53 protein-coding genes (2 of these 53 only partly in view) are annotated in these 57,671 nt (G+C 41.7%); 46 read left to right on the top strand and 7 right to left on the bottom strand.

Translation table 11 applies throughout. The annotated features are described in order from the left end of the window. From argS to dagF, 11 genes are all read left to right on the top strand, one after another. Window positions 1-1,330: the 3' portion of an arginine--tRNA ligase gene (argS, locus tag IGI49_RS06820; protein WP_429963903.1), read on the top strand. The gene continues 362 nt to the left of window position 1, outside the view; only the last 1,330 of its 1,692 coding nucleotides appear in the window; the start codon falls outside the window, past its left edge; the stop codon is at window positions 1,328-1,330. A gap of 65 nt (window positions 1,331-1,395) precedes the next feature. Continuing rightward, on the top strand, window positions 1,396-2,343 hold the full coding sequence (locus IGI49_RS06815; RefSeq protein ID WP_429963902.1) for a nucleoside hydrolase: 948 nt from the start codon (window positions 1,396-1,398) through the stop codon (window positions 2,341-2,343). Window positions 2,344-2,707: 364 nt separating this feature from the next. Continuing rightward, window positions 2,708-4,546, top strand: coding sequence for a BglG family transcription antiterminator (locus tag IGI49_RS06810; protein ID WP_429963901.1), 1,839 nt, complete (start codon window positions 2,708-2,710; stop codon window positions 4,544-4,546). 14 nt (window positions 4,547-4,560) lie between these two features. Then, the gene (locus IGI49_RS06805) at window positions 4,561-4,908 is read left to right on the top strand and encodes a PRD domain-containing protein (RefSeq protein ID WP_429963900.1); all 348 of its coding nucleotides are present in this window, start codon (window positions 4,561-4,563) and stop codon (window positions 4,906-4,908) included. Then, window positions 4,905-5,261, top strand: coding sequence for a glycine-rich SFCGS family protein (locus IGI49_RS06800; RefSeq protein WP_207673511.1), 357 nt, complete (start codon window positions 4,905-4,907; stop codon window positions 5,259-5,261). Before IGI49_RS06805 ends, IGI49_RS06800 begins: the two co-directional genes overlap by 4 nt. 15 nt (window positions 5,262-5,276) lie before the next feature. Beyond that, entirely contained in the window at window positions 5,277-5,630 is a 354-nt protein-coding gene (locus IGI49_RS06795) for a DUF4312 family protein (protein WP_429963899.1), read from the top strand. Between the two features lie 14 nt (window positions 5,631-5,644). Next, window positions 5,645-6,424 (top strand): DUF4311 domain-containing protein, encoded by a 780-nt coding sequence (locus tag IGI49_RS06790; RefSeq protein WP_207702351.1) that lies wholly within the window; start codon window positions 5,645-5,647, stop codon window positions 6,422-6,424. 14 nt (window positions 6,425-6,438) lie between these two features. Next, window positions 6,439-7,110, top strand: a complete 672-nt coding sequence (locus tag IGI49_RS06785) for a DUF4310 family protein (RefSeq protein ID WP_207702352.1) — start codon at window positions 6,439-6,441, stop codon at window positions 7,108-7,110. A 16-nt stretch (window positions 7,111-7,126) separates the two neighbouring features. After that, window positions 7,127-8,236, top strand: coding sequence for an amidohydrolase/deacetylase family metallohydrolase (locus IGI49_RS06780; RefSeq protein WP_429963898.1), 1,110 nt, complete (start codon window positions 7,127-7,129; stop codon window positions 8,234-8,236). Beyond that, window positions 8,220-9,320, top strand: coding sequence for a DgaE family pyridoxal phosphate-dependent ammonia lyase (locus tag IGI49_RS06775; protein ID WP_429963897.1), 1,101 nt, complete (start codon window positions 8,220-8,222; stop codon window positions 9,318-9,320). The genes IGI49_RS06780 and IGI49_RS06775 overlap by 17 nt, the downstream gene beginning before the upstream one ends. Before the next feature lie 3 nt (window positions 9,321-9,323). Continuing rightward, a complete protein-coding gene (dagF, locus tag IGI49_RS06770) occupies window positions 9,324-10,064 on the top strand; it encodes a 2-dehydro-3-deoxy-phosphogluconate aldolase (protein ID WP_429963896.1) in 741 nt (246 codons plus the stop codon). Between the two features lie 43 nt (window positions 10,065-10,107). Here dagF and phnX read toward each other — a convergent pair whose 3' ends face one another. Genes phnX through IGI49_RS06745 form a run of 5 tightly spaced genes read right to left on the bottom strand, consistent with a single transcriptional unit; the run spans window position 10,108 to window position 15,356 of the window. Beyond that, window positions 10,108-10,914: a phosphonoacetaldehyde hydrolase gene (gene phnX / locus IGI49_RS06765; protein ID WP_429963895.1), complete on the bottom strand. Its 807-nt coding sequence runs from the start codon at window positions 10,912-10,914 to the stop codon at window positions 10,108-10,110. Continuing rightward, on the bottom strand, window positions 10,904-11,998 hold the full coding sequence (gene phnW / locus IGI49_RS06760; RefSeq protein WP_429963894.1) for a 2-aminoethylphosphonate--pyruvate transaminase: 1,095 nt from the start codon (window positions 11,996-11,998) through the stop codon (window positions 10,904-10,906). The genes phnX and phnW overlap by 11 nt, the downstream gene beginning before the upstream one ends. Before the next feature lie 10 nt (window positions 11,999-12,008). Beyond that, a complete protein-coding gene (locus tag IGI49_RS06755) occupies window positions 12,009-12,983 on the bottom strand; it encodes an extracellular solute-binding protein (protein ID WP_429963893.1) in 975 nt (324 codons plus the stop codon). Next, complete coding sequence (locus tag IGI49_RS06750) at window positions 12,907-14,595, bottom strand: ABC transporter permease subunit (protein ID WP_429963892.1); 1,689 nt, start codon at window positions 14,593-14,595, stop codon at window positions 12,907-12,909. Before IGI49_RS06750 ends, IGI49_RS06755 begins: the two co-directional genes overlap by 77 nt. Next, window positions 14,592-15,356 (bottom strand): ABC transporter ATP-binding protein, encoded by a 765-nt coding sequence (locus tag IGI49_RS06745; RefSeq protein ID WP_429963891.1) that lies wholly within the window; start codon window positions 15,354-15,356, stop codon window positions 14,592-14,594. Before IGI49_RS06745 ends, IGI49_RS06750 begins: the two co-directional genes overlap by 4 nt. A gap of 223 nt (window positions 15,357-15,579) precedes the next feature. Here IGI49_RS06745 and IGI49_RS06740 point away from each other — a divergent pair, with 223 nt between their 5' ends. Then, window positions 15,580-16,629: a BMP family lipoprotein gene (locus IGI49_RS06740; RefSeq protein WP_429963890.1), complete on the top strand. Its 1,050-nt coding sequence runs from the start codon at window positions 15,580-15,582 to the stop codon at window positions 16,627-16,629. Between the two features lie 224 nt (window positions 16,630-16,853). On the opposite strand, the gene IGI49_RS06735 is transcribed toward IGI49_RS06740, so the two are convergent. Beyond that, entirely contained in the window at window positions 16,854-17,330 is a 477-nt protein-coding gene (locus IGI49_RS06735) for an arginine repressor (protein WP_429963889.1), read from the bottom strand. Window positions 17,331-17,610: 280 nt separating this feature from the next. Here IGI49_RS06735 and rpsB point away from each other — a divergent pair, with 280 nt between their 5' ends. The 24 genes from rpsB to IGI49_RS06615 all read left to right on the top strand — a co-directional run bounded on the left by rpsB (window position 17,611) and on the right by IGI49_RS06615 (window position 46,060). Beyond that, window positions 17,611-18,408, top strand: coding sequence for a 30S ribosomal protein S2 (gene rpsB, locus IGI49_RS06730; RefSeq protein WP_429963888.1), 798 nt, complete (start codon window positions 17,611-17,613; stop codon window positions 18,406-18,408). A gap of 79 nt (window positions 18,409-18,487) precedes the next feature. Continuing rightward, window positions 18,488-19,369, top strand: a complete 882-nt coding sequence (gene tsf, locus IGI49_RS06725; protein WP_429963887.1) for a translation elongation factor Ts — start codon at window positions 18,488-18,490, stop codon at window positions 19,367-19,369. Window positions 19,370-19,498: 129 nt separating this feature from the next. Continuing rightward, entirely contained in the window at window positions 19,499-20,221 is a 723-nt protein-coding gene (pyrH, locus tag IGI49_RS06720) for a UMP kinase (RefSeq protein WP_429963886.1), read from the top strand. Window position 20,222: 1 nt separating this feature from the next. Next, a complete protein-coding gene (gene frr, locus IGI49_RS06715) occupies window positions 20,223-20,780 on the top strand; it encodes a ribosome recycling factor (protein ID WP_429963885.1) in 558 nt (185 codons plus the stop codon). Window positions 20,781-21,069: 289 nt separating this feature from the next. Beyond that, on the top strand, window positions 21,070-21,870 hold the full coding sequence (locus IGI49_RS06710) for an isoprenyl transferase (protein ID WP_429963884.1): 801 nt from the start codon (window positions 21,070-21,072) through the stop codon (window positions 21,868-21,870). Then, entirely contained in the window at window positions 21,867-22,661 is a 795-nt protein-coding gene (locus IGI49_RS06705) for a phosphatidate cytidylyltransferase (RefSeq protein ID WP_429963883.1), read from the top strand. The genes IGI49_RS06710 and IGI49_RS06705 overlap by 4 nt, the downstream gene beginning before the upstream one ends. Before the next feature lie 78 nt (window positions 22,662-22,739). Further along, window positions 22,740-24,008 (top strand): RIP metalloprotease RseP, encoded by a 1,269-nt coding sequence (gene rseP / locus IGI49_RS06700; protein ID WP_429963882.1) that lies wholly within the window; start codon window positions 22,740-22,742, stop codon window positions 24,006-24,008. Between the two features lie 159 nt (window positions 24,009-24,167). Then, the gene (locus IGI49_RS06695; RefSeq protein ID WP_429963881.1) at window positions 24,168-28,505 is read left to right on the top strand and encodes a PolC-type DNA polymerase III; all 4,338 of its coding nucleotides are present in this window, start codon (window positions 24,168-24,170) and stop codon (window positions 28,503-28,505) included. 175 nt (window positions 28,506-28,680) lie between these two features. Beyond that, window positions 28,681-29,154, top strand: coding sequence for a ribosome maturation factor RimP (rimP, locus tag IGI49_RS06690; protein WP_429963880.1), 474 nt, complete (start codon window positions 28,681-28,683; stop codon window positions 29,152-29,154). Between the two features lie 11 nt (window positions 29,155-29,165). After that, a complete protein-coding gene (gene nusA / locus IGI49_RS06685) occupies window positions 29,166-30,434 on the top strand; it encodes a transcription termination factor NusA (RefSeq protein WP_429963879.1) in 1,269 nt (422 codons plus the stop codon). 18 nt (window positions 30,435-30,452) lie between these two features. After that, the gene (rnpM, locus tag IGI49_RS06680; RefSeq protein ID WP_429963878.1) at window positions 30,453-30,749 is read left to right on the top strand and encodes an RNase P modulator RnpM; all 297 of its coding nucleotides are present in this window, start codon (window positions 30,453-30,455) and stop codon (window positions 30,747-30,749) included. Continuing rightward, entirely contained in the window at window positions 30,742-31,044 is a 303-nt protein-coding gene (locus IGI49_RS06675) for a YlxQ-related RNA-binding protein (RefSeq protein ID WP_010759451.1), read from the top strand. Before rnpM ends, IGI49_RS06675 begins: the two co-directional genes overlap by 8 nt. Before the next feature lie 12 nt (window positions 31,045-31,056). Next, a complete protein-coding gene (infB, locus tag IGI49_RS06670) occupies window positions 31,057-33,747 on the top strand; it encodes a translation initiation factor IF-2 (protein WP_429963877.1) in 2,691 nt (896 codons plus the stop codon). A gap of 17 nt (window positions 33,748-33,764) precedes the next feature. Then, entirely contained in the window at window positions 33,765-34,112 is a 348-nt protein-coding gene (gene rbfA / locus IGI49_RS06665) for a 30S ribosome-binding factor RbfA (protein ID WP_207702527.1), read from the top strand. Between the two features lie 110 nt (window positions 34,113-34,222). Beyond that, window positions 34,223-34,519 carry a hypothetical protein gene (locus IGI49_RS06660; RefSeq protein ID WP_207702526.1) on the top strand — a complete coding sequence of 99 codons (297 nt, stop codon included), beginning with the start codon at window positions 34,223-34,225 and terminating at the stop codon, window positions 34,517-34,519. Then, complete coding sequence (locus tag IGI49_RS06655) at window positions 34,516-36,585, top strand: cation:proton antiporter (RefSeq protein WP_207702525.1); 2,070 nt, start codon at window positions 34,516-34,518, stop codon at window positions 36,583-36,585. Before IGI49_RS06660 ends, IGI49_RS06655 begins: the two co-directional genes overlap by 4 nt. 123 nt (window positions 36,586-36,708) lie before the next feature. Next, window positions 36,709-37,629: a tRNA pseudouridine(55) synthase TruB gene (gene truB / locus IGI49_RS06650; protein ID WP_207702524.1), complete on the top strand. Its 921-nt coding sequence runs from the start codon at window positions 36,709-36,711 to the stop codon at window positions 37,627-37,629. A 50-nt stretch (window positions 37,630-37,679) separates the two neighbouring features. Next, on the top strand, window positions 37,680-38,615 hold the full coding sequence (ribF, locus tag IGI49_RS06645) for a riboflavin biosynthesis protein RibF (RefSeq protein ID WP_207702523.1): 936 nt from the start codon (window positions 37,680-37,682) through the stop codon (window positions 38,613-38,615). A gap of 240 nt (window positions 38,616-38,855) precedes the next feature. After that, the gene (locus IGI49_RS06640; protein ID WP_207702522.1) at window positions 38,856-39,239 is read left to right on the top strand and encodes a hypothetical protein; all 384 of its coding nucleotides are present in this window, start codon (window positions 38,856-38,858) and stop codon (window positions 39,237-39,239) included. Between the two features lie 73 nt (window positions 39,240-39,312). Beyond that, a complete protein-coding gene (locus IGI49_RS06635; protein WP_207702521.1) occupies window positions 39,313-40,083 on the top strand; it encodes a DUF2922 domain-containing protein in 771 nt (256 codons plus the stop codon). A gap of 256 nt (window positions 40,084-40,339) precedes the next feature. After that, window positions 40,340-41,617, top strand: coding sequence for an MFS transporter (locus IGI49_RS06630; protein ID WP_429963876.1), 1,278 nt, complete (start codon window positions 40,340-40,342; stop codon window positions 41,615-41,617). Between the two features lie 78 nt (window positions 41,618-41,695). Beyond that, the gene (locus tag IGI49_RS06625; protein ID WP_429964978.1) at window positions 41,696-42,838 is read left to right on the top strand and encodes an amidohydrolase; all 1,143 of its coding nucleotides are present in this window, start codon (window positions 41,696-41,698) and stop codon (window positions 42,836-42,838) included. A 723-nt stretch (window positions 42,839-43,561) separates the two neighbouring features. Then, the gene (locus IGI49_RS06620; RefSeq protein WP_429963875.1) at window positions 43,562-43,708 is read left to right on the top strand and encodes a hypothetical protein; all 147 of its coding nucleotides are present in this window, start codon (window positions 43,562-43,564) and stop codon (window positions 43,706-43,708) included. A gap of 102 nt (window positions 43,709-43,810) precedes the next feature. Further along, window positions 43,811-46,060, top strand: a complete 2,250-nt coding sequence (locus IGI49_RS06615) for an ATP-binding cassette domain-containing protein (protein WP_429963874.1) — start codon at window positions 43,811-43,813, stop codon at window positions 46,058-46,060. Between the two features lie 399 nt (window positions 46,061-46,459). Here the strand turns inward: IGI49_RS06615 and IGI49_RS06610 are convergent, their stop codons facing one another. Then, window positions 46,460-46,606 carry a hypothetical protein gene (locus IGI49_RS06610; protein ID WP_429963873.1) on the bottom strand — a complete coding sequence of 49 codons (147 nt, stop codon included), beginning with the start codon at window positions 46,604-46,606 and terminating at the stop codon, window positions 46,460-46,462. A 193-nt stretch (window positions 46,607-46,799) separates the two neighbouring features. On the opposite strand from IGI49_RS06610, the gene hemW reads away from it, so the two are divergent. The 10 genes from hemW to IGI49_RS06560 all read left to right on the top strand — a co-directional run. Further along, the gene (hemW, locus tag IGI49_RS06605; RefSeq protein WP_429963872.1) at window positions 46,800-47,969 is read left to right on the top strand and encodes a radical SAM family heme chaperone HemW; all 1,170 of its coding nucleotides are present in this window, start codon (window positions 46,800-46,802) and stop codon (window positions 47,967-47,969) included. A 122-nt stretch (window positions 47,970-48,091) separates the two neighbouring features. Continuing rightward, a complete protein-coding gene (hrcA, locus tag IGI49_RS06600; protein ID WP_207702506.1) occupies window positions 48,092-49,132 on the top strand; it encodes a heat-inducible transcriptional repressor HrcA in 1,041 nt (346 codons plus the stop codon). Between the two features lie 14 nt (window positions 49,133-49,146). Continuing rightward, window positions 49,147-49,347 carry a hypothetical protein gene (locus tag IGI49_RS06595; RefSeq protein WP_207702505.1) on the top strand — a complete coding sequence of 67 codons (201 nt, stop codon included), beginning with the start codon at window positions 49,147-49,149 and terminating at the stop codon, window positions 49,345-49,347. 60 nt (window positions 49,348-49,407) lie between these two features. Then, window positions 49,408-49,941 carry a nucleotide exchange factor GrpE gene (gene grpE / locus IGI49_RS06590; protein ID WP_429963871.1) on the top strand — a complete coding sequence of 178 codons (534 nt, stop codon included), beginning with the start codon at window positions 49,408-49,410 and terminating at the stop codon, window positions 49,939-49,941. Window positions 49,942-49,976: 35 nt separating this feature from the next. Beyond that, window positions 49,977-51,806 carry a molecular chaperone DnaK gene (dnaK, locus tag IGI49_RS06585; RefSeq protein ID WP_207702503.1) on the top strand — a complete coding sequence of 610 codons (1,830 nt, stop codon included), beginning with the start codon at window positions 49,977-49,979 and terminating at the stop codon, window positions 51,804-51,806. A gap of 156 nt (window positions 51,807-51,962) precedes the next feature. After that, on the top strand, window positions 51,963-53,126 hold the full coding sequence (gene dnaJ, locus IGI49_RS06580) for a molecular chaperone DnaJ (protein WP_207702502.1): 1,164 nt from the start codon (window positions 51,963-51,965) through the stop codon (window positions 53,124-53,126). Between the two features lie 529 nt (window positions 53,127-53,655). After that, entirely contained in the window at window positions 53,656-54,489 is an 834-nt protein-coding gene (locus IGI49_RS06575; RefSeq protein WP_429963870.1) for a PRD domain-containing protein, read from the top strand. 94 nt (window positions 54,490-54,583) lie between these two features. After that, window positions 54,584-55,993, top strand: a complete 1,410-nt coding sequence (lacG, locus tag IGI49_RS06570; RefSeq protein ID WP_429963869.1) for a 6-phospho-beta-galactosidase — start codon at window positions 54,584-54,586, stop codon at window positions 55,991-55,993. Window positions 55,994-56,007: 14 nt separating this feature from the next. Further along, a complete protein-coding gene (locus IGI49_RS06565) occupies window positions 56,008-56,325 on the top strand; it encodes a PTS lactose/cellobiose transporter subunit IIA (RefSeq protein WP_429963868.1) in 318 nt (105 codons plus the stop codon). Between the two features lie 23 nt (window positions 56,326-56,348). Further along, window positions 56,349-57,671: the 5' portion of a PTS lactose transporter subunit IIBC gene (locus IGI49_RS06560; RefSeq protein ID WP_429963867.1), read on the top strand. The gene runs 390 nt beyond the window's last position; 1,323 of the gene's 1,713 nt are visible here — the first part of the coding sequence; the start codon lies at window positions 56,349-56,351; its stop codon lies beyond the right edge, outside the window.

Raw genomic sequence — 57,671 nt, 5'->3', positions numbered from 1 at the left:
ACCTAACATTGCTAAGCCTATTTCAATGGGTCATTTAAGATCAACAGTAATCGGCAATTCCATTAGCTTAATCTTAAGCAAGGTTGGTTATCAACCAGTTAAGATCAATCACTTGGGCGACTGGGGCACGCAGTTTGGTAAATTGATTGTAGCCTATAAAAAATGGGGCTCTGAGGAAAAGGTAAAGGCTGAACCGATCAGCGAACTATTGCGTCTGTATGTACAATTCCATGAAGAAGCAGAAAACGATGCAGCTTTGGAAGATGAAGCACGGGCATGGTTCAAGCGGTTAGAACAAGACGATGCAGAAGCAGTCGAGCTATGGGAATGGTTCCGCAGTGAATCGTTGAAAGAGTTCAACAAGATTTATGACATGCTGGAAGTCAGCTTTGATTCATTCAACGGCGAAGCCTTTTACAATGACAAAATGGATGAAGTCGTGACGATGCTGGAAGAAAAGCATTTGCTGAAGGAAGACCAAGGGGCAGAAATTGTTGACTTAGAAGCCTACGATTTAAACCCAGCGTTAATTAAAAAATCAGATGGTGCCACCTTGTATATTACCCGGGATTTGGCAGCGGCGATTTATCGCAAACGGACTTACAATTTTGTGAAGTCATTATATGTGGTTGGAAATGAACAAAGTATTCACTTTAGACAGTTAAAAGCAGTTCTAAAGGAAATGGGCTTTGACTGGTCTGACGACATGAAGCATATTCCATTTGGTTTGATTACCCAAGGTGGTAAAAAGCTGTCTACTCGTAAAGGTAAAATTATTTTACTAGAGGAAGTATTGAACGAAGCAACCGAATCGGCTTTAGCACAAATCGTTGAGAAAAATCCGGACCTACCAAACAAAGAAGAAGTGGCTCGCCAAGTAGGTGTCGGTGCCGTTATTTTCCATGATTTGAAAAATGACCGCTTAAACAATTTTGACTTTGAACTGGGAGAAGTGGTTCGTTTTGAAGGGGAAACTGGACCTTATATTCAATACACTCATGCCAGAGCGATGACTATTTTGGATAAAGCTGACTTTGCGCCAAGTATAACAGGAGCGTATGCCTTAAATGATGCGGACAGCTGGGAAATCATCAAGCTATTGCAAGCATTCCCTGATGCGGTTTCTCAAGCGGCAGAGCAATATGAACCTTCTGTTATTGCTAAGCATTCATTGAGATTGGCACAAGCGTTTAATAAATATTATGCACATACTAAGATTTTAGTAGATGATGAGCAAAAGGACGCTCGTTTAGCTTTAGTTTATGCAGTTACTACGATTCTTAAAGAAGATTTGCGCTTGCTAGGCGTTCACGCACCAAACAAAATGTAAAATCGAAGGCCATCTCATTCAATTAAGAGATGGCCTTTTTTTAAAAACGATGAGGAGGAAGCCGCATGAAATTAATTTTGGATTTAGATACGGGAATTGATGATGCTTTAGCTTTAACTTATGCATTAGGCCATCCAGAAGCAGAAGTGATTGGTGTAACTACTACCTTTGGCAATGTAATCCTTGAACAAGCAACGGCAAATACTTTGGATTTATTGTCACTTTTGAAACAGGAGGATACCCCAGTTTTTGAAGGAGCGGCTTTTCCTTGGGGAACGGCTGATTATCAGACAACGGATGATTTGCATCGGGTACATGGCTTCAATGGGATCGGAAATGTTTCACTTCTTAAAAGCAAGCGGATCAGTGAATCAGAATCTGCTGTGGACTTCTTTCTGCGTGCAGCGGAAACCTATGGAAATGAGTTGACAATTGTAACTGCTGGACCTTTAACTAATTTAGCCGAAGCGATTAAAAAGGATGCCGAAGTCATGAACAAAGTCGGACGGATTGTTATGATGGCCGGTGCCTTAACTATTCCAGGGAATTTAAGTCCATTTGCTGAAGCGAATATTTATAATGATCCTTTGGCAGCAGAATTTGTTTTTACGAGCGGCGTTTCCTTTACGATGGTGGGTTTGGACGTGACGCTTCAAACCATGATTACGCAAAAGGATATGGAACAATGGACTACTATTCAAACTGAGACAGCTCAAGCCATTACTGAAATGACAACTTACTATTATACGAATGAGTACGGTGAGGGAGAGTTTGGCGGAGCACTGCATGATCCTTTAGCAGTAGAGGTTGCCTTAAATCCAGAAATTCTGACTGAGACTTTAGCAATCAATCTAACCGTCGAAACTGCTGGTCCTTCAATAGGCAGAACCATCGGAGAGCTGGCTCGTTTGAATCAGCCGTTAAAGACAGCGGTCGTCGGCTTATCAGTGGACAGCCCTCAATTTTTGGAACGTTTTTTCACAGTTACAAGTCAGATTTTAGCAAATAATTAATTATTTTTGATTCATCAGCAAAAGCAATCGAGAAGTGCAAAACTCGCAAAAAGACCGAACTTTTTGAGGGTGGTGGACCTTTTCGATTGCTTTTTTTCTAGAACTTTCTAAAAATTAAATAAAATGAACTTCCCATTTGGTTAGTGCAATGAGTAAATAAGGTGGGGAGTACTTAGTGAAATAAATCATTTGTTGCAGGCTGTTCTGACAAGGTTTTCAATTTTTTCTTTAGAAAAAAATGGGCCATTTTGCAAATTTAGCAAAGGGAAAGGGCAGGCAGTTGCACTTATCAAAGTGCAACAGGTTTGTATTGCACGATAGTAAGGATGAACTTATAGTTACACATGTAAGGAGCTAAAGCAGGATGCAATTATCAAAAAGAGAAATTAAAGTTTTATTACGGCTGTTGGAAAATGAAGATAGTTTAACGACAAAAGAACTAGCCGAACATTTTCAAGTAAGCGTGCGCACAATTAAATATGACTTGGATAATATTCGACTGTGGCTGAATGATCGCGAAATTATACTTCATGCTCAACGAAGTAAAGGACTTTGGTTTGAATTAACCAAAACGCAGCGTTTAACTTTAAAAAATGAATTATTAGAAGAGGAACGCTTTGACATTTTTCCTGATCAGAAATTACGGGTTGAACAAATTGTTCTAAAGCTGTTGTTTACTGAGGAGGCGACAACAACGAATCAGCTAGCCAATTGGTTAGGTGTTTCGAAAAACACCATTATTACTGATTTAGAAAAGGTCGAGCTGTTTATCGCTTCGTATCAATTAGAGTTGAAACGACAAAGCGGACAAGGACTGTGGCTAAATGGATCGGAGGAAGCTTGTCGTTCATTGATGGATTATCTTTTGCATCACAACCTTACAGAATACGATATCTATCAAATTATGAATCGACTGACGAATCACGATCAGCCTAAACAGCCTATTCACATTGGAAAAGGCTTACCGTTTTATGAAGTCTATCAGGTAATTGTTCAGCAAACCTCACAACTGTTAGATCCGATGGTTACTAACGAATTTGACTATGCTGAATTGTTAGCGATTACCTTTAGGGTAGCTATTTCAGTTTGTCGTTTGCAGATGAACCATGCAATTGGTGCTTTTGTGATGATGGGAAATGTCCCAGAATTATTGAAGAAGCAGGATATACCTATGATGCTGATGCAGGCGGTGTTTGGTGTCTACGATCTGCCGTTGTTTAAGGATGAATATGAGTATATTTGCAGCGACCGTGCCAAGGGGAATGATCAGGAGGATATTCTGAAGCTGACCATTCAGCTGGTTCGGCACATATCTGAAGAGTTAAATGTATCCTTCAGTGATGATGCTCAGCTAGTCACCAATTTGTTTGCTCATTTATCTCTGCGCTTAGGGAAAAGACATCTTTATCCCAATGAGTACAATCCCTTTGTTGAAGACATCAAGTCGCTACATCCGCAACTTTTTACTGCAATTGGAAAGGCGTGTGAGCAGATGCCAGCCACGAAACAGCTGGTTAATGACTCTTTCATTGCTTATATTGCCCTGCACTTCTTAGTTTACTTTGAAAAAGAGAAATTTGAAAAAGGGGTTGCCCGAGTCGTTTACGTTTGTTCAACAGGCTTAGGAGTCACCAATTTGATCCAGCAAAAAATGGAAGAGGAAATTCCCAATGTAGAAATTGTTTGTTTCGCTTCCGTGTTGAATGCAGCTAACGTTATCAAAAACTACAAGCCTGATCTGGTTATCAGCATTTTCCCGATGGAGGACTTGAATTGTCCAACGATTAAGGTGAATGCCATTCCTTCAAAAGAGGATATCCAGAACATCAAACGCTTTACGCGACAAACTTTAGGAGATAAGCGTTCGCTTTCAAACCCGATTTCCCGTATTCCTGAGTTAAGCTCGGAAGAATTATCGCGGGAAGTAATACTAAAAGGGTATGTCATTTACGAGGGGCTGAAGAAAATCTCCGGTGATCTGTTGAAGCATGAGACCGAAGAAGCCTTTTTACTGCATGTTTTTCTGATGGTTCACCGGATCATGTTTAAGCATCAGTATCAATTAGAGGGCAATGTGAATCCCGATATTCTTTCATTGAACCAAACCTTATTTAAACAAGCGGAGCAATTATTTTCCGAAAATGATTTAGCCGTTAATGAGGCAGAATTAACTGCACTGTTTAATTATGTCGACAACAGGTAGAAAGGAGGACCGAAATGCAATTAACTGAAGAAAGCCAAAAAATTCTGCAAAGCAATCCATATAAGGAGGACCTGCAGGAGGTTGTTGACTATACTGCACAATTGCTGCAAGAAAAAATGATCCGCCCGACGGATCTTCAATGGACCATTTTAATTAATCATTTAAGTGAGATGGTCATCCGTGAAAAGGAAAACCGGACAATTTTAGAAGTTGATCCAGCCATGTTTTCAGAAGTATCGGAGGAAGCGCTGCTGATTTCTCAGCTAGTCGTTGATAAAGTTGGCCAACTGCCAAAAGATGAAACCTATGTATTATCCATTCACTTTGAAAGTGCAAAACAAAACGAGGAGGAAACAAAATGATTACAGTAGTTATCGCAGATCGATTAGGTAAAGGACAGAATGTAGCAAAAGGAGTAGAGGCAGCTGGCGGAAGAGCAGTTGTTGTTCCAGGTATGGGTGCAGATATGCGTTTAGGCGATGTTATGCAGCAGGAAAATGCGGATATGGGCATTTCGTTTTGCGGAAGCGGCGGTGCGGGAGCACTAACTGCAGCTACTAAATATGGATATTCAGAACGCCACGGTATGCGCTCGGTTGAAGAAGGCGTAACCGCTATTCAAGATGGAAATACAGTCTTAGGATTTGGCTTTATGGACCAAGAAGAATTAGGCAAACGTCTAACGGAAGCCTACATAAAAAAATACGGAGAATAAAAAGGAGCAGGTACAGTGAACACGACAGAGAAAAAACAACAAATAATTACCGTTAACGGACGAGGAGAAACGAAAGCAGCGGCCTTTTCAGATGCCTTAAATCAAGTACAAAAGCAAGTGCTCAAAGGAACCTCAGACGTGATTTTGCGAATTGAGCCTAAGTCGGTCACTGTACTTTCTGCTGAAGAACAAAAATATACGGAGCGCTTCTTGTTTTTCTTCTTCCCGCGGGAACGAGTGAATTACAGTGTTAAGCTGGATGTAGAAGTGGAGCTGTTGATGATTGATATGGCGTCAGTTCCTTTTGAGCCAGTAGCACAAGCAGCGCCAGATGCCGTAAATGTACCATTTTTATCAAAAAAAGTGTAAGAGGGTGAGACGAAGTGGAATTTGTAATTATCTTATTGAAATCATTGATTATCGGCGGTTTGTTAGGCTTCGCCGCAGGTGCGGGAGCAGCAAGAATGTTTCATGCTCCAAGTACGCAGGGGCTAGGAGCTTTTCGGACATTAGGGGAAATGAATGCCTGTGAAGGCGATCCGGCTTCCCACTTTTCTTTCGGTCTAGGATTTTTCTTCAATGCTTGGGCATCAGCAGTAGGTGCCGGCGCGTTCACACAGGATGTTACTCACCGGGTTATTCCTAACTGGGCAACAGCCGCATTGCTGGTTAAAAACAAAAATGTCGAAGAAACTATGCATAATCCCAAGAAAATGGGGATATCTGGTGCTTTAATCGGAATGGTGCTGGTTGCTTTCCTAAATACGACTGCAGCAGCGATTCCAGAAGCTTTGCAAGTAACAGCGGTTGCTGTATTAGTGCCAGCGGCTACAACGTTGATCAATATTGTTATGCCGGTTCTCTTCTGGTTGGCAGCCATTGATGCAGGAAAACGTTCTGGTTTTTGGGGAACTTTATTTGGTGCATTTGCTCAAATGATTATGGGCAACGCGGTTCCAGGTGTGGTACTAGGGATTTTAGTTGGTAAGGGTGTTGACGAACAAGGCTGGACTAAGATTACTAAGATTATCCTGACAGCAGCGATCTTGTTGTTTGTATTTAGTGGTTTCTTCCGCGGTTTTGATTTGCAGATGCTGGAAAGCTTCCGCTTGGATGCACCAAACTGGTTAAACAACTTACATGATGTCTTTACGGTAGAATAGGGGGCTTTTAAATAATGGAATTTACAGGACTAACAGAAGAACAGAAAAAGAAAAGTTTTTGGTTTGGTGATTGGGCCTTTCCAATTTTAGTAGGGCTAATGTCCTCCGCTGTATTCACAGGGACTCACATGTATGTTGAGTATGGGGTTGGTGCATTTAACGAAGTGTCCATTGTTGCGATGCTGAAAGCCGGTTTAGATGGCGGCTCTTATGGAGCGGCAGCTGCCTTTGGTGCCAGCTTCCTGTTTGCCAGAATTTTAGAAGGATCACTGGTAGGGATTTTGGATTTAGGTGGTTCAATTCTGACTGGTTTAGGGATTGGTATTCCAGCTATCTTCTTATCAATGGGGATTGATGCGCCGATTAAAAGCTTCCCGTTAGCACTATTAACAGGGGCAGCGTTAGGCTTAGCAGTAGGCGGAATCATCATTTTGATTCGGAAGTTTACGATTAATCAGTCTAATTCAACTTTTGGTGCAGATATTATGATGGGTGCTGGTAACCAGTCTGGTCGTTTCTTAGGACCACTGATCATTTTGAGTGCAGCTTCAGCTTCTATTCCGATCGGGATTGGTTCAACGATTGGGGCAATTATTTTTTACAAATGGAAAAAACCGATTGCTGGTGGCGCAATTTTAGGCGCAATGATTTTAGGGGCGTTATTCCCAGTAACCTTGGAACAATAGGAAAAGAGGAAGATCAATGTCGGAAACAGTATTAAAAAATGGCCGCTTGATTACAGGTGAACCTTGCGAAGTTGTTTTTGCAGAGGGCAAGATAGTTGAGGTTGCAGAAACTATTGAGACAAATGGACGAGAAGAAATTGACTTAAACGGAAAGTATTTCTCGGCCGGCTGGATTGACGGTCATGTTCATTGCTATCAAGAAATGAATTTGTATTACGACTATCCAGACCAAATTGGTGTTGAAAAAGGTGTAACGACAGTTGTTGATGCCGGAACAACCGGTGCTGAAAATATTGCTCGTTTTTACGAATTGGCGAAAGAGGCTAAGACCAATGTTTATGCCTTGTTGAATATTTCGAAGTTTGGAATCGTTGAGCAGGATGAGCTGGCTGATTTGTCGAAGGTTCAATCAGATTTAGTGAAACAGGTGTTAGCTGATCTGCCAGAATTCATTATTGGAATTAAGGCACGTATGAGCAAGACCGTTATTGGTGATAACGGGATTACACCGTTGAAATTGGCTAAAGAAATCCAAGCTGAGAACCAACAGCTGCCTTTGATGGTTCACATTGGCTCGGCGCCGCCTGAACTGGATGAAATTCTGGATGTTATGAGCAAAGGCGATATTCTTACTCATTGTTTCAATGGCAAGCCTAACGGTATAATGGATCAATCAACTGGGAAAATTAAAGAGTTTGTTTGGCAAGCTTATCGTGATGGCATCTTGTTTGACATTGGTCACGGCACTGACAGCTTCAATTTCACGGTTGCTGAAACAGCCTTTAAGGCAAACATGCTGGCTAATACTATCAGTACCGATATTTATATTCGTAATCGGACAAATGGTCCGGTTTTCGACTTGGCAACGACCTTGGAAAAACTGCATACAGTGGGTTATTCTTGGCCGCTGATTATTGAAAAGATCACTTCGGCTGCGGCTGATCAGTATCATTTATCCCAAAAGGGGCGAATTGAGGCGGGGGCCGATGCAGATTTTACTATCTTTAAGCTGATTGATGAAGAAAAGGAATTAGTGGATTCGAATGGTAATCTTCGTCAGGCAAACCAACAGATTATTCCAGTACAGACAATTATTGGAGGCGTAAGCTATGACAATCAGCTATGACAAGTTTGACCTGAAGCAAGTAATTAATGCTTCTGGTCGCATGACGATTCTTGGAGTATCAAAGGTCTCGGAATCGGTGATGGCAGCCCAACGTTTTGGAGGAGAACACTTTTTTGAAATGAGCGATCTGGCCGTACAAACCGGCAAATACTTGGCTAATTTACTGAAGGTAGGAGACACTCAGATTGTTTCCTCTGCTTCTGCGGGCATCGCTCAATCGGTAGCCGCGGTTATTGGAAAAGGAGATATGTATCATGTGTATCATCCCTACACGAATCGTTTGCAAAAAAGAGAAATTGTCCTACCGAAAGGGCACAATGTAGATTATGGAACACCCGTTGAAACGATGGTTGATTTGGGTGGCGGCCAGCTGATCGAAGCGGGTTATGCCAATATGTGTTCACCTGAACACATTGAAATGATGATCACTGACAATACGGCGGCGGTTCTTTACATCAAGAGCCATCATACCGTTCAAAAAAGTATGTTAACGGTGAAGGAAGCAGCCGAGGCCGCTCATAGCCACCAGCTTCCTTTGATTGTAGATGCGGCAGCTGAAGAAGATCTGTTTCAATATATTGAGGCGGGTGCTGATCTAGTCATTTACTCGGGAGCTAAAGCAATTGAAGGCCCTAGTGCCGGTTTAGTTATTGGGAAAAGTGAGTACGTGAATTGGGTTCGTCTGCAAAGCAAAGGAATCGGCCGAGCAATGAAAATCGGCAAAGATAATATCTTAGGCTTTACCCAAGCGGTGGAGGATTACTTGACTAACGGCAGTGAATCAGGTGATTCCATGAAAGAACGTTTAGCACCATTTGTTGAGGCAGTTAATCAGCTTGCTGATTTGCAGGCGACAGTGGTTCAAGACGGAGCCGGGCGGGACATCTACCGGGCCAGCTTGAAGGTCAATGGTAAAAAGACTGCTAAACAGGTGATTGAAGAATTAAAAGCAGCTGATCCGGCGATCTATACCCGAGAATACCAAGCCAACAATGGCATTATTGAATTTGATATACGTTCAGTTAATCAAGCTGAAATGGATGCGATTGTCCAACGACTAAAAGAAATTATGGAAGAGGAATAAAATATGTCATTGATCCCAAATTATTTAGAAGAACGAATTTGCTTAAATGTATTAGCGAATTCGGTAGAAAATGCCAAAGCTTGTTACGAGGCAGCAGAAGGACACGTTGTTTTAGGGGTTCTTTCTAAAAACTATGATAGCGACGAAGCAGCAATTGAAGATATGAAAAAATATCAGGAGGCAACCGACAATGCATTATCTGTTGGTTTAGGAGCTGGCGATCCTAACCAAAGCCAAATGGTTTCGCGCATCTCCGCTGTTTTGCAACCGCAGCACGTTAATCAGGTATTTACTGGAGTTGGAACTTCCCGAGCACTATTGGGCCAAAAGGATACGGTGATTAATGGTTTGGTTTCACCGACGGGCAAAGTTGGGTATGTTAATATTGCAACCGGTCCGTTAAGTTCACAGGCGCCAAGTGGAGAAGTACCGATTGAGACGGCTATTCAATTATTAAAGGATATGGGCGGCAGCTCGATCAAATATTTCCCAATGAAGGGCTTGGCTCACAAGGAAGAATATCAGGCAGTTGCTAAGGCCTGTGCGGAGTATGATTTCTATTTAGAACCAACTGGCGGAATCGACTTAACCAACTTTGAAGAAATCGTTCAGATTGCTGTTGATGCCGGAGTGAAGAAAATCATTCCTCATGTTTACAGTTCAATTATCGACTCAGCAACGGGTGATACGAAACCAGAGGATGTTCAAACGTTATTAGCTATGATGAAAAACACTTTGAAATAAAAATGACCCGCACATTCTGACTGAATGTGCGGTTTTTTAATCGTTATAACGATACAGTAGATTGTCTAACTAACTCTTTATCATGGATAAAGTAATCCAACAGTTCGGTCAGATTTAGAATACAAAGGTCTGCGCCAGCTTGATAAAAACGATCCATAACCTTTTGGATCAGCTGGTCTTTGTCGGTTACTGACAAGTCGCTGTATTCTTCTAAGGATAAGCCCATTTCTGAACTACCTTCGACAACTGCAATCGTAAACACCCCAGCATTTTTTCCTTCCTGAATATCGGCAACCGTATCGCCAACCTTCACTACTTCTGCTACAGATAGATTGTTGAAATGCTGCATGTTTTGGAAAATCATGTAGGGATAAGGTCTGCCCAAGTTGCCGACTGCATCAGGAGTAGTCATGAAATCTGGACTGTAGCCGGCTATTTTTGCTGCTGCGGTAACAATCTTCATCATTTCACTAGTATAGCCAGTTGTTGAGCCAATATTAATTCCGTGTGCTTGCAGCTGCTGAATAACCTCAGCTGTTTTTGGCTTCAATTTTGAATATTCGGCTAGATCTTCGAAAAGGAAAGTTTCAAAACGTGCGTAAATTTCCTCAGTATCGGTATCTTGCGGCAGCTGTTGATAGCTGTTCAGCCATTGTTCTTGAACAGAAGGCAGCTCCAGTAAAATTTTGATATGTTCTCGTTTCAATTTTCCCATCGGTTCACGAATTTCATCAAGGGATAGGGTAATTCCTTTTTCATCAAAGGCCTTTTTGAAGGCTATGACTGGAGCCATACAACCAAAATCAACGGTTGTCCCGGCCCAATCAAAAATAATTGTTTTAACTGACATAGGCTACCTCCGAGTATTTTTCAATGATCTCTGCTAAGCGATGAATATCTTTTGGATAAATCTCACCGATGTTGCCAATGCGGAAGCAATCATGGTCGCTGATTTTTCCTGGATAAATCACAAAGCCGTTGTGCTTCAAATGGTGATAAAAATTATTGAAATCAAATGGCCGGTCCTGAGGATACAGGAACGAAGTGATGAAAGGCCCCTGATATTTTTGAATAAAGGTCTCATAGCCTAATTCACTCATTTTTTGTCGCAAAAGGTGATTGTTGGTCAAGTATCTCAAATAGCGTTGTTCAATCCCGCCTTCTAACTCTAATTCCTTCAAGGCCTGTAAGAAAGCTAATACCGTATGGGTAGGGGAGGTAAAACGCCATTTGCCATCTTTTTCCATCGCCTGATATTGATCGTAAAGATCGAGGGAAAGGGTGCGCGCATAACCTTTTCGTTTCTCCAGCTCTTGTTTTTTACAAATGACAAAGGAGAAGCCGGGTACACCTTGAATACATTTATTGGAGCTGGAAATCAGAAAATCAATTGACAGCTGGGAAATATTCATCGGGATGCCGCCGAAACTGGACATAGCATCCACAATAAACAACAAGTTGTTTGCTTTAGCTAAGGCAGAGATTTCATCCAGCTCATTTAGAATCCCGGAGGTTGTTTCACTATGCACCATCGTAATGGCGGAAATACTTGGGTGATCGTTCAATAGTTTTTGCACCGCTTCGGCTTTAGGTATTTTATTTTCCGGTACTTCGTAAACAGTGTGAGTGATGTTGTGTCGCTGACACATCGTTGCCATTCGCTGACCATAAGCTCCGTTTGTGCAGATAAGCAAATGATCTTCAGGGGTGATCACCGTGCTCAAAACAGATTCCACACCGAAGGACCCGCTGCCTTGCATTAGGACAGTGGTGTATTCTTTTTCTGATACTTCGGCTAAGTTCAGCAGACGCTGACGGATTTCCTGAGTGATTTCTTTGTAGTCTTGGTCCCAGGTGCACTGATCTGTTAACATGGCTTTTTTTACGGTCATAGTGGTGGTCAAAGGACCTGGAGTTAATAGTTTATACTGCATGGTAAGCCTCTCAATCTACTAATTTTTGGTGCTGCTCTAACAATTCAGCAGTTAATTCTTCAGGGAACACTTTTTGATCACTGGCTACTTGGACACTATCAGCTTCTTCACCGTTGTAAATAGGACTAGGATAGATCGCCAGCAAATCTTTGCGTCCTTTTTCCATAATCGTGTTTAGCATTTTTTCTGCTTCAGGATTGGTATCGTCGCCTTTGTTAATTACTGCTAAGGATTCAGTTAGAGTGTAAGTTCCCTCGGCAGGCTCTACGTATTCAATCGGCAAACCTTCATTTTTATCCTTCACAGCTTGGTGGCGCAGGCCAAAGCCAAGAGCGACTTCACCTAAACGAACTTTTTTAATCGGACCAGAGCCAGAGCTTTCCAAGTGATCACCGGCATTGGCATAAATATCTTTCAAAATAGTTTTCGCTTCGTCTTCGCCATAATTATCAATCAAGGCTTGGAACAAAAGCCAAGCAGTGGAAGATTGCTTAATATCTGAAATTGCCAAAACACCTTTGTACTTAGGATCAGTTAAATCTTTTAAACTTTTAGGGACTGGCAGCTTCAATTCCTTCATCATGTCGGTATTGTAGAAAATGGTTCCTTCTTGCATGGTAAATGGTGCAGCGTAGGTTGGGATTTCAGTTAAAGGATCAACCGTTAGCTTCAAATCCTTGAACATTTCGTCTTTCTTTTGTGCACTGGTTAAGTAGAAGGTACTCATGGTTACTAGATCTGCTTCGATATTAGTACCTTCCGCCAGCAGTTTTCCGCCCAGTTCCGAGGTTCCAAAGGATTGCAGGGTGTAGTTGCCCTCGAAGCCATTTTTGTCTAAAACATCTTTGATCACTTCAACAGGTTCTTCATCAGCATTGGTGTAAATAACTACCTTTTCGTTTGCGGCGTTACCGTTGCTGCAGGCGCTTAATAAAAGGGCTAAGGCGGTGCAGCCAAGTAGGGCGAAAATTCTTTTTTTGTTCATTGGTTAATCTCCTTTTGATAAGTTGAGTTAGCAGCTGCATGATCAAGTTAATCAGCAGCAAAAATAGAGAAAGCATAAAAATATCGTTAAACCGGCCAAAATGCTGGAGCTCTTTTAGTTTGGCGGTAATAACCATGGTGTTGGCACTGGTTAAGAAAACCACGGCGCTGATTGTTACCATTGAATTGAAGAAGTAATAGGAAAACATATCAACGATCGTTAGCTTAGAGTTGGGTATCAAAATACGCCAAATAGTCGTAATCCAGCGATCGCCCATCAATTTTGCGGTATTTTCCCAGTTCAGATTCATTTTTTGCAGAGCCTCTTTAGCCATTTGATAGGGTGTAGCAAAATAATGAACCACCGTCACAATTACTAAGATCATTAAAGTGTTGTGAAGACTGCTGCTAGCGAAGATCAGCAGATAAGCGACACCTAGAACCATTCCGGGAATCGAATTAGTAATCGTTGAGACACTGTCAATTAGTTGATTGATCGTATAGATTTTCTTTTCTCTAGACGTCATCAAAGCTGCAAAATAGGCAAAGATTGTACCGATTACAGCAGTCAACAGAGCCATCAGTAAAGAATTCTTCAAGGTAGTCAGCAAGCTGTCATCCTGCAGGAACGTAGTAAAGTTCTGCAGGGTTGGCTGCAGATTAAAAGGCCAATTAGTTAAAAATGGAATAACCAGCAAAATCAGAAAGACTCCTAAGATAAATACAGACGTCAGAATAAAGAGACTGCGAAAGGCCCAATCTCTAAAACGGTTCTTCTTTAAGACGAGTGCTTGCGGTTTTTCGTAACGAACGACCTTCTTCTGAAGATGATTCAAAATCAGAATACTTATAATAGAAGGAAACAGCATCGTTAGTGCTACCAGGGAACCATATTGAAAATTGGGGATGGTCCCCATAAAGCCGTCATATAACAGAGTCGTAATAAAAGGCGTCTGCCCACCAACAGCACTCGGAATCCCAAAATCGGTCAAGGACATGAAAAAGCCTTGTAAAAAAGCCACGGCCAACACGCGATAAAGGGGACTGAGAACTGTCCGATGTAAAGACTGCCACCAAGAATCACCCATTAGACGTGAGACAAGAAATAAGCGGTTGTCTAGGTACGCCATGGAGTTGTTGATCAAAATGAAAATAGGCGGCAAAGTATAGATAATGAATCCTAGCAAAATTCCAATCGTGCCATAAATATTGAACCATTCATGCTGCAGCAGCTTCGTCCAGAGCCCTTGCTTGCCGAAGGCGTAAATCAGAACAAAGCCATAGGTGATCGTCGGCAGCAGCATAGGAAATTGTAAAATTCCCGTATTTATCTTCAAGAAGCGGCTGCCGGCATTAGTAAAATTGTTTCCGTAAGCAAGAAAGAAGCCCAAAAGTGTTGAGCAGCTGGCGGCAATCAAAGAAAATTTCAAGCTGTTTAGAAAGGATAGCTGCCATTTTTGATCAAAAAATTGCTTTAGACTTTCCACTAGGGTGCCATTTTCCACCGACAAAGCGGTCATGACTACTTTTCCTAACGGTAAAACTAAAAAGATGAGAAAGAATACTAGAATGAAGCCGCTAGTGATTCTTTTTAAGGACCAGACTTCTCTCATGCTTCCGCCCGCTGCAAGGCTTGTTGGAAAATTTGCTGGATGTTTTGCTGCTTAACAATTAATTGATTAATTATAAATTCCTGAACAAAGTGACAGGAAGCTTGAGTCATGATTTCTACTGGTGAACTGCATTGAGCAATGCGGCCATTGTCTAAAACCACGATTTTGTCTGACATGGTTAGCGCTTCTTCTGGATCGTGGGTCACAATGATAATGGTTAAAGAAAGCTTTTGGGCAATCTCCTGAATTTTTTCCTTAATCGATTCTTTGATAACACCATCTAGTGCGCTTAATGGTTCATCCAACAGCAGCAAGTCAGGCTTCATAACTAAGGTACGACCTAAAGCAACCCGCTGTTTTTGCCCGCCAGACAGTTGCTGAATCGGTTTGTCGAGATGCTTTTCCAAATTTAATAAGCGAATCAGCTCTTGTACCTCTTCCTCCGAAGAACAATTCTTCTTGTTCTTCAGCCCGTAGGTCAGGTTCTGATAGGCAGTTAGATTCGGAAACAGGGCATAATCTTGAAATACGATATTAAAAGGCCGCTTCTCCATGGGGGTATGGGTAATATCCTTTTCTCGAAAGAATAATTTGCCGCCGCTAGGTTCTTCCAAACCCAAAATAATATTTAGCAGCGTCGTTTTTCCTGATCCTGATTGTCCTAGGATAGAAACGATCTCTCCTGTGTTGATTTCTAAACTGATCTCTTCTAAAACCGTACTTTGCTGAAAGTTTTTTGAGATATTTTCCAGCTTCAACATAATTACCAGCTCCTTGAATTATTTTTTTCGTGCATCCTTTTCAACTGAACCCTTGTGTGGGCAGTTCGTTTTCCTTTGATTGAAGTATAGCGGAGCTTTGTAAAGGTATAATCAAGGATGTGAAAAGATAAAATAAAGTTTGTTATGTTTGTGTAAATAATGTTAAGATTTTTTTGTTACACGAGGTGTCAAGACACATCGGGAGAGAAAGAAGGATTTGCTGATGAAGCTTTTACGTTTAGGTATGTTGTTAGGTTCTGTTTTATTATTGGCAAGCTGTGGGCAAAAAGAGGCGCAAACCACGGAAGAAAAGGATACACCCAAAATTGCACTGGTTTTAGGATTTGGCGGGGTCGATGAGCGCTCGTTTAATCAAGCAGGCTGGGAAGGACTCAAGGATTGGGGCCATAAAAAAGGCTTAAAGGAGAAAAAAGACTTCCTATATATGGAAACAAATCAACCGCAAGATAATAGTACAAATGTTAATCAAGCGGTGGAGAATGGTTTCAACACCATCATCAGTCTCAGCTATTTGCAAGCAGATGCAATCAAGGAAGCGGCAGTTGCCAATCCTGATTTAGATTTTGCTTTAGTCGATGGAGAGATAGAAGACCAGAAAAATGTTGTCTCAGCTACGTTTAAGGATCAGGAGAGTGCTTATCTAGCCGGGATCGCTGCAGCCTATACCACTCAAACCAATCGGGTAGGTTTTATTGGCGGAATGGAAGGGCCGGTAATTCAACGCTTTGAAACTGGTTTTGAGAACGGGGTAAAGGATGGTGCGAAGGCACTAGGAAAAGAAATTACTGTTGATAGCCGTTATGCTGCTTCGTATGATGCACCGGATCGTGGAAAGGCGATTGCTTCTTCCATGTATGAGGAAGGGTCAGATATTATTTATCAAGCAGCAGGCAGTACCGGGGCTGGTGTATTCCAGGAGGCCAAGGCTCGTAATGAACGGGAAAACAGCCAAAAGATTTGGGTGATCGGCGTTGACCGTGATCAAAACGATGAAGGTGTCTATCAAACACCAGCAGGTCAAGAGGATAATTTTACATTAACCTCTACCTTAAAGAATGTTGGAGCAGCGGTTTCGGAAATTGCTGAGGCTAGATACAATCAGAAATTCCCTGGCGGTGATCACTTGGTTTTTGGCATTAAAGAAGCCGGTGTGGATTTGACGGAGGGTCAGTTAACCGAGGAGGCTCTTCAGGCAGTTGCGAAGGCAAAAGAAAGAATTATTGACGGAGATATAACTATTCCGGAAAATTAGCAAAGAAAGAGGCTGTGACATAAAACGTCACAGCTTCTGAAAACCGTATAATCGGTGTAAGTTAAGCAACTCCTTCAGAAATAAGCCGATAATCATAAAAATATGAGAAGCTCCAAGTAGGTACTGTTCGACATCAACTCCAATACTCGTTGTGTCTCTCAGCAAATTTAGGATTATTCGGCTTATTTCTCGGAGCTGAGCGTTGCTGTCACAACCTCTTTGTCCTAGTTAATAGTTGTAGAATGCGGATCTTTCAAGAAAGCTGCAACTTGTTGTGCATCTTCGTCGGTTCGTGAAATAATAATGATCGTATCGAAGCTGGCCATAGTTGCTACGATTGTTTGGAAGGTTAGATCATCCAAAACAGCAGCCAAAAGGTTGGCGTTGTCAGGAAGTGTTTGGATTACCGTCATGAACTGAACTCGTTCGACTTTTACGATCACTTCGTCAATCATTCGGACTAAACGCTTCGTATCTTCATCATCAGACGGCTGGTTAGGCTCTTGAAACAGTTCGAAACGCGGACTGCCATCCTCATCGATGGTTTTGACGATCTTTAAATCACGGATATCACGGGAAATCGTTGCTTGAGTAGCAACCACACCTTGTTCTTCTAAATAGGTCATTAATTCGCTTTGGTTGCGAATGGAATGCGTGACGATAATTTGTTTGATTAATTCATGCCGATCTTTTTTACGCATAAAAATTCTCCTAATCGATTTTTATGCAACAATTATAACAGAAATACGCAGCTTTAGCAGGTCAATTCGATAAATATTAATCAGATTCTTTTACTTGGAAAATTAGCGGGAAATGATTGATTTCTATCTAGTCCTACTGTATAATTACTAATTGTGTGTGGGCGACCACAGACAAATCCACATCTTAATTTTATTGGCAGCAGGGTGCTTCATTGGAAGTCTGCCGCTGAGTTTGACAATTAAGAGAGGGAACAAAAAACCAAATTGGAGGAAACAAAACATGTCAGTATTGTCTATGAAACAATTACTAGAAGCCGGCGTACATTTCGGTCACCAAACTCGTCGCTGGAACCCAAAAATGAAGAAATACATCTTCACAGAAAGAAACGGAATCTACATCATTGATTTGCAAAAAACAGTGAAATTAGTAGATGCAGCTTACGATTACATGAAAAATGTTGCTGAAGACGGCGGCGTTGCGTTGTTCGTAGGTACTAAAAAACAAGCACAAGAAGCAATTAAAGAAGAAGCAACTCGCGCTGGCCAATATTTCGTTAACCACCGTTGGTTAGGCGGAACTTTGACTAACTGGGATACTATCCAAAAACGTATCGCTCGTTTGAAAAACATCAACGCTATGGAAGCAGACGGTACTTTTGAAGTATTGCCTAAGAAAGAAGTTGTTGGTTTAAATAAAGAACGCGAACGTTTAGAAAAATTCTTGGGCGGTATCGCTGATATGCCTAGAATTCCAGATGTAATGTACATCGTTGACCCTCGTAAAGAGCGTATTGCGGTTCAAGAAGCACATAAATTGAACATTCCAATCGTTGCTATGGTTGATACAAACTGCGATCCTGATGAAATCGACGTAGTAATCCCTTCAAATGATGATGCTATCCGTGCCGTGAAATTAATCACTGCTAAAATGGCTGATGCATTTATCGAAGGCAACCAAGGTGAAGATCAAGTAGCTGAAGCAGACTTCGTTGCAGAAGATGGCGGACAAGCAACTTCAATCGAAGAAATCGTTGATGTTGTAGAAGGCGACAACACTTCTACTGGATCAGCAGAATAATTTCGTAGCTCAAGCTGCTTCAAAGAAAATAACAACCTTTGAAGCAGCTTTTTTAAAAAATTAGAGGAGGCCCATGAAGATGGCACAGGTAACAGCTAAGTTAGTAAAAGAACTACGCGACATGACTGGCGTAGGTATGATGGATGCGAAAAAAGCATTAGTAGAAGTAGAAGGCGAGATTGAAAAAGCTGTCGATCTTTTACGTGAAAAAGGTATGGCTAAAGCTGCTAAGAAAAATGACCGTATCGCTGCTGAAGGTTTAGCTTCAGTTGCTGTTAACGGCAATGCTGCAGCAATCGTTGAAGTAAACTCAGAAACTGACTTCGTTTCTAAAAACGAAATGTTCCAAAACCTAGTGAAGGAAATTGCTGAACTAGTAGCTGCTAACAAACCAGCTGACATGGACGCAGCAATGGAATTAAAAACTTCCAAAGGTACAGTTGCTGAAGAATTAATCGAAGCTACCCAAGTTATCGGTGAAAAAATCAGCTTCCGTCGTTTCAAAGTATTGGAAAAAGGCGACAATGCTGCTTTCGGCGGATACTTGCACATGGGCGGACGTATCGCTGTATTAACCGTTTTAGACGGAACTACTGACGAAGAAATTGCTAAAGACGTGGCAATGCACGTAGCAGCAATCAACCCTCGTTATGTTGATGAATCTCAAATTCCTCAAGAAGAATTAGATCATGAGAAAGCTATTTTAACTGAACAAGCTTTAAACGAAGGCAAACCTGAAAAAATCGTTGAAAAAATGGTTGTAGGCCGCCTAAATAAATTTAAAGCAGAAATTTCTTTAGTTGACCAACCTTTCGTTAAAGATCCTGACATGACTGTCGAAAAATACGTTGCCTCAAAAGGCGCTTCTGTTAAAGAATTCGTACGTTTCGAAGTTGGCGAAGGCATCGAAAAACGTGAAGATAACTTTGTTGAAGAAGTTATGAATCAAGTGAAAAAATAATTCTGTTTTTTAACAGTCGGGAACGCATGTGAAATTGCGCTCCCTTTTTTTAAGCGAAATCAGATAAAATGGCTTCAAATAAAGCAGAATATGCTAAAATGGCTATAGAGTGACAGTGGGGGAATCGAAATGAAAGAACCAAAATACAAACGAGTAGTACTTAAACTAAGCGGTGAAGCATTAGCCGGCGAGGAAAAATTCGGCATTAATCCGCCAATTATCCAAGATATTGTTGAAGAAATCAAAGAGGTCCACGAGCTGGGAATCGAAATGGCGATTATCGTCGGCGGCGGCAACATCTGGCGCGGACAAATCGGTGCGCAAATGGGCATGGAACGGGCACAAGCTGACTATATGGGCATGCTGGCAACCGTGATGAACGCATTGGCTTTACAAGATGCTTTAGAAAACATCGAAGTACCAACCCGCGTACAAACATCTATCGAAATGCGCCAAATTGCTGAACCATATATCCGCCGCAAAGCGGAGCGTCATTTAGAAAAAGGCCGGATTGTTATTTTTGCTGGTGGTACCGGAAATCCGTATTTCTCAACCGATACAACTGCTGCGTTACGGGCTGCTGAAATCAATGCAGATGTCATTTTAATGGCGAAAAACAATGTAGATGGTGTCTATTCTGCAGATCCAAAGCTGGATCAAAATGCGATTAAGTTTGATGAATTGACTCATTTGGATGTCATTTCTAAAGGATTGCAAGTAATGGATTCAACCGCAAGTTCACTAAGTATGGACAATGATATTCCGCTTGTTGTCTTCAATTTGAATGAACCAGGAAATATTAAACGAGTTGTTCAAGGTGAAAATATCGGAACAACTGTAAGGGGGAAATAACATGGCAGATGCAGTAATGAACGAAGCGCAACAAAAGATGAAAAAAGCAGAAGAATCTCTGCAACGTCAACTAGGACAAATTCGGGCTGGACGTGCGAATGCCAGCTTGTTAGACCGAATCACGGTTAACTATTACGGAGCACCAACACCGGTCAATCAATTGGCATCAATTACTGTTCCAGAAGCACGAGTATTAATGATTACACCTTTCGATAAAAGCACAATCGAAGACGTTGAAAAAGCAATTTTAGCTAGTGATATTGGCTTGAATCCGGCAAATGACGGGAACGTAATCCGTTTAGTGATTCCTCAATTAACAGAGGAACGTCGGAAAGAATTAGCTAAAGAAGTGAAAAAAGAAGCTGAGAATGCTAAGGTTGCTGTCCGCAACGTACGTCGTGATGCGATGGATGATTACAAAAAGCAGCAAAAAAATAGCGATATTACTGAAGATGACTTACGCAGCATGGAAAAAGACATCCAAAAATTAACCGACGATAGCGTGAAAGAAATTGACAAAATTGTCAGCGAAAAAGAAAAAGAACTACTAGAAGTTTAATTAGAAGTTAAGGCAGCTGTCCAGCTCTTTAGACAGTTGTCTTTTTTTATGGAAATTAGAATCTCTAAATATGCCAGAAAATGCTTGTAATCAGAGATTTTTATTTAGGCAAATGTTTGAAAAAAACTAAATACCTGCGGATATGCGTAGGCAAGCTTTAGGTTTATTGCTATAATGGCAAATGAGTTGCCGGTCCAGCTTCTTTAATCAATGAGTTGTTTATTGGTTTTTAAAGCTGATTAGTTGGCGGGCATTTGTCTTGAAGAATAAGAATTGAGGGGGAAAATTAATGGTATTACGTTTTTTTCCACAAAAAGAGAAATATACACCAGAAGAAAGTGAACTGACTTTCAATCCAGAAGGTGCAATTCCTAAACATGTGGCAATTATTATGGACGGAAACGGACGTTGGGCTCAAAATAGACGACTTCCGCGAGTGGCCGGACACAAAGAAGGCATGGAAACCGTTAAGCGCATTACTAAATATGCCAATAAATTAGGGATCAAGGTATTGACGCTGTATGCTTTCTCAACGGAAAACTGGAAACGTCCTGAGGATGAAGTGAAATTCTTGATGCAATTACCGGTGGACTTTTTTGATACGTTTGTCCCTGAGTTGATTGCTGAAAATGTTCAAGTAAAGGTGATGGGCTATGAGGAATATTTGCCAGCTCATACCCAGGATGCGGTTAAACGCGCGATCGAACAAACAGCTTCTAATGATGGCTTGGTATTGAATTTTGCTCTGAACTACGGCAGCCGGGCTGAAATTGTCAGTGCAGTGCAGACAATTGCTAAAGAAGTAGAGAAGGATCAAAAGAAGCCAGAAGATATTAATGAAGAAACGATTGCCAGTCATTTAATGACCGGTTTTCTGCCAGCAGATTTGCGGGATCCTGAATTGGTGATTCGTACCAGCGGCGAAGAACGGATCAGTAATTTTCTGCTGTGGCAATTGGCTTACAGTGAATTATTCTTTACCAAAGCTTTGTGGCCTGATTTCGACGGTGCTCATTTGGAGACCGCGATCGCTTCATTCCAAAACCGCAATCGCCGTTTTGGCGGGTTAAACAAGGAGGATACTAAATGAGACAACGAGTAATTACGGCTGTAGTGGCCTTGGCAGTCTTTTTGCCGATTTTATATGTAGGCGGCATTGCGATTGAGCTGGCTGCAGCTGCTTTAGCCGGTGTCGGCGTATATGAGTTATTCCGCATGAAGGGCTTAGCAATTTTAAGCTTTGAAGGAGTACTTTCGATTTTAGGAGCAGTATTTTTAGTACTGCCGGCGGAGCGCTGGTTTCCATTTTTAAATGATACATCAGGCAACTTTTTATTATTTTATTTAACAGTCATGATTATCTTAGGTTTTTCGGTTGTTTCGAAAAATACTTACACGATTGATGAAGCTGGTTTTCCAGTTATTGCCAGTTTATATGCCGGAGTAGGTTTCCAAAATCTGGTCATCGCTCGCTCAGAAGGCTTGGCAATGATTATCTTTGCTTTCTTTATTGTTTGGGCAACAGATATTGGGGCGTACATGGTTGGCCGCAAGTTCGGTCAGCGCAAGCTTTGGCCGGATATTTCTCCCAATAAAACGATTGAAGGCGCGTTAGGTGGAATTGCTAGTGCCTTGGCAGTAGCGGTTATTTTTCTAATTGTACAGCCTAACTTAACCCAACATAATTTAATAACGATGCTATTATTCACGATTGTTTTCTCAGTGGTTGGTCAATTTGGTGACTTGGTGGAATCGGCAATCAAACGACATTTTGATGTGAAGGATTCGGGTAATATTTTACCGGGACATGGCGGAATTTTGGACCGGTTTGACAGTATGCTTTTTGTCTTTCCTATGATGCATTTGTTAGGTGTTTTTTAAAAAGCTCGCGTTAAGAGCTTTTTTTTCGTGGTTTTATGATACACTAGCTCTAAGAAAAAGCTAAAGGCAGGTAAGCTTATGCGTACAGTGATTACATTTTTGATTGTTTTTGGAGTATTAGTTATCGTTCACGAATTTGGCCATTTTTTCTTTGCCAAGCGTGCTGGTATTTTAGTTAGAGAATTTGCGATTGGGATGGGACCTAAAATTTATGCCCATATGGGTAAGGATGGGACCACCTACACGCTGCGTTTATTGCCGATTGGCGGTTATGTGCGGATGGCCGGCTTAGAGGATGAGGAAACCGAATTAAGTCCTGGGATGCCGATGTCATTAGAGCTGGATGCGCAGGGGCATGTTCAGCGTATCAATGTCAGCAAGAAGGTTCAACTGCCAAACAGTATTCCAATGGAGCTGATTGCGGCTGATTTAGTGGATGATTTAACCATTAAGGGCTATGAGAATGGCGATGAAAGTCAAGAAGTTGAATATACAGTCAATCATAATGCGACGGTTATCGAAGAGAATGGTACAGAGGTTCGTATCGCGCCGAGAGATGTTCAATTCCAGTCAGCGAAAATTGGGGCGCGGATTTTAACGAACTTTGCAGGACCGATGAATAACTTTATTTTGACAGTTATTTTGTTTATTGCGTTAGCCTTTATGACTGGCGGAGTACCGGTCTACAATACTAATCAAATTGGACCTGTTGAAGCGGGCAGTCCGGCAGCTGAAGCTGGCTTGAAGGAAAATGACCGCATTGTTCAAATCAATGATAAGCAGGTTGCTTCATGGGAGGATTTAACGACTGAAATTCAGAAGAATCCCGGCAAAGAAGTAACAGTGGTTGCCACTGAAAATGGGCAAGAAAAGACGCTTTCGTTAACACCGGAAACCTCTAAGGTAAACGGTGAAAAAATTGGTAAAATCGGTATTAGTGCCTTTATGAAGACGGGCTTTGTGGACAAGATTGTTGGCGGAGTTACCCAAAGCTGGAATGTAGTGACTCAAATCTTTAAAGCGTTAGGTTCACTATTCACCGGCTTCAGCTTGAACAAGCTGGGTGGTCCAGTGATGATGTACCAATTGTCTTCTCAGGCGGCTAGCCAAGGCGTGCGGACAGTGATTTCCTTGATGGCTTTTCTATCAGTCAATTTAGGGATTGTTAACTTGCTGCCGATTCCAGCCTTTGATGGTGGAAAAATTTTGTTAAATATTATTGAAGCATTACGAGGAAAACCAATGGATCCAGAAAAAGAAGGTTTAATTACGATGGCCGGCTTTGTATTCATCATGGTATTGATGATTCTGGTTACCTGGAATGATATATCTCGCTTCTTCTTTTAACTGATCAAGGAACTCGCTGCGGCGGGTTCCTTTTTTCGAATGGTTTAGCGGTTAGATTTTTAAGTTTAAGCTTGTGGCTTGATGGGATAATTTTAATGCAAAGCTCAAAAAAAACAGTTATACTAGATAGTACTTGAAAAAAGTGAAGGAGATGTTCTTTTGTCTCAAAATCGGGAATTATTCGAAAATTTATTGCGTCAAATTGAGCTGAGTGATGAGGACCAGCAGCATCCGTTTATTCAAGCGGCTGAAATTAAACAAGTGGTGGTCCATGAAAAGTCACGGGTGTGGGAATTCTTTATTCAGGCACCGCAAATTTTGCCAGCTAAGCTATACTATGCCTTTCACCAGAAATTGGTGCTGGCCTTTCAGTCAATTGCCCAGGTTAAACTACATATTGAAGCAGCCGATTCCCAGTTTAATGAAGAATTGCTGCAGCATTATTGGCGTTTGGCTTTAAGCGAACAGGATTGTGATACGCCGTTAGTTAAACAGGTGTTAAGCAAACCGCTGCCAGTCCTGCAGGATAAACGGATTGTCCTTTTGATTGATAATCAAACGGTCATTCCTTTTTTGAAGCAGCAGTATTTGCCGTTAATTGAAGATAATCTGGTTTCTTACGGTTTTCCTAAATTGCGGATTGATCCTGAGGTGGATGAGGAGCAGCAGGAACGGGTTTTGAAGCTGTTTGAAGAACGCAAGCAGGAACAGGATGCGGCTTTCCAAGAAAAAGCTGCTGAAACTATGGCGCAGCACGAAGCGAAGAAGAAGGAAAAATCAGAAGCGGCCTTTGATGGTCCGATTCAAATGGGCCGCAACATTCCAGCGGATGAAGCGATTATGCTGATGGGAAATATTTTGGAGGAAGAACGCCGGGTAACGATCGAAGGCTTTATTTTCGATAAAGAAGTTCGTGAGCTGCGTTCCAAACGTAAGATCCTGATTTTAAAAATGACGGATTACACCTCTTCCTTCGTAGTAAAGAAATTCTCTAATGGCGAAAAGGATGAAAAGATTTTTGACGCGATTAGTGAGAAAAGCTGGATTCGGGTTCGCGGAAGCGTTCAGGAAGACACCTTTATGCGGGATTTAGTTATGAATGCTCAGGATATTCAAGAAGTGAAGCATCCTGACCGCAAGGATTACAGCAAAGAAAAACGGGTGGAGCTGCATTTGCACTCTAATATGAGTACGATGGATGCGACCAACAGTATTAGCGACCTAGTTGCTCAAGCGGGCAAATGGGGGCACAAAGCAATTGCGATTACTGACCATGCCGGCGCGCAGGCTTTTCCGGATGCCCATGCGGCAGGTAAAAAAGCGGGAGTCAAGATTCTTTACGGTGTCGAGGCCAATGTGGTTGATGATGGGGTATCGATTGCCTATAATGATCAGCACATTGCCTTAACTGATGCTACTTATGTTGTATTTGACGTGGAAACGACCGGTTTGTCAGCTGTTTATAACAAGATTATCGAGCTGGCGGCGGTCAAAATGCACAAGGGAAATGTCATTGATACCTTTGAAGAGTTCATTGATCCAGGCCATCCTTTGTCAGAAACAACGATTAACTTAACTGGGATTACTGATGAGATGGTTCGCGGGTCTAAATCGGAAAAAGAAGTGCTGCAGCTGTTTGAAAAATTCAGTGAAGGAACGATTTTAGTGGCCCACAATGCGGCCTTTGATATCGGCTTTTTGAATACCAGCTATGTCCGCCATGATATTCCAGAAACGACGAATCCGGTCATTGATACTTTGGAGCTGGCGCGTTATCTGTACCCGGAATTTAAACGGTTTGGACTAGGTGTCTTGACGAAGAAATTCGGCGTAAACCTAGAACAGCATCACCGAGCGGTCTATGATGCAGAGGCAACAGGCCATTTAGGGTGGATTTTTGTTAAAGAAGCGATGGAAAAACACGGGATGCTTTACCATGACCAGTTGAACGATCATGTAGGTGAGGGAGATTCCTATAAACGGGCCCGACCTTTCCATGCAACCTTACTGGCTAAAAATCAGGATGGGTTGAAGGATCTGTTTAAACTGATTTCCATGTCGAACATCAATTACTATGAACGGGTACCACGTATTCCTCGTTCACAGCTGAAAAAACTGCGGGAAAATATTTTAGTCGGTTCGGCTTGTTCTCAAGGTGAGATTTTTGAAGCCATGATGCAAAAAGGGGTCGAAGAGGCGAAGAATCGTGCGAGCTTTTACGACTACATTGAAGTCATGCCAAAGGAAGTTTATGCCCCGTTGCTTGAACAGGAGCTGGTGAAGGATGTAGCGGATCTGGAAGATATTATTCGCAATTTGGTGCAAATCGGTAAAGAACTGGACAAACCAGTCGTTGCTACGGGGGACGTCCATTACCTTAATAAAGAGGATGCCATTTATCGTAAAATTCTGGTTACCTCTATGGGCGGTGCCAATCCTTTGAACCGCCACAGTCTGCCGGAGGTTCATTTCCGGACTACAGATGAAATGCTGCAGGCTTTTGCTTTTCTAGGGGAAGAGCTGGCAAAACAAGTCGTTGTCGATAATACGAACCTGATCGCGGATACTTGCGAAGAGATCGTACCAGTGAAGGATGAATTGTATACGCCTAAGATTCCGGGATCAGAGGAAGAAATTAAGCAGCTGAGCTATACTCGGGCGAAGGAGCTTTATGGTGATCCACTGCCGGAAGTAATCGAAAAACGCTTGAAAAAGGAACTGGATTCGATTATCGGTAACGGCTTCTCGGTTATTTACTTGATTTCACAAAAACTGGTGCACAAGAGTAATCAGGATGGCTATTTGGTTGGTTCACGGGGATCAGTCGGTTCCAGTTTTGTGGCAACCATGACCGGGATTACTGAAGTAAATCCTTTACCGCCTCATTATTATTGTCCAGAATGTCAGTATTCGGAATTCTTTGAAGACGGCTCCTACGGTTCTGGTTTTGATATGCCGGAGAAGGCTTGTCCTAAATGTGGTGCACGTCTGCATAAAGACGGACATGATATTCCTTTTGAAACCTTCCTAGGCTTCCATGGGGATAAGGTTCCCGATATTGACTTGAACTTCTCTGGAGATTATCAGGCAGAGGCTCACAACTACACCAAGGTATTGTTTGGTGAGGAATATGTCTTTAGAGCCGGAACGATCGGTACGGTAGCAGATAAAACGGCTTATGGTTATGTTAAGGGCTACGAAAGAGATCATAACCTGCATTTTCGCGGGGCAGAAATCGATCGGTTAGCCAAAGGTGCTACGGGAGTTAAACGGACGACGGGTCAGCACCCGGGTGGGATTATCGTTATTCCTGATTATATGGATGTATATGATTTTACGCCGATTCAATATCCGGCGGATGATCAGAACTCCGAATGGAAAACGACTCACTTTGACTTCCACTCAATTCACGATAATGTATTGAAGCTGGATATCCTGGGACACGATGATCCGACGGTAATTCGGATGCTGCAGGAGTTGTCTGGGATTGATCCTAAAACGATTCCGACCGATGATGCCGAGGTAATGAAGATTTTTGCTGGTCCACAGGTATTAGGAGTGGAATCAGACCAGATTTATTCTAAAACGGGTACGCTGGGGATTCCAGAGTTTGGGACTCGCTTTGTTCGAGGCATGTTAGAGGAAACACATCCTTCAACCTTTGCCGAGCTGCTGCAAATTTCTGGTCTTTCTCACGGAACCGATGTTTGGCTGGGGAATGCCGAAGAAGTTATCCGCCGTGGCGACGCTACCTTAGCTAACGTTATCGGTTGTCGGGATGACATCATGGTTTATCTGATGCATGCTGGTTTAGACAGTGGAATGGCCTTTAAGATTATGGAGACAGTGCGTAAGGGATTATGGAACAAGATTCCTGATGAGTTGCGGGAAACTTATTTGGCAGCAATGCGGGAGAACAACGTGCCGGAATGGTACATTGACTCTTGTTCGAAGATTAAATACATGTTCCCGAAAGCCCATGCGGCTGCGTATGTTTTGATGGCGCTGCGGGTGGCCTACTTTAAAGTGTATTACCCAATTCTTTATTACTGTGCATATTTCTCTGTTCGGGCCGATGATTTTGACTTAGTCGCGATGGCTAAAGGCAAGGACGCAGTGAAGGCTGCCATGAAGCTTATTACGGATAAAGGTATGGATGCAACAACGAAAGAAAAAAATCAGCTGACCGTATTGGAATTGTGTAATGAAATGCTGGAGCGAGGCTTTACCTTTGGCATGATTGATTTGTACAAATCAGATGCGACGGATTTTGTGATTGATGGGGATACCTTGATTGCCCCATTCAGAGCCGTGCCAGGCTTAGGAATGAACGTGGCGAAACAGATTTGCGAAGCACGCAAGGACGGAATTTTCTTGTCTAAAGAAGATTTGGCCGGTCGTGGGAAAGTTTCCAAGACCTTGATCGAATATATGGATGCTCAGGGCGTATTGAAAGATCTGCCGGATGAGAATCAGCTTTCATTATTCGATATGTAAAGAAAGAGATAAATACCTAGAGGAATCGGTATGCAAACCGCTTCTATGAAAATGGGTTGGTTGAATTTTCATTCCAACTGTGGTATTATAACAATGTAATCAGACAGTGAGGTGAGTGAGCGGATTTTTCGCTCACTCTTTTTAATGGATTGAAAGCAAGAAGGAGGCTGACAGCTTGAGCAGCGTAGTCGAAACCATCACTGATTTAGTGATGCCGATTTTAGAGGATCAACACTTTGAATTGGTAGAGGTTGAATTTGTTAAAGAAGGAAAAAATTGGTTTTTGAGAGTGTTCATTGACAAAGAAGGTGGCATCGACATTGAAGAATGTGCATATGTCAGCGAAAAATTGAGTGAAAAGCTGGATCAAATTGATCCTGATCCGATTCCTCAAGCATACTTTCTTGAAGTATCCTCCCCTGGAGCTGAACGTCCATTGAAAAAAGAGGAAGATTATCAAAATGCACTAGGACAGTACATTCATGTCTCTCTTTACCAAAATGTGGATGGTCAGAAGCAGTATGACGGATATTTAAAGGAATTAGATAAGGAACAATTGATATTAACCGTAAAAATCAAGACCCGCATCAAAGACATCACTTTTGACAGAAGCAATATTGCAAAAGCACGTCTCGCAATCGAGTTTTAGGAGGAAGAATAATGAGTAAAGAAATGCTGAATGCATTGAATACTTTAGAAGCAGAAAAGGGCATTTCGAAAGAAATCGTCATTGATGCTTTAGAAGCAGCTTTGGTTTCTGCGTACAAACGTCATTATGGACAAGCACAAAACGTAGAAGTCCAATTTGATGAGAAAAAAGGCGATATTCATGTATATGCAGTCAAAGAAGTAACCGAAGAAGTAATGGATTCACAATTGGAGGTTTCTTTAAAAGAAGCTATGACGATTAATCCAGCTTACGAAATCGGCGACATGATCCGCTTTGAAGTAACACCAAAGGATTTCGGCCGTATTGCTGCTCAAACCGCGAAGCAGGTCATCTTGCAGCGTGTCCGTGAGGCGGAACGCAACATAATTTACACTGAGTACAGTGCCTATGAAAAAGACATTATGCAAGGGGTTGTTGAACGTCAGGACAACCGCTACATTTATGTAAACTTAGGAAAAATCGAAGCGGTTCTTTCTAAACAAGATCAAATGCCAAATGAATTCTACCAACCTCATGACCGCATCAAAGTGTATGTTTCTCGCGTAGAAAACACATCAAAGGGCCCACAGGTTTTCGTGAGCCGCAGTCACCCAGACTTGCTGCGTCGGCTATTTGAGCAAGAAGTTCCTGAAGTATATGACGGAATTGTTGAAATTATCAGCATTGCCCGTGAAGCAGGCGACCGTGCGAAAGTAGCGGTTCGCTCGAATGACCCGAACATCGATCCAGTGGGAACCTGTGTAGGTCCTAAAGGGCAGCGGGTTCAAGCGATCGTTAATGAGCTGAAGGGTGAAAACATGGATATTGTTGAATGGAACGAAGATCCAGCAGTATTTATCGCCAATTCATTAAACCCAGCACAGGTTGAGGATGTTATTTTCGATACTGAAAATCCTAAAGTGTGTACCGTTGTTGTACCTGATTACCAATTGTCACTAGCAATCGGCAAACGTGGACAAAATGCACGTCTGGCAGCTAAGTTAACCAGTCATAAGATTGACATTAAATCAGAATCAGACATGGAAGAATTCTATGCGAATTATGACGATGGTGATTTTGATGAAAGCTCAGAAGCTCTTCAAAGCGTATTCCCAGAAGGCTTTGCTGAACGATTGGAAAATCCGGAAGAATATGCTGAAGAAAACACTGAGGAACTGGCAGAAGAACAGAGTGAAGCAGTAGAAGAACCAATTGAAATCACTCCTGATATGACAGAAGACGACATTGAAAATGTTGCTTTTGATCAAGAAGAAGATTAATCGCGTAGGAGGCATTTTATGAAAAAAAGAAAAGTCCCTTTACGTAAATCCGTCGTATCTGGCGAGATGAAACCGAAAAAAGAGTTGATTCGGATCGCGAAATCAAAGGAAGGCGAAGTTGCAATTGACCCTACCGGCAAAATGCCCGGCAGAGGGGCCTATGTTGCAATTGAGCCGGAAGAAGTCCAGCAGGCCTGGAAGAAAAAAGTTTTGGATCGGGTATTGGAAGTAGACCTTTCTGATGACTTTTATCAAGAGCTGCTAGATTATGTGACCCATCAAAAAGCCAGAAGAGAGCTCTTCGGCAATGAATAGACAAAAGGCCTTAAACTTATTGGGCCTGGCAATGCGTGCAGGCAAACTGATCACTGGGGAAGAACTTACCATTAATGAAATCCGCAGACAAAAAGCTGCGTTGGTTTTAGTTGCTTCTGACGCCAGTGAAAATACAAAGAAAAAAGTAACAGATAAAAGCAATTTTTATCAAACGACCTGTCTGATTGAATTCACAGAAAGTGAGTTAGCAGCCGCTATTGGCAAACCCCGCAAGGTAATTGGGGTGATGGACCAGGGCTTTGCTAAAAAGATGGTGTCGTTAATACAAGGTTAGGAAGGTGATTGCATGGGAAAAAAACGAGTATATGAATTTGCCAAAGAAATTAATCAATCAAGTAAGGATGTTGTAGACAAGGCCAACACATTGGGGATCGATGTTGTTAACCACATGGGAGCTCTTTCAAATGACGATGAGTCAAAACTGAAGAAGGCTTTTACTGGAAATGCACAACAACCAAAACCAGCAAATACTCAAGCAAAACCATCAGCTAACCAGCACGAAAAACCTAAATTTAAGAGCTCTAAAAATAACCCAAATTTCCAAAATAGAAAAGGAAATCAAGACAGCGTGAGAAATTCAAATAATAATCAACAAAGCAATCCCAACCGGGACAATCGTCAAGGACAAAATAACCAAGGTCAACGCCCAGCGGGCAACCAAGGTCAACGTCCAAACAATCAAGGACAAAGTGGCCAACGCCCAGCGGGTAACCAAGGTCAACGTCCAAACAATCAAGGACAAAGTGGCCAACGCCCAGCGGGTAACCAAGGTCAACGTCCGAACAACCAAGGACAAGGCGGCCAACGCCCAGCGGGTAACCAAGGTCAACGTCCAAACAATCAAGGACAAGGTGGCCAACGCCCAGCGAGTAACCAAGGTCAACGTCCGAATAACCAAGGACAAGGCGGCCAACGCCCAGCAGGGAATCAAGGTCAACGTCCGAATAACCAAGGACAAGCCGGTCAACGCCCAGCAAGTAATCAAGGTCAACGTCCAGCTCAAGGTCAAGGCCAGCAAGGGAATCAAGGCCAACAACGCTCCAACACACAAGGCGGAAGCAATCAAAACCGCAACCGTAATAATAACTTCGGTAACCAAAATCGCAACAATAATTTTGGTGCTAACCGCAACAAGAACAAATTCAATAAAAAAGGAAAAAAAGGCAAGTATCAACCAAGCCAAAAACCGCCAGTTCCAGCACGTAAGTTCCGTGAACTGCCTGAGGTATTGGAATACACTGTCGGCATGAACGTAGCCGATATTGCCAAGAAAATTTATCGTGAACCAGCAGAAATCATTAAGAAATTATTCTTGGTGGGAGTTATGGTTAATCAAAACCAACCGTTGGACAAAGATACGATTGAATTACTAGCAACAGATTATGGCATCGAAGCGCAAGAAAAGGTTCAGATTGATATTGCTGATATCGACCGGTTCTTTGAAGGTGAAGAAGTAGACGAAGAAAAATTGGTTCCACGACCACCAGTTGTTACTATCATGGGTCACGTCGATCATGGTAAAACAACCTTATTGGATACCCTGCGTCATTCACGGGTAACCAGCGGTGAAGCCGGCGGGATTACACAGCATATCGGTGCGTACCAAATTGATATTAACGGCAAGCCAATTACTTTCTTGGATACTCCAGGACATGCGGCCTTCACCAGCATGCGTGCTCGGGGCGCAAGTATCACGGATATCACTATTTTGGTTGTTGCAGCTGATGATGGGGTTATGCCTCAAACAGTTGAAGCTATCAACCATGCGAAAGCGGCGAAAGTGCCGATTATCGTAGCAGTGAACAAAATTGACAAACCAGGTGCGAATCCAGATCGTGTTATGCAGGAATTAAGTGAACATGAATTGGTTTCTGAAGCATGGGGCGGCGATACAATTTTTGTACAAATTTCCGCGAAATTCAATCAAAATATTGAAGAATTGCTGGAAATGATTCTTTTAGTCGCAGAAGTGGAAGATTTGAAAGCTGATCCGACTCAAAATGCTATTGGTACAGTAATTGAAGCCCGTTTGGACAAAGGAAAAGGCCCTGTGGCTACTTTATTAGTTCAACAAGGTACTTTAAATGTCGGTGATCCAATTGTAGTTGGTGATACCTATGGTCGGGTTCGTGTAATGACGAATGATATTGGTCGTCGCGACAAGACTGCTGGACCAGCAACACCAGTTGAAATTACCGGGTTAAATGATGTTCCTCAAGCCGGAGACCGTTTTGCAGTCTTCGCGGATGAGAAAACAGCACGGGCAGCCGGTGAAGAACGGGCAAAACGTGCCTTACAAGAGCATCGCAGTTCCAATGCTCGCGTAACGTTAGACAACCTGTTTGAATCATTAAAAGAAGGCGAATTGAAGGACGTTAACGTAATTATCAAAGCGGACGTTCAAGGTTCAGCTGAAGCATTGGCTGCATCATTGAAGAAAATCGATGTTGAAGGGGTACGAGTAAATATCGTCCATTCAGCAGTTGGTGCCATCAATGAAAGCGACGTTACTCTGGCAGCAGCAAGTAACGCCATCATGATTGGCTTCAATGTTCGCCCAACACCGCAAGCAAGACAACAAGCAGAAGCCGAAGAAGTAGATATTCGCTTGCACCGGATTATCTATCAAGCGATTGATGAAATTGAAACAGCGATGAAGGGTATGCTTGATCCTGAGTACGAAGAAAAAATTACTGGTCAAATGACTGTTCGTGAAACATACAAGGTTTCTAAAGTCGGAACAATTGCCGGCTGTTATGTCAACGAAGGCAGCATTTCCCGCGACAGCGGCGTCCGCGTTATTCGCGACAGTATTGTTATCTTCGAAGGCAAGCTAGCCAGCCTGAAACGCTTCAAGGATGATGTGAAAGAAGTTAAGATGGGCTACGAATGTGGTGCCATGGTTGAAAACTTCAATGACCTTAAGGTGGACGATGTAATCGAAGCCTTCATCATGCAAGAAATTAAGAAAGCCTAAAAAAGGAGGCAGTTTTTATGCCTAACTATCGAGATCGTCGAGTTGCTCAAGAGATTTTGAAAGAAGTCAATGATATCTTGCGTAAACGCGTTCGTGATCCACGGGTTCAAAACGTGAATATTACGGATGTGCGCGTGACGGGAGACCTGCAGCAGGCAACCATTTTTTACAGTCTGTTGTCGGATAAGGCTTCTGACAAGCAAAAAGCACAGGATGGTTTGGACAAGGCAAAGGGCTTGATTCGTCGAGAACTTGGTCAAGCACTGTCCATTTACAAAACACCTGAGCTAGTGTTTGAATTAGATGAATCCGTTGAATACGGCTCAAAAATTGATCAAATGATTCGCGATCTAAATAAAGAGTAAAGAAAAGGCCTGGGTGAAAATGCTTCACTCAGGTTTTTTTTGCAAAATAAGGAATTTCCTGTTAAAGTGTAAAGGGTTTTAAGCAAAATAGCTTGAGGAGGCTGTTGGAGATGAGTACAGAATTCGATAAGCGTATGCGTCAACTACATGACGAATACCTCAATTGTTCTCCAGAAGAAAGAAAATTAATTAGACAACATATGAAGAAGAACAATCTGCTTTTGTATCGCAAAACAGAACGGATGAAGCATGATCTTTTAAGGATGGAAGCGAAACGGGCGCAGTTGTCTTTAGATCAGGACTCAAAAGAATTAACCGAATTGGAAAAACGGATTATTGACAAGAAAATAGAATTTCTAAAAATATTAGCAAAAGTCAGAGAGAAGCAAGCCAGAGGTCCTAAATGATCCTAATTGAGATCATTATTTTTCTTGCTTTAACAATCACTTTGTCCAACGTGTTGGCTAAGGTGTTTCCGTCTATTCCGATGTTTATGATTCAAATTGTGTTAGGGATTTTGCTGGGGCTGACAGAAATTGGCCGCTCCATCAATTTTGAACCCGAGGTTTTTTTGGTAATGATTATTGCGCCGCTGCTTTTCCGAGAAGGGGAAACAGCGGACATTCCGGCTATTTTGAAGCATAGCTGGACCATTTTATTTTTAGCCTTTGGCGGGGTGATTCTCACCTTGACCGGGGTGGGCTTTGCCTTGCATGCGTTGCTGCCGGCAGTCCCGCTGGCGGCCTGCCTGGCCTTTGGTGCGGCATTAGGCCCAACTGACGCGGTAGCGGTGAATTCACTGGCAAAAAGGCTGAAAATGCCGGATTCGGTGATGCATATTCTGGAGGGTGAAGGCCTGTTGAATGATGCTTCCGGCGTTACCGCCTTTCAGTTTGCGGTGGCCGCTTTAATGACCGGTCAGTTTTCAGCAGCGGATGCTTCTTTGACCTTGCTGCTTTCGACTTTGGGCGGTGTGTTGGCAGGGATTATCGTCGTTTATATTAAACGTCAGTCGATTCAGCTGATTGAGCGGATCTCCGCCAGGGATATAACTGGGTATTTGCTGATTGAATTGACCTTGCCATTTTTGGCTTATTTAGTTGCTGAGCTGCTGCATTCTTCGGGAATTATCGCGGCGGTCGTTTGTGGAGTGTTGGAATCTCGACGCTTTAGCAAAATCAGCTTATTCGATGCAGAACTGTCCAATGTTACTGAGACCAGCTGGCAAACCATTAGTTTTACTCTGAATGCGCTAGTGTTCCTCTTTCTGGGGATTGAGCTGTCCCAAGTATTTTCACCAATTTGGAATAGCGAAACCTACGCCAATCTGCACTTATTCTTTATTGTAGGTGTGATTACCGCACTGCTCTTTTTAATTCGATTTCTTTTTATTACCTTATTTTATTCCTTTACCCGGGGATTCCGGAAAACGCATCATTATCTGCATGAGCGTTTGTTATTGACGGTTGGTGGTGTCAAAGGAACTGTCAGTATTGCGACGATTTTTATTTTGCCAGCGACGATTGGTGGTATTGATTTTCCTGAACGCTCGCTGCTGCTATTTATTACCGCTTGTGTGACCTTTCTTAGTCTAATTATGGGCATGATTTTACTGCCGATTTTATCAGATGGCGAGGTAACTCCGGTTTCGAATCCAAGACAGGCGGGAATTTACCGTGAAGTGATTGCTTGTCTAGAGGAGGATATCGAAAATCCTGAGCTGAGTGAGCAGGAGGTTTTTGCAATTCAAGCGGTGATTACTAATTATCAGGACCATATTCAAGAGCTTTTTACCGAAACAATGTCTGAAAGCAGCCAGCAGGAATTTCAAGAGGTGCAGGCCTTAATGCTTTCGATTGAGCGGGATGGCTTGGATGAAAGTTATCGACGTCGGAAAATAAATACCGAATCCTATCGTTTGTATTCGATGTTTATTTCTCGTTTCCAAAATTCGATTCCTCATCAAGTCCTGTCGTTTCTAGGCTTTTGGCTGATTGTGGTTCAGCGAGTTATTCGGGTAATTTTACATCCAAAGCTATTTTTGCAACGTCGGCGAACTCGAGGTCAGCGAAGTGTCATTGATCGGCGGGATGTTTCAGCAGTGAGAGAAATCTTTTTACAAAACAGCGAAGCAATTTTAAATAGTTTGGAAAACTTGAGAGATGTTTATGATGAAGAATTGATTGATTTCTTTGTCGAAGAACGCAAAAATTTGATGGAACAAGTCAATAAAAAGGGACTTTTTGGAACCATTTTGATTCAACAAGATCCTTTGTATACTAAGGAATTGCTGCGGGGCTATTATTTGGAGCGAAAAATCATTGATGAGCATGAGGTTGGCGGCGATATTTCCACCTTTGAAGCCAATGATTACCGTCATCGGGTCAATTTGCTGGAATCTTACGCTATGCGTCAGCCGGCGGATGCGCCGCTCCGTTTTATTCTTCGCAAGAAAAAAGCTAAAAAATCTTAAGAGAACCTCGTCTGTTTATTAAAAATGGACGAGGTTTTTTTGGTGCAATTTTTTCTTTGTCTTTTCTGCATTTAGCTATGGTATAATGGCAACGTTGAAATTTTAGGAAAATGGAGCGATATAATGGACGGTATCTTGCCTTTGTGGAAAGAACGGGGAATGACGAGTCACGATTGTGTATTTAAATTACGCAAGATTTTAAAAATGAAAAAAATTGGTCATGGGGGGACCCTTGACCCTGATGTGGATGGCGTTTTGCCGATTTGCATCGGTAAAGGAACCAAGGTTATTGAGTATTTGCAGGACAGCGGCAAAATTTACGCGGGTGAAATTACGTTGGGTTATTCTACGACGACTGAGGATGTCAGTGGTGAGCTGATTGAAAAAAAGCGGGTGGAAACCCCTTTTTCAGCGGAAGAAATTGATGCTGTCATGAAGAAATTCGTGGGCACGATCACACAAATTCCGCCGATGTATTCAGCGGTAAAAGTTAACGGCAAACGGCTGTATGAGTATGCCCGGGCCGGCGAAGAAGTGGAGAGACCCCAGCGTCAAGCGGAGATTTATGCCTTTCAACGGGTGAGCGAGCCGGAGTTTGATGAAGCAGCCGGAACTCAAACCTGGCGCTTTGAGGTTTCTTGCGGAAAGGGAACGTACGTTCGTACTTTGGCGGTTGATTTAGGCGCGGCTTTAGGCTATCCGGCACACATGTCTGATTTGACTCGCTTAGCCAGCGGCGGTTTTGTTGCCGGTCAAGCAGCAACCTTGTCGCAGGTTCAGCAATTGATGGACGAGGAGCGGATGGATAAGATTTTGCAACCGATTGAAACAGCGGTTCAGGAATTTTCGCGGATTAATTTGTCCGATGACTTGTGGCAAAAGGTTAAAAACGGTCAGCTGCTTCCCTTGAAGGAATTAGGCTTAGAAGCAGCGCCTGAGGATTTGATTGCGTTGTTCTACCAGGATAAACTAGTCAGCTTGTATGGGGTGCATCCTCAGCGATCGGGTTGGCTGAAACCGAGTAAAGTGATTCGCAACGAATAAGACTCGTTGTTTTGATAAAATTGGTCTAGTTGATAGTAAAGGAGATAATGATGGAGATAATTAAATTACGCCACCCTTATCAGCCGGCGGAAATTCCGACCGATGAGGTGGTACTGGTTCTGGGCTTTTTTGATGGCGTGCATCGCGGACATCAGGAAGTAATTGAAACTGGACGTAAACTTGCGAAAGAAAAAAATTTGAAGCTGGCTGTAATGACCTTCAACCAGCATCCGGCAGTGGTTTTCCAAAAGGTGGACCGCAATCCGGTTAAATATTTGTCTAATCTTACCCAAAAGGAAGAATTAATGGCGCGCTTGCAGGTAGATATTTTGTATGAGGTTGCTTTTACTTCCGCCTTTGCTGCTCAGCCGCCGCAGGATTTTGTTGATCAATACATTGCCGGACTTCATGCAAAAGTAGCGGTATCCGGCTTTGATTATACCTACGGCAAAGGAGCCGAAGCGGATGTTGCCCATCTGCCGGAGTATGCCAAGGGACGTTTTGAAGTGGTAATGGTGCCTAAACAGGTGGATCATGAAGAAAAAATCAGCTCCTCACGGGTTCGTCAGCTGCTGACGGATGGAAATCTGGAAGAAGCTAATCGTTTGCTGGGGTACGTTTATGAGACTAGCGGGGTCGTGATTCATGGCGATGCTCGGGGACGTGAACTAGGCTATCCAACCGCGAATATTCAATCAGATGAGCAGATGGTTTTGCCGAAGGTCGGGGTGTACGTCAACGAGATTTTAGTTGGCGGTCACTGGTATCCGGCGATGGGCTCGATTGGACATAACGATACCTTTGGCCCTCATCGCCAGAAAACAGTCGAACTGAACATTTTGGACTTTAATCAAGATATTTACGGGGAAGAGGTTCGAGTACGCTGGCTGCACTTTATTCGAGGACAGGTGAAGTTTAACTCAGCTGAGGAGCTGATTGCTCAACTGGATGCTGATGAAGTAGCCACTAGAGATTATTTTGCATAAAAGGAAGATCACCAGGCCCGATTGGTCTAGTGATCTTTTTTTGTATTTCCCTTTTTTTAATAAAAATTCGGAAATATGGGTAAATTTTTTTACTTTCGGGAAATCCTTTGGTGGTGCGTTTTTTGTTTTTTTAAGTATTAGTTTATAAAAATTACCTATTGACAACCCTTTCAAAATAATTTAGCCTAAAAGCGTCGACACGAGAAATACTATTTCACAAGAAAAAAGGAGGTCTGTAAAATGACTGAACATACATTAAATTATCAGCAATTATTTCAGCTTCAGCGTTCTACGCTTGAAACTCGTATCAGCAATTATTACGACGAGAGTCGTGATTCAAAAAATACTATCAAATATTTGATAGCGCTTCAAATTAGAGACGAACTAAGCAGCAAGGATTTTAGTTACGTATTAGGCGGATTAGTTCGCCATATTTTCTTAGAAACCAAATCTACCCGTGCACTGCGCCGCTATTATTATCTTTTCCGCGAATATTTTGCCCTAGATGAGTGGAAGCTGTTAACCTCCCGCTTATTCGCTATTACCATGTTTGTTGCTGAGAAAATCAGCAAACTGAAGGATCAATTCGCCAAGCTGGTTCCGGAAACTTTCTCGGTTCCGTGACGAGGCACCTTAACGTAAACCTAAACAGTAATCCATTGACTATAGATACTCTAAAAACGAAAGGAATGAAACTATGTTAAGCTTAGCTGCAACCTTTGAGAACAGCCAAGGCGGTTTACATCGCTTAAACTTGAAAGATCCAGATCGAAATAAACCTGCCGAAGAAATTCGGGCGGGATTAGAAAAATTAGTACAGTTGAATTTATTTGAAAAAGGCGAGGTGGGACTGTTCAAGAAATTGGTCTGTGCCAAATTTGTCGAAACCATCGAAAGACCTATCTTTGATTTACGTCAGAAGAATTGCAGAGCAGCAGCCTCAGACGCTGAAGTTCAGCCTGAAACAGCTCAAGCAACACAAACATCAGTATCAGTCGCTCCAGTTAAAAAAGATCTGATCCCTTTGAATTCTGTTCAAGCGCTTCAATCGGAATCAGTTGCACCAATTGCACCAACCGCTTTAGAAGTACCGCAAATAGAAATTAAAATTCCAGAGGATTTCGATGCTTCGGCACTAACGGAGGATGAGCTGCTTGCGATGTTGACGGCTCAGTTACCGGCGGGGGCTACTTTGGAGAGCTTTAAAACAGCTGATATCGTTTTTAACATTGAAGGCTCCGAGGATAAATTCCCCAAAACAGACTTAACGGAAATCCTCACCGGAGTTCCGCAGCAGGCAGCAGCAGAAAAAGCTGTAGAGCCGGTGACGGAAAAAAGGGTCGATTGGGTACCGAAGCCCAAATCAAAATTCAGGCATCTGCTGTCAGGTCTTCCTTGGGATAAACGCAAGCGTAAAAAGACCCTGAAGCAGTTTAAAAAGGGAACGCAAAAAAGAATAGCCGATTGAAAAACTAGTACTAGGTTCGCATTTTTTGCTAAAGGGGATACGATCGATCCCTTCAAAAAAGCTGGAGACAAGCAGCCGATTCTTTGACACAAATTTTCACCTGAAAAAATCTTTTTCAACAGGTATAATAAAGAGATCAGTTTGATTTTTTAGAGGAGGTGACCCATCTTTCTGGGATGTGGGCCTTTTGAAAGCTGACTGTAAATATAGTGAAAGGGGGACAGGGTGAGTAGTTTGTAAGACAAGGAGGAACGGTATGAAAGAAAAACAAGGAATTTTTTACGGCTGGTGGATTGTTGCCGGCTGCGTCGTGATTACTGCGACGATTGTTCCGCTAGTAATGTCGTTGTCCGGCAAATATGCTTTAGCCGTGATTGACGAGCTGCAAATCAGCCGCAGCCAGTTTATGCTGGTGAACACGATTGTTCAATTGGTGGGGATTGTTCTATCACCGCTGGTGGCGAAGCGGATTGCTGCAGGACAAATGAAATTATTACAGGTTGCTGGGATTATTGGTTTTTGTATTAGCTATTTTACCTATTCCTTAGCGCAAAGTGCGATTCACTTATATATTTCTTCCCTTTTTGTAGGCCTATTTTATTGGATGTCGACGCTAATTCCGATCAGCTATATGATTACCATGTGGTTCAAAGAGAAGCGTGGATTAGCCATGAGTATTGCGATGGCCGGAATTGGGATTGGCGGAACGATCTTTTCACAGGTGGTAACGTTGTTTCTGACGAATTACGGTTGGCGCACCACCTATCAGTTGATGGCGGGGATTGCGCTGCTTTGTTCTTTGCCGATCGCTTTATTGGTGTTCAAAAGCTCTCCAAAGGAAAAAAATTTGCAGCCTTATGGAGCTGAAAAGGAACCGCAACAGCTTTCTGAAGGAGCGGTGGAAGAAAGTGCCAACTCTTCGTTAACAGTGAAGGGCTCATATACAAAATTCTTCTTTTGGCTGGCTATGCTGGGCATGTTCTTAAACGGTTTAATAAACTCCGGTGCCTTATCGAATTTCCCAGCAGCGATCCAGGAGATGCATAATCCAGCGGTTTCGGCCAATATTATTTCTATTTATTCATTTGTCGGAATATTTGGAAAACTGATTTTAGGCTGGGTTAATGACAAGTTTGGTGTAGTCATCAGCAGTCTTTTTGGCTGCGGCGCCTTTTGGCTGGCCTTTGTGTTGATGCTGAATGGACAAAATACAACTATTTTGTATCTAATGGCTTTTTCCTTTGGGCTAGGTACGCCAATCGGGACAGTATCTCCGCCATTGATTACCGCCAGTGTCTTTGGACAAAAAAATTATCCTGAAGCCTATGGTTTAGTGACGAGTATCATGACTATCGGTACAGCTTTAGGTTCAGTTTTTGTGGCCAGTATTTTGGATACCACCGGCTCCTTCCAGATCGCTTGGCTTTGCATGATTGCCTTCACTGCCTTAACGTTGTTAGGCTGGGTTGGTTCTTATGTGACTTCTCGCCGGTATTTTGGCGGAAAAGCCGATCGTTTGGAAAGTGCCAAATAACCTGTTTTTATACAAGGAGGAATTTTTTTGAGTTTGAAGGAACAGCTTTTTAGTGCGCTTCGGGAAAAAGAAGCAAGAATGATTGAAATTCGCCGGTACCTGCATGAGCATCCGGAATTGTCTTTTCATGAAACGGAGACAGCCAAATATATTGCCGATTTTTACAAGGATAAAGAGTTAGAAGTTACGGTGGAGACTCAGATCAATGATGAAAATGGCATTATTGTCACGATTGATTCAGGCAAACCAGGGAAAACCTTGGCGATTCGTGCCGATTTTGATGCTTTACCCATCGAGGAGACGACTGACCTGCCTTTCGCTTCTAAAAATGAAGGGGTCATGCATGCTTGCGGGCATGATGGTCATACGGCCTATATGCTGGTTTTGGCTGAAACATTAGCCGAAATGAAGGATCAGCTGCGAGGGAAAATTAAAGTCTTCCATCAGCCAGCGGAGGAAACTCCACCAGGAGGAGCAGTGGGGATGATCAAGGCCGGCTGTTTAGAAGGCGTAGATAACGTTGCCGGAATCCATGTCATGAGCACATTTCCGTTAGGCAAGGTTTATTATCGCGAAGGTGAAATCCAGTCAGCCCGTTCATTCTTCAAATTGACTATCAAAGGAAAAGGCGGACATGGTTCTTCACCTCATGAAGCCAATGATGCGATTGTGGCGGGCAGCTATTTTGTGACCATGCTGCAAACGGTTATCAGCCGCCGGATTAATCCCTTTGACATGGGCGTGGTGACGATTGGTTCCTTTGAAGGAAAAGGCTCCTTCAATGTCATCAAGGATCAGGTAGTTTTAGAAGGGGATGTTCGTTCCATGAGTGAACACGCCCGGGATATTATCGATGCAGAGATTAATAAGGTTTGTAAAGGTGTGGAGGTGGCCTTTGGCGTGGTCTGCGACTTGGATTACACCACAGATTATCCGGTTCTTTACAATGATCCTGCATTTACTAGACAAGCGGCTGAAATCTTGAAAAATACCACGTTGGATCGAGTGGAAGCCATTGAAGTAACCGCGCCTATTCCACCATCAGAGGACTTTGCTTATTTTGCTGAAAAAGTGCCAAGTACCTTTATTTATGTCGGTGCTCAGGTAGAAGGCAAGCCAGCCTATCCGCACCACCATCCTAAATTTGATATCAATGAAAAATCCCTGCTGATCTGTGCTGAGGTGATGGGAAGCATTGTTGTGGATTATTTGGTAGAGTAAAAGAGTGTACACTTTTAGCAAAGAATATTGTATTAAAATTTCATTATTCGTAGTTGTGAGCAATAATGATTTCAAGTGACTTGCCTGTAAGAGCATGAAATGTGTTGACTAAGTAATTCTCTTAGGAGGGGACTTTCTGATTTGTAGCAGAAGACAACTGAAAGTGTATTATTATTTTCATTTTTCTGATCTGTAAATAAGTAAATACCAGAAATCAATAAGCGTAGAATTCCTAGTAATGATTGAAACCAATAATCCTATGTTACAGAAAATATGCTGCCATTGGTATTGATTTTATTGTTAGACCATACGGGAGTTCTCACAGATCAAAGATTTGATTATCTAATCCTGCTTACAATTGGTTCTTCACCTCTTAAGTAGCAAAATTTATCTCACTGAAACTTGTTAAAATTTTTTTGCTTCTTTCTCTAAGACTCAATACACTGGGCTTGAATCTATAGAGATATTAAAAGAACCATTTGTTAAATAGGTTGTTCACCGCATATAACAGCAATAAAATTACGAAGTTTCAGGTCATATCCCAGAAATCGAAAAAATATGAGCAAAATATCTGTAGTATTTCTCATGCTAGTGAAGCACCTGGGATCGTCAATATTTTGGACTATGATTATCAGTTAGCCAATTAAAGGCTAATTAGATATATTCAGTGCTGGTAACTCCGTATAAAAATCGTACCCAGTAAATTTTTTCGAGATTGAAATCATGGAACTGGAGGAAGCTGTCCAGCAGCTGTGGCAAAAAGATATTTATGCCGAAAGCGACATGGGCTGCACCGGACCAGTAATTCTAGTTAATGAGCAAAAGGACCAGTCAGCTAGGCAAGCTTTGACTGAAGCCAACTATTTGTAAATAATTTAACTGCAGACGGAAATGGTCTGCAGTTTTTTTTCGTACTGCCTTGACTCTCCCCTTACGTCAGACTTTAGACTAAGGAGGAAAGGGAGGATGTTCATGAAACCATTAATCCTAAAAGAGGTCTCACATAATAATTTGAAGGATGTCAGCTTAGAAATAACTAAAAATCAGCTGGTGGTCTTTACCGGCGTATCTGGTTCGGGGAAATCCAGTTTAGTTTTTGATACCATCGCTGCGGAGGCTCAGCGACAGATGAATGCCAACTATCCGGTATTCGTCCGTAATCGCATGCCTAAATACCGCAAACCTAAAGTTTCACGGATCGAAAATTTGAATCCAGCAATTGTGATTGATCAGACACCTTTAGGCGGCAACCAACGTTCCACCGTAGGCACGATCACGGAAATTTATTCTTTGTTACGACTGTTGTTTTCGCGGATAGGGATACCCCAAACATTATCAGCGGGGCACTTCTCCTTCAATAATCCCCAAGGCATGTGTCCGACTTGTTCGGGATTAGGGTTTGTTAACCAGATTGATTTTAACAAACTAATGGATACGACAAAGTCCTGGAGCGAGGGCGCTATGCTGGATACCAAGTACGCTATCGGCAGCTGGTATTGGAAGCAATATAACAAAGCAGACTTTTTTGATAGTTTTGTTCCTTTAAAGGATTTGCCAGAAAGACAGTGGAACCAGCTGATGTATGGACATCCTGATCGGGGATTAGAGCCATTAAATCCTAAGTTAGAGGGAATCAAGCGGAACTATGAGAGGATTTTATTGAAGCGAGATCTGTCGTCTTATGGTAAGCACTATGAAAAGAAACAACAGGATCTTTTGCAGCAAGGCTTGTGCCCTGATTGTCAAGGGAAACGGCTGAATCCTGTTTCTTTATCAATTACGCTTAACAAGCGATCGATTGCTGATTGTGTTCAAATGGATATGCATCATCTACTTAAATATTTGAAGGGGCTGAACTATCCGGCGGTTGCCGATGTGATTGAAGAGTTGCGGCGTCAGGTTCAGCGTCTGATTGATATCGGTCTGGATTACTTGCATTTGGATCGCCAGACGCCAACGCTTTCTGGTGGGGAAGCGCAGCGGGTGAAGCTTGTGAAGCATATGGGCAGCGCGTTGAATGGCATGTTTTATATTTTTGATGAACCAAGTACCGGGATGCATGCTCGAGATGTTTCGCGAATTAATCAGTTGCTGCAGGATTTGCGGGATAAGGAAAATACGGTTTTTGTGGTGGAGCATGATCCTGACGTGATTGCGGTGGCCGATGAGATTATCGACATTGGTCCCTTGGCTGGAAAAAGCGGTGGGGAGATTACTTTTAGGGGAAGTTATCAAGGCTTACTGGCTTCTGATAGCTTAACTGGAAAAGAGATTTTGCAGACGCCATCATTGAATACTCAACCGCGACCTTGGCAAGAAAAACTGACCATCAAGAATACTGATCTTCATAATTTGAAAAATGTAACGGTGGATATTCCTAAGCACATTTTGACAGTCGTTACTGGAGTGGCTGGTTCAGGGAAATCAACCTTGATCACGAAGGTTTTGCCGCAGCAGTACCCGGAAGAGCTATCTATTATTGATCAGTCTCCGATTAACGCAACACCACGGGCAACGCCGGCGACCTTCATGGGAATCTATGACGAAATTCGACGTTTGTTCGCCAGAGAAAATAAAGTCGACATCGGTATGTTCAGCTTTAATTCCAAGGGAGCTTGTCCTAACTGTCAGGGCAAAGGGGAAACCACCGTCGAGCTGGTTTTCATGGACCCGGTGGTAAATGAATGCGAAATGTGCCAAGGTAAGCGGTTCTCGTCTGAAGCAACGAGTTATCAATACTGGGAGCACACGATCTTGGATGTGCTGGAAATGACTCCGTTCGAGTCTAAAATGTTTTTCCAAGAAATAGGCAGTAAACGGATGAAGGAAAAATTACAGGCTCTAATCGATGTGGGTTTGAGCTACTTGCCGATTGGTCGGGCACTAATCACTTTATCCGGTGGTGAACGGCAGCGGCTGAAGCTGGCTAAGGCGATTAATCAAAAGGAATCGATTTTTGTTTTGGATGAGCCTACGACGGGACTGCATTTGTCGGATATACGTCAGCTCAATGGACTGTTTCAAAAGATTGTTGATAAAGGAAATACACTGATTGTTATCGAACACCATAGCGAGATTATGAAGCAGGCAGATTGGATCATCGATATCGGTCCCGATGGCGGGGTGAAGGGTGGTCAGGTAGTTTTCTGCGGGACTCCCGAAGATTTATTAACCAGTGGAACGATTACGGGTGATTATTTACAAAAAAGCATCAAGAACTAAAACAAGAGCCTCCTGCAGAGTTTTTGCAGGAGGTTTTAAGGGTTTCGTTCAGTATAAAAATAGTGCTTAATTTGGCGATAGTCTTCTATAGAAGAGTTTCCTTTTTACCAATGCTGCAGCTCAAAGGTTGCCCCTAGAACTTTTACATAATCCTTTTTGGCTTCAAAAACGTTTTTCGTACAAAAGTATTTCCGGTGGATTCGTTCGTCGTTGTTGCCTGATTCCGGTAGGATTCCTTTAAAAGCATGAACTTATGGTCGGTATATTCTTACTACAGACCCTGCATTATTTGTTGACCATAACCCTGTGAGCGGATAGCTGTATTCACTACGAAAAAAAGGTAAACAATCCCTGCATTCACAGTGTAATAGGTCATTTCCAACACTAGATCTTCATGCATTAAGCCGTCGAAATGTCCTTTTCCCTGTTGCACCATTTCCACCAGCCAGTCGAAGAGATGCTGCTCCTCTTCAGGAAGGAATCGAAATAAATAGCTTTGACTTGTGCTGGTTTGTCGGAAGTAATTGGAATTTCTTGAAAATTCAAGGTCATTGGCCTCCTTTTCGTTCTTCCTTCATTATAAAGAATCACTGATTAAAATTCGAATAAATTTTGATAAAAGGGAAAATTCATCTACTAAAACCAGCAATGACTTGACTTCTTTTCCAGATGATGAAATAGTAAGAAAGGCTTGAAAGCCAAGTGGCCAAAAGATGGCTAGCTGAAAGGAACGAACCCAATGGTCAACGTACATAAACCAACGAGTAGTAACATTTCTGCTTACGTTCATATCCCGTTTTGTGAGCATATTTGTTATTACTGTGATTTTAATAAAGTATTTATCGAAGGACAACCAGTGGATGAGTACATTGAAGCGCTATTGAAAGAGGCTCAGCTGCTGCAGGAACAGTATCCAGCAACTAATAATAAAACTCTTTATGTAGGAGGTGGCACACCTACTTCCTTGAGTGCTCTTCAGCTGGACCGTCTGTTAGGCGGATTACGGGAAATTATGCCTTTTACGGATGGCGAATTCACAGTCGAAGCAAACCCTGGTGATTTAACAGCAGACAAATTGAATGTCATGAAAAATTATGGCGTTAATCGATTATCAATGGGTGTGCAAACCTTCGATAATCGGCTGTTAAAGAAAATTGGCCGCAAGCACACTGCTGAGGATGTGTATCAAACAATTACTTTATTGGAAGAAAAAGCTTTTTCCAATGTTTCAATTGATTTGATCTATGCGTTGCCAGGACAAAGTCTAGAAAGCTTCCGAGATACAGTGAAACGCGCCCTGGAGTTGGACTTACCTCATTATTCGTTGTATTCACTGATTCTGGAAAATAAAACGATGTTCATGAACTGGGTACGCCGGGGCAAGCTGCAGATGCCGGATCAGGAACTGGAGGCTCAAATGTTCCTAGAAACGATTGAAGCCATGACCAAAGTTGGACGTTTGCAATACGAAGTCAGCAATTTTGCGACACCAGGTTTTGAAAGTCAGCACAATTTGGTTTACTGGAACAATGAAAATTATTATGGAATCGGAGCAGGTGCCAGTGGCTACTTAGGGAATTTACGCTACAAAAATCATGGACCGATTCAACATTATTTAAAGCCCTTAAAAGAGCAGCAGCTGCCAGTGATTGAAGAAGAAATACTCACTCGCAAAGCGCAAATTGAAGAGGAAATGTTTTTAGGTTTGCGGAAGCTGTCAGGTGTGGAAAAACAAAAATTTTATCAAAAATTTAATTGTTCACTAGGGGATATTTATCAAGAAAAAATCGATCAATTAGTTGCTCAAGAGTTATTGGTAGAAACGCCAAAATCCTTGGTGCTAACGCAAAAAGGACTGTTTCGTGGAAATGATGTTTTTGAGCAATTTTTAATCGAAGAAACAAATTAGCACTCTTATGTCGAGAGTGCTAATTTTTGTATGTTATTGCTTGACTTCTAGTGTCAGTGTGATATATTAGTAATCGAGTTAGCACTTATCAAGAAAGAGTGCTAACCAGAGGGTGAAGAAAAATGTTAACAGAACGACAAAATTTAATTCTTAGTTTAATCATCCAGCATTTTACTACCAACGGACAACCGGTTGGGTCAAAAAAATTGATGGAAGAAGGCGTCAATGCTAGTTCAGCGACTATTCGAAACGACATGAAGGCATTGGAAGAATACGGTTTGTTGGAAAAGACACATTCTTCTTCTGGACGAATTCCATCCATGAAAGGCTATCGCTATTACGTGGATCATTTATTGACGCCAGCGAAGGTCACGAAGCAAGAGGTGGATCAGATCCGATCTTCTTTAAAAAAAGATATTCATGAGATTGATGATATCATTCAGCAATCTGCGGATATTCTTTCACAGGTAACCAGCTACACTGCTTTTTCATCAGGACCAGAAATGAAAGACCGTAAATTAACGGGTTTTCGAATTGTACCTTTAAATGACAAGCAGATTTTAGCCATTATCGTAACGGATCGTGGCAACGTTGAAAGCCAAGTTTTTCGTATTCCTGACAATGTAGCTAGTAGTGATCTGGAAAAAATGGTCGCGATTATCAATGATCGGTTAGTTGGTGAGCCACTTCTGACAGTGTATCAAAAACTGCGGACGGAGATCCCTATGATTCTGCACAGGTATTTTCAAACCACTGATGGGATCTCAAATTTGTTTGATATCATTTTAAATGAAGCTTTTGAAGAAAAGGTTTTTGTCAGTGGTGGAATGAATATTTTAAATTACAATCATAACCCAGATGTACATCAATTTAAGATGATGTATTCCTTCATGGAAAACCCTAGTGAACTGACACAATTACTGCTACCTTTTAATTCGCCAATCCATATTCGGATAGGCTCGGAACTGGGCAACGAGCTTTTTGAGAACATGAGCCTGATCCAAGCAAGTTACGAGATCGAAGGACATGGAAAGGGTATAATCGGATTGTTGGGACCAGCAAGTATGCCTTATTCCCGAATGTTTAGCTTGATCGATGTATTTCGCAGGGAGTTGGGAGACAAGCTGGCGGATTATTATCGTTCGCTTGATCTTGATCAATAAAGGAGATGCGGATTATGAAAGAAGTCGACAAAGAAGCAGTAGATATGTCTGGCGTATCTGAGGAAGAAGCCGAAGCAACCGCTAAAGCTTTTGAAAATAAAAAAACGAAATATGATGAATTTTCTGAAGATGCAGTAGATGATTCCGGAATGACTGAAGAACAAACTGAAGCATTTGCGGAAGCATTCGAAGAAAGCAAAGAAGAAAAGAAGTAAATTAGACTCCCTTTTAAATCATCTGAATCAAAAATGAGGGAAGAAAGGTGGGCCCCAACGTTGAGTGAAGAAGAAAAAAATGAGCAACAACAAAATGAGGTTGAAACAAGCGCTGAGGAAATGACGGAAGAAGTAATCGAAGCAAGCCAAGAAGAACTTTTGCAAGCAAAAGTAGAGGAACTTGAAGACCAATACTTGCGAGCAAGAGCAGAAATTGCCAATATTACCAATCGCAACCGCAATGAAAGAGAACAGCTGCAAAAATACCGTTCTCAGGATTTAGCAAAAAAATTATTTCCAGCAATAGATAATTTAGAGCGGGCGATGGCAACTGAAGTTTCCAATGAACAAGGTGTCAGTTTGAAAAAAGGCGTAGAAATGGTTCTGGAAAGCATGCATCATGCATTGAAAGAAGAAGGCATTGAAGAAATTAAAGCTTCGGGAGAGGCCTTTGACCCGAATCTTCACCAAGCAGTTCAAACAATTCCAGCCGGTGATGATGTCGCGGCGGATACTATTGTTGAAGTCCTACAAAAGGGCTATAAGTTACACGATCGTGTGTTGCGGCCAGCAATGGTTATCGTAGCACAATAATATAGATAAAAATTATAAAAGGAGTGCGTTCAATTATGAGTAAAATTATTGGTATTGACTTAGGTACAACCAACTCTGCTGTAGCAGTTTTAGAAGGTGGAGAAGCAAAAATTATTGCTAATCCAGAAGGAAATCGTACAACACCATCAGTTGTTTCTTTCAAAAATGGTGAGATTCAAGTAGGGGAAGTTGCTAAGCGTCAAGCGGTAACCAACCCAAACACAATTTCTTCGATTAAACGTCACATTGGTGAAGCAGGTTACAAAACTGAAATCGAAGGAAAATCATATACACCTCAAGAAGTTTCAGCGATGATTCTACAATACATCAAGGGTTTTGCTGAGGACTACTTAGGTGAAAAAGTTGAAAAAGCAGTTATAACTGTTCCTGCATACTTTAATGATTCACAACGTCAAGCAACCAAAGATGCTGGTAAAATTGCTGGTTTGGAAGTTGAACGTATTGTCAACGAACCAACTGCGGCAGCACTAGCTTACGGTTTAGATAAAACAGATAAAGATCAAAAAATCTTGGTATTTGACCTTGGTGGTGGTACTTTCGACGTATCAATCCTTGAATTAGGTGACGGCGTATTTGACGTACTTTCAACAGCTGGAGATAACAAGCTAGGTGGGGATGACTTTGATAACAAAATCATTGATTACTTGGTTGCTGAATTCAAAAAGGAAAACGGTGTAGATCTTTCATTAGATAAGATGGCAATGCAACGTTTGAAAGACGCCGCTGAAAAAGCGAAAAAAGATTTGTCAGGCGTAAGCTCAACTCAAATTAGTTTACCATTTATCACTGCTGGCGATGCTGGTCCTTTGCATTTGGAAACCAGCTTGTCTCGTGCAAAATTTGACGAAATTACTGCTGATTTAGTTGAACGTACAAAAATTCCAGTACGTCAGGCATTGAAAGATGCTGGATTGTCTCAATCTGAAGTTGATGAAGTTATCTTAGTTGGTGGCTCAACTCGTATTCCTGCTGTTGTTGAAGCAGTTCGCAAAGAAACTGGTAAAGAACCAAATAAATCAGTAAACCCAGATGAAGTAGTAGCAATGGGTGCTGCTATCCAAGGTGGCGTAATTACTGGTGATGTGAAGGATGTTGTTTTACTAGACGTAACTCCTCTATCATTGGGTATTGAAACGATGGGTAGTGTATTTACTAAATTGATCGATCGCAACACAACGATCCCTACAAGTAAATCACAAGTCTTTTCTACCGCAGCAGATAACCAACCAGCTGTTGATATTCATGTTCTTCAAGGAGAACGACCAATGGCTAGCGATAACAAAACATTAGGTAGATTTCAATTGACAGATATCCCACCAGCACCACGTGGAATTCCTCAAATTGAAGTAACCTTTGATATTGATAAAAATGGTATTGTAAATGTTTCTGCCAAAGACTTAGGAACACAAAAAGAACAAAAAATTACAATTAAATCTTCTTCAGGTTTGTCTGATGACGAAATCGAACGCATGGTGAAAGACGCAGAAGCAAATGCAGAAGCCGATAAAGCCCGCAAAGAAGAAGTCGACTTACGTAATGACATCGACGCTTTACTATTCTCTGTTGACAAAACATTGAAGGAATTAGAAGGCAAAGTGGATGCTGATGAAGTGAAGAAAGCTGAAGATGCGCGCGAAGAGTTGAAGGCTGCAGTTGAAGCTAACGACTTAGAACAAATGAAAGAAAAACGCGATGCATTGAACGAAATCGTTCAAAACTTAACAGTAAAACTTTACGAACAAGCAGCGCAACAACAAGCTCAAGAAAATCCAGAAGCAGCGCAAGGCGGCGCGGATGATGTCGTAGATGCTGATTTTGAAGAAGTAGACGATGATGATAAGTAGTAATTAGCCTGTCGATAAAAAGCCAAAGTCATCGCTTTGGCTTTTTATTTTCCTTTAAAAAATCGGCTTTTAGATCAAAAAAATCCGAGAAAATACTCGTATCGATTTTGAATTATGATACAATACATAAGATGTTAAAAAGATGGAGGGAAGCCAATGGCTAACAAACGCGATTATTACGAAGTCCTGGGGGTCCAAAAAGGGGCTTCGGATGATGAAATAAAAAAAGCATACCGCAAGCTTTCCAAGCAGTATCACCCAGATATTAATAAAGAGGCTGATGCCGAAGATAAATTTAAGGAAATTTCTGAAGCTTATGAAATATTAAGTGATCCTCAGAAACGGGCAGCCTATGATCAGTATGGACATGCAGGAACTGATCCCAACTTTGGTGGTGGCGCTGGCGGATTCGGTGGCTTCGGCGGTGGAAGCGGAGGCTTTGGCAACGCAGGCTTTGGCTTCGAAGACATTTTCGAGTCATTCTTCGGTGGTGGAGGTCGGCAAGCTGATCCAAATGCTCCAAGACAAGGTGCTGACCTGCAATATTCAATCAATTTGGATTTTGAGGAAGCTGTTTTCGGCGTAGAAAAAGAAATCAAATACAACCGGGAAGAAGTCTGTCATACTTGTCATGGTAACGGTGCTAAACCAGGGACAGAACCTGTTGTCTGCCATAAATGTCATGGTTCAGGATCGATTAATGTGGAACACCAGACTCCGCTTGGCCGGGTAATGAGCCGACAAACCTGTGATGTTTGTCATGGTACCGGTAAAGAAATTAAAGAACCATGCCCCACTTGTCATGGCTCAGGTCATGAAAAACGTCCACACACTGTAAAAGTGAATGTGCCTGCAGGTGTAGAGGATGGTCAACAAATGCGTTTGGCTGACCAGGGAGAAGCCGGCGTAAACGGGGGTCCTTATGGCGATTTGTATGTGGTCTTCAAGGTAGCCCAAAGCGATATCTTTGATCGTGAAGGTGCAGAGATTTATTACACTTTACCATTGAGTTTTGTTCAAGCGGCTTTAGGAGATGAAGTAGCTGTTCCAACTGTTCATGGTGACGTGAAATTAAAGATTCCAGCTGGAACTCAAACGGGTACGAAATTCCGCCTAAGAGGCAAAGGAGCACCAAAATTACGCGGTAACACTACTGGTGATCAGCAAGTAACCGTACAAATTATTACACCAAAGAACTTAAACGAGCAGCAAAGAGACGCTTTACGTGCCTTTGCTGAAGCGGGTGGTCAAACGGTGACAGAACAAAAAGACGAAGGTTTCTTTGGGAAAGTTAAAGATGCATTCGGCGGAAAAAAATAGAATAGTGATCTAAGATTAAATCGGATCATTTTGAGGCTGCAAACGACTTTCTTAAAAGGATAGTGTTTGCAGCTTTTTATACATTATATAATGAAAACAAATTCAAAAAATCCTTATTGAGGAGCTTGGATAAAAGATACAGAGTTTTATGGCACATTAAAAGAAGGTTTAGTGGAATTTTTATATGCCTTTTTGTCAACATACTTAGCGTAATAGATATTTTTTTATTCAAACAAAAACAAACTTTTTTATTTTTTTGAAATAATTATCCTAAGTGGTTGAAATGATAGTATTTACACTAATGAAAGGTAAAATCAAACTAGTAGTAAGCATCTTCTTTTGTTTTTTATTGTTTGTTTGTTTGGAAAAGCGTTTACTTTTTTTTGGATTCATGCTATGATTGTCTTGTAAAAATATTTAGTGGATCGTTACTAACTTGATTAGGCGAGACTGCGAATAGTAGATCAAAATTCCTCAGGGAACTTGTCTACTGTTTGCAGTCTCTTTTTGTTTGAAAGGGGGGATAGGTATGTACCGAATAATCAAAATTCTGAATAACAACGTAGCTATTGTAAGAGATCCATCCGATAAACAAGCGGTAATTATGGGAGCAGGAATTACGTTTCAAAAGAAAAAGGGTGATTTGGTCAGTGAAAATTCTGTGGAAAGAACCTTTACTTTAAGAAACGAAGAATCACAAAATAACTTTTCCACTTTATTAAAAGATATACCGTTAGATTTCATTACCACCTCATACGAAATAATTGAACGTGCCATAAGTCATTATCATTACCCAGTCCAAGAGTATATTTATGTCACGTTGACTGATCATATTTACTTGAGCTATCAGAATTTAAACAAAGGAACCTATGAAAAGACTGGCTTGCCAGATATGAAATCAGATTATCCTTTGGAATATAAGATTGGCCAAGAAGCTTTGACACTGATAAAAGAAAAGCTAGCCGTTGATTTTCCGAAGGATGAGATTGGTCGAGTTGCGTTGCATTTTATTAATGCGAAGGGTTCGTTGGTTAATAGGCAATCAAATGATCATGTTGAAAAAGAATTAATCTCGCTTGTTCAAGGTGAACTATTGGCATCAGGCATTCGACGAACGGATAAAAACAAGAACTATTATGATCGATTAATGATCCATTTAAACTTTTTTTTAGAGCGGATGATGAGTAATCTAAATGAGACGGAACCCTTTTCGCTGAATTTTGAGGAGACGCTAAAAAATGATTATCCGCTGGCTTATCAAATCGGTAATCAGATTTATGAGCTGATCGAAAATAATTTAGGAAAGACGTTAAATCAAAATGAACGGATTTATTTTACCATTCACATCCAACGACTTTTATAAACGAAGGATAGTTACAAAAGCTTAAGGAATAAAGGTGCTAATCCTGTGAACCAGTCAAATTTAGGTCAAAACAAGAAAAGAAGGAGTAAAGACAATGACAGAATTAAAAAAGCTTCCAGAAGATTTTTTGATGGGAGGCGCAACAGCGGCTTACCAAGTAGAAGGTGCAATTGATAAAGATGGAAAAGGTCCTGTCGCTTGGGACACATTTCTAGTTGGAAAAGGGCGTTATACTGCTGAGCCAGCCAGTGATTTTTATCATCAGTATCCTGTGGATATTGAATTATGCAAAAAATTTAAGATTAACAGTTTACGAATGTCAATTGCTTGGAGCCGGATTTTTCCTGATGGTTATGGGGAAATCAATCAAAGGGGTGTCGATTATTATCATAATGTATTCGCAGAATGTGAAAAGCAGGGAATCACTCCTTTTGTGACGATTCATCATTTCGATACACCAAAAGCATTGTTCGATGAGGGCGACTTTTTAAATCGTGAAAATATAGAGCACTTCGTTAACTATGCGAAATTTTGCTTTGATGAATTTAAGGAAGTCTACTATTGGAGTACGTTTAATGAGATTTATCCAGCGGCGACCAATCAGTATTTAACCGGAGCCTTTCCGCCAGAGATTCAATTCGATCTGCAAAAAACCATTACAGCGCTACACAATATGATGTATGCTCATGCGCGAGCAGTGAATATTTTTAAAGAGGGTGATTACAAAGGTGAGATTGGAGTAGTTCATTCATTAGAACCCAAATATCCTGCTTCTGATAGTCCAGAAGATGTTCATGCTGCAGAGCTAGATGATGCGTTATCAGTAAAATTTTTGATGGATGCGACTTATTTAGGCTATTACTCGGAGCATACAATGACTTGTATCAACGAAATATTGGAAGCAAATGATACTAGTATTTCGATTGATGAAAACGATTTTATCGAAATGGAGAAAGCTGCCAACCGCAATGATTACCTGGGAATTAACAATTACGTGAGTCATTGGGTTAAAGCTTACAATGATGAGAGCCAGATGTTTTACAATACCACTGGCGAAAAAGGGACACAGGTCTATCGAATTAAGGGAATTGGTGAACGAATTCAGCGAACAGATTTGCCGCGGACGGATTGGGATTGGTTGATTTACCCAGAAGGTATTTATGATCTTTTAGTTCGGATTGAGCAAGACTATCCAAACTATCAGAAAATCTATATTACTGAAAACGGCCTAGGATATAAGGATAAGTTCGAAGATGGCATTATTCTCGATGAAGATCGCATTGATTATTTGCGTGGCTATTTCAATTACATAGCTAAAGCGATTGAGGATGGGGTAAACGTAAAGGGCTACTTTATTTGGTCGTTAATGGATGTATTTTCATGGGTAAATGGCTATAACAAGCGATACGGCTTGTTCTACGTTGACTTTAAAACACAGAAACGCTATCCAAAAGAATCAGCTTATTGGTATAAATTTGTTAGCGAAACGAAAACGATTATTTAGAAGAGGGTTTTGGAATGAATAAAAATGAGTTGCAAATGCTTGGTTTTGAAATTGTCGCCTATTCAGGAGATGCTCGCAGTTCCTTGTTGAGATTGCTCAAAGAAATTCGTGCTGGAAATTTTTCCAATGTTGAGGATAAGGTGCATGAAGCAGATGAAAACCTTAAATTGGCTCACAATGCACAAACTCAAGTGCTTTCAAATGAAGCGAGTGGGGAAGACTTAGAATTAGGGTTTATATTTATCCATGGTCAAGATCATTTAATGACTACATTGCTGCTAAGAGATCTGGTACAAGACTTTATAGAATTATACCAAGAGAAATATCGTTAAAACGATTTTAAGGAGGAAAACAAATGAATGTGATCATTCAACAAATTGAGAAGAGACAGGCATTTTTTCAAAAGATTTCCAAGAATATTTATCTAATGGCAATCAAAGACGGCTTTTTAGCAGCAATGCCAGTCATTTTGTTTTCAAGTATATTTATCTTATGTGCAGCCATTCCGCCTATCTTCGGATTAACATTGCCTAGCGGTATTGAAGAATGGCTTTGGAAAATCTATGATTTTACCATGGGAATTGTGGGTATGTTGGTAGCTGGAACAACGGCTCGTTGTTTAGCTGGTAGTATGAATCGTAAGATGCCTGAAGGAAAAGTAATCAATGAGACCTCTGTCATGCTGGCGGCGACCTGTGGATTTCTATTGCTGGCAATCACCAAAACAGATGGGGCTTTTGCAGCTGATTATATGGGAACAAAAGGAATTTTATCAGCATTCATCTCCGCATTTATTACTGTCAATATGTATAAGTTTTGTGTTATCCGTGACATCACGATCAAAATGCCAAAGGAAGTTCCGGGAACTATAGCTCAGAATTTTAGAGATGTTTTTCCCTTTTCATTTTCTGTTATAGCATGTGCCATTATTGATATTGGGGCTAGAACAGCAATCAATGCACCTTTTGGAGAAGTATTTTCAAAATTACTCTCACCATTGTTTGCAGGGGCGGAAAGTTATTTTGGGTTAGCGTTTATTTGGTTTTTAATTCCTTTATTTTGGTTTGTCGGGGTACATGGACCATCCGTTGTCAAACCAGGATTATCAGCTGCCTTATACGGAAATACTGAAGCAAACCTTCGAATTTTTACAGAGGGCGGTCACCCAACGCATGCTTTAACGGAAAATTTTGGTAATTTTATTGGTGAATTAGGCGGAACCGGAGCAACATTTATTGTCCCGATCATTTTCATTTTATTTATGCGTTCAAAACAATTGAAGACAGTTGGTAAAGCATCTATTATTCCAGTGATGTTTGCAGTCAATGAACCATTATTGTTTGCAGCACCGATTATTTTGAATCCGTATTTTTTTATTCCATTTTGTATCGCACCAGTAGTCAATGTATTGATTGGAAAATTGTTTATCAGTGTTTTAGGGATGAATGGATTTATGTACGTTCTCCCATGGGCCACTCCAGGACCAATCGGCACAGTCATGAATACAGGATTTCAACTCCTCTCAATTGTCCTATCAATTGTTCTATTACTTGTGGATTTTGCCATCTATTTCCCATTCTGTAAAGCTTACGATAAAGTGTTAGTTGCTCAGGAAGCAGAACGTGTGGAAGAGATAGACGAGTTGGAAGAAGCTGTGCCAACATTATCTGCTATGAAT

Source organism: Enterococcus sp. AZ071 (genome assembly GCF_050499065.1).
In the GTDB taxonomy this organism is placed as follows: Bacteria; Bacillota; Bacilli; order Lactobacillales; family Enterococcaceae; genus Enterococcus_A; species Enterococcus_A ferrettii.
The sequence above is the reverse complement of the archived record's forward strand: the minus strand, read 5'-3'. Positions and strand labels throughout refer to the sequence as shown.

What these genes read in the sequence shown, in the direction of transcription:
- IGI49_RS06815 (WP_429963902.1), top strand. Translation starts at nt 1,396, where the DNA reads ATGAAATTAATTTTGGATTTAGATACGGGAATTGATGATGCTTTAGCT.
- IGI49_RS06810 (WP_429963901.1), top strand. Translation starts at nt 2,708, where the DNA reads ATGCAATTATCAAAAAGAGAAATTAAAGTTTTATTACGGCTGTTGGAA.
- IGI49_RS06805 (WP_429963900.1), top strand. Translation starts at nt 4,561, where the DNA reads ATGCAATTAACTGAAGAAAGCCAAAAAATTCTGCAAAGCAATCCATAT.
- IGI49_RS06800 (WP_207673511.1), top strand. Translation starts at nt 4,905, where the DNA reads ATGATTACAGTAGTTATCGCAGATCGATTAGGTAAAGGACAGAATGTA.
- IGI49_RS06785 (WP_207702352.1), top strand. Translation starts at nt 6,439, where the DNA reads ATGGAATTTACAGGACTAACAGAAGAACAGAAAAAGAAAAGTTTTTGG.
- IGI49_RS06780 (WP_429963898.1), top strand. Translation starts at nt 7,127, where the DNA reads ATGTCGGAAACAGTATTAAAAAATGGCCGCTTGATTACAGGTGAACCT.
- IGI49_RS06775 (WP_429963897.1), top strand. Translation starts at nt 8,220, where the DNA reads ATGACAATCAGCTATGACAAGTTTGACCTGAAGCAAGTAATTAATGCT.
- dagF (WP_429963896.1), top strand. Translation starts at nt 9,324, where the DNA reads ATGTCATTGATCCCAAATTATTTAGAAGAACGAATTTGCTTAAATGTA.
- phnX (WP_429963895.1), bottom strand. Translation starts at nt 10,914, where the DNA reads ATGTCAGTTAAAACAATTATTTTTGATTGGGCCGGGACAACCGTTGAT.
- phnW (WP_429963894.1), bottom strand. Translation starts at nt 11,998, where the DNA reads ATGCAGTATAAACTATTAACTCCAGGTCCTTTGACCACCACTATGACC.
- IGI49_RS06755 (WP_429963893.1), bottom strand. Translation starts at nt 12,983, where the DNA reads ATGAACAAAAAAAGAATTTTCGCCCTACTTGGCTGCACCGCCTTAGCC.
- IGI49_RS06750 (WP_429963892.1), bottom strand. Translation starts at nt 14,595, where the DNA reads ATGAGAGAAGTCTGGTCCTTAAAAAGAATCACTAGCGGCTTCATTCTA.
- IGI49_RS06745 (WP_429963891.1), bottom strand. Translation starts at nt 15,356, where the DNA reads ATGTTGAAGCTGGAAAATATCTCAAAAAACTTTCAGCAAAGTACGGTT.
- IGI49_RS06740 (WP_429963890.1), top strand. Translation starts at nt 15,580, where the DNA reads ATGAAGCTTTTACGTTTAGGTATGTTGTTAGGTTCTGTTTTATTATTG.
- IGI49_RS06735 (WP_429963889.1), bottom strand. Translation starts at nt 17,330, where the DNA reads ATGCGTAAAAAAGATCGGCATGAATTAATCAAACAAATTATCGTCACG.
- rpsB (WP_429963888.1), top strand. Translation starts at nt 17,611, where the DNA reads ATGTCAGTATTGTCTATGAAACAATTACTAGAAGCCGGCGTACATTTC.
- tsf (WP_429963887.1), top strand. Translation starts at nt 18,488, where the DNA reads ATGGCACAGGTAACAGCTAAGTTAGTAAAAGAACTACGCGACATGACT.
- pyrH (WP_429963886.1), top strand. Translation starts at nt 19,499, where the DNA reads ATGAAAGAACCAAAATACAAACGAGTAGTACTTAAACTAAGCGGTGAA.
- frr (WP_429963885.1), top strand. Translation starts at nt 20,223, where the DNA reads ATGGCAGATGCAGTAATGAACGAAGCGCAACAAAAGATGAAAAAAGCA.
- IGI49_RS06710 (WP_429963884.1), top strand. Translation starts at nt 21,070, where the DNA reads ATGGTATTACGTTTTTTTCCACAAAAAGAGAAATATACACCAGAAGAA.
- IGI49_RS06705 (WP_429963883.1), top strand. Translation starts at nt 21,867, where the DNA reads ATGAGACAACGAGTAATTACGGCTGTAGTGGCCTTGGCAGTCTTTTTG.
- rseP (WP_429963882.1), top strand. Translation starts at nt 22,740, where the DNA reads ATGCGTACAGTGATTACATTTTTGATTGTTTTTGGAGTATTAGTTATC.
- nusA (WP_429963879.1), top strand. Translation starts at nt 29,166, where the DNA reads ATGAGTAAAGAAATGCTGAATGCATTGAATACTTTAGAAGCAGAAAAG.
- rnpM (WP_429963878.1), top strand. Translation starts at nt 30,453, where the DNA reads ATGAAAAAAAGAAAAGTCCCTTTACGTAAATCCGTCGTATCTGGCGAG.
- IGI49_RS06675 (WP_010759451.1), top strand. Translation starts at nt 30,742, where the DNA reads ATGAATAGACAAAAGGCCTTAAACTTATTGGGCCTGGCAATGCGTGCA.
- infB (WP_429963877.1), top strand. Translation starts at nt 31,057, where the DNA reads ATGGGAAAAAAACGAGTATATGAATTTGCCAAAGAAATTAATCAATCA.
- rbfA (WP_207702527.1), top strand. Translation starts at nt 33,765, where the DNA reads ATGCCTAACTATCGAGATCGTCGAGTTGCTCAAGAGATTTTGAAAGAA.
- IGI49_RS06660 (WP_207702526.1), top strand. Translation starts at nt 34,223, where the DNA reads ATGAGTACAGAATTCGATAAGCGTATGCGTCAACTACATGACGAATAC.
- IGI49_RS06655 (WP_207702525.1), top strand. Translation starts at nt 34,516, where the DNA reads ATGATCCTAATTGAGATCATTATTTTTCTTGCTTTAACAATCACTTTG.
- truB (WP_207702524.1), top strand. Translation starts at nt 36,709, where the DNA reads ATGGACGGTATCTTGCCTTTGTGGAAAGAACGGGGAATGACGAGTCAC.
- ribF (WP_207702523.1), top strand. Translation starts at nt 37,680, where the DNA reads ATGGAGATAATTAAATTACGCCACCCTTATCAGCCGGCGGAAATTCCG.
- IGI49_RS06640 (WP_207702522.1), top strand. Translation starts at nt 38,856, where the DNA reads ATGACTGAACATACATTAAATTATCAGCAATTATTTCAGCTTCAGCGT.
- IGI49_RS06635 (WP_207702521.1), top strand. Translation starts at nt 39,313, where the DNA reads ATGTTAAGCTTAGCTGCAACCTTTGAGAACAGCCAAGGCGGTTTACAT.
- IGI49_RS06630 (WP_429963876.1), top strand. Translation starts at nt 40,340, where the DNA reads ATGAAAGAAAAACAAGGAATTTTTTACGGCTGGTGGATTGTTGCCGGC.
- IGI49_RS06625 (WP_429964978.1), top strand. Translation starts at nt 41,696, where the DNA reads ATGATTGAAATTCGCCGGTACCTGCATGAGCATCCGGAATTGTCTTTT.
- IGI49_RS06620 (WP_429963875.1), top strand. Translation starts at nt 43,562, where the DNA reads ATGGAACTGGAGGAAGCTGTCCAGCAGCTGTGGCAAAAAGATATTTAT.
- IGI49_RS06615 (WP_429963874.1), top strand. Translation starts at nt 43,811, where the DNA reads ATGAAACCATTAATCCTAAAAGAGGTCTCACATAATAATTTGAAGGAT.
- hemW (WP_429963872.1), top strand. Translation starts at nt 46,800, where the DNA reads ATGGTCAACGTACATAAACCAACGAGTAGTAACATTTCTGCTTACGTT.
- hrcA (WP_207702506.1), top strand. Translation starts at nt 48,092, where the DNA reads ATGTTAACAGAACGACAAAATTTAATTCTTAGTTTAATCATCCAGCAT.
- IGI49_RS06595 (WP_207702505.1), top strand. Translation starts at nt 49,147, where the DNA reads ATGAAAGAAGTCGACAAAGAAGCAGTAGATATGTCTGGCGTATCTGAG.
- dnaK (WP_207702503.1), top strand. Translation starts at nt 49,977, where the DNA reads ATGAGTAAAATTATTGGTATTGACTTAGGTACAACCAACTCTGCTGTA.
- dnaJ (WP_207702502.1), top strand. Translation starts at nt 51,963, where the DNA reads ATGGCTAACAAACGCGATTATTACGAAGTCCTGGGGGTCCAAAAAGGG.
- IGI49_RS06575 (WP_429963870.1), top strand. Translation starts at nt 53,656, where the DNA reads ATGTACCGAATAATCAAAATTCTGAATAACAACGTAGCTATTGTAAGA.
- lacG (WP_429963869.1), top strand. Translation starts at nt 54,584, where the DNA reads ATGACAGAATTAAAAAAGCTTCCAGAAGATTTTTTGATGGGAGGCGCA.
- IGI49_RS06565 (WP_429963868.1), top strand. Translation starts at nt 56,008, where the DNA reads ATGAATAAAAATGAGTTGCAAATGCTTGGTTTTGAAATTGTCGCCTAT.